Source organism: Thermococcus sp. MV11 (assembly GCF_012027285.1).
Classification (GTDB): domain Archaea; phylum Methanobacteriota_B; class Thermococci; order Thermococcales; family Thermococcaceae; genus Thermococcus; species Thermococcus cleftensis.
In genome coordinates this window covers 815,606-871,808 of record NZ_SNUD01000001.1, presented here as the reverse complement: position 1 = coordinate 871,808, position 56,203 = coordinate 815,606, and the positions used below count along the sequence as shown (strand labels likewise).

53 protein-coding genes, 3 tRNA genes, 1 pseudogene and 1 CRISPR repeat array (1 of these 58 only partly in view) are annotated in these 56,203 nt (G+C 55.9%); of the genes and pseudogenes, 17 read left to right on the top strand and 40 right to left on the bottom strand.

What is annotated here, in order from left to right; genetic code table 11:
- The 6 genes from E3E27_RS04820 to E3E27_RS04795 form a co-directional block, all read right to left on the bottom strand.
- On the bottom strand, positions 1-338 hold the 5' portion of the coding sequence (locus E3E27_RS04820; protein WP_167773583.1) for a DUF1667 domain-containing protein. It extends 7 nt beyond the left edge of the window; 338 of the gene's 345 nt are visible here — the first part of the coding sequence; the start codon lies at positions 336-338; the stop codon falls past the left edge of the window.
- On the bottom strand, positions 335-1,591 hold the full coding sequence (locus tag E3E27_RS04815) for an NAD(P)/FAD-dependent oxidoreductase (RefSeq protein WP_167773582.1): 1,257 nt from the start codon (positions 1,589-1,591) through the stop codon (positions 335-337). Before E3E27_RS04815 ends, E3E27_RS04820 begins: the two co-directional genes overlap by 4 nt.
- Positions 1,591-3,078, bottom strand: a complete 1,488-nt coding sequence (locus tag E3E27_RS04810) for an NAD(P)/FAD-dependent oxidoreductase (RefSeq protein ID WP_167773581.1) — start codon at positions 3,076-3,078, stop codon at positions 1,591-1,593. The genes E3E27_RS04815 and E3E27_RS04810 overlap by 1 nt, the downstream gene beginning before the upstream one ends.
- Positions 3,079-3,237: 159 nt before the next feature.
- Positions 3,238-4,719 carry a glycerol kinase GlpK gene (gene glpK / locus E3E27_RS04805; protein ID WP_167773580.1) on the bottom strand — a complete coding sequence of 494 codons (1,482 nt, stop codon included), beginning with the start codon at positions 4,717-4,719 and terminating at the stop codon, positions 3,238-3,240.
- 55 nt (positions 4,720-4,774) lie between these two features.
- Entirely contained in the window at positions 4,775-5,521 is a 747-nt protein-coding gene (locus tag E3E27_RS04800) for a glycerophosphodiester phosphodiesterase family protein (RefSeq protein ID WP_167773579.1), read from the bottom strand.
- Positions 5,505-6,257 carry a glycerophosphodiester phosphodiesterase family protein gene (locus E3E27_RS04795; protein ID WP_167773578.1) on the bottom strand — a complete coding sequence of 251 codons (753 nt, stop codon included), beginning with the start codon at positions 6,255-6,257 and terminating at the stop codon, positions 5,505-5,507. Before E3E27_RS04795 ends, E3E27_RS04800 begins: the two co-directional genes overlap by 17 nt.
- Positions 6,258-6,357: 100 nt before the next feature.
- On the opposite strand from E3E27_RS04795, the gene E3E27_RS04790 reads away from it, so the two are divergent.
- From E3E27_RS04790 to E3E27_RS04775, 4 genes are all read left to right on the top strand, one after another.
- The gene (locus tag E3E27_RS04790; protein WP_167773577.1) at positions 6,358-7,680 is read left to right on the top strand and encodes an SLC45 family MFS transporter; all 1,323 of its coding nucleotides are present in this window, start codon (positions 6,358-6,360) and stop codon (positions 7,678-7,680) included.
- 97 nt (positions 7,681-7,777) lie between these two features.
- Positions 7,778-9,100, top strand: a complete 1,323-nt coding sequence (locus E3E27_RS04785) for an MFS transporter (RefSeq protein ID WP_167773783.1) — start codon at positions 7,778-7,780, stop codon at positions 9,098-9,100.
- A complete protein-coding gene (locus E3E27_RS04780; protein WP_167773576.1) occupies positions 9,097-9,957 on the top strand; it encodes an alpha/beta hydrolase in 861 nt (286 codons plus the stop codon). The genes E3E27_RS04785 and E3E27_RS04780 overlap by 4 nt, the downstream gene beginning before the upstream one ends.
- A 34-nt stretch (positions 9,958-9,991) precedes the next feature.
- Positions 9,992-10,729: a DUF2334 domain-containing protein gene (locus E3E27_RS04775; protein ID WP_206204771.1), complete on the top strand. Its 738-nt coding sequence runs from the start codon at positions 9,992-9,994 to the stop codon at positions 10,727-10,729.
- Positions 10,730-10,889: 160 nt separating this feature from the next.
- Here E3E27_RS04775 and tmk read toward each other — a convergent pair whose 3' ends face one another.
- The 3 genes from tmk to E3E27_RS04760 form a co-directional block, all read right to left on the bottom strand.
- Positions 10,890-11,507, bottom strand: a complete 618-nt coding sequence (tmk, locus tag E3E27_RS04770; protein WP_014788268.1) for a dTMP kinase — start codon at positions 11,505-11,507, stop codon at positions 10,890-10,892.
- Positions 11,508-11,612: 105 nt separating this feature from the next.
- Positions 11,613-12,320, bottom strand: a complete 708-nt coding sequence (locus tag E3E27_RS04765; protein ID WP_048151777.1) for a phospho-sugar mutase — start codon at positions 12,318-12,320, stop codon at positions 11,613-11,615.
- 10 nt (positions 12,321-12,330) lie between these two features.
- Positions 12,331-13,416, bottom strand: a complete 1,086-nt coding sequence (locus E3E27_RS04760) for a sugar phosphate nucleotidyltransferase (RefSeq protein WP_167773781.1) — start codon at positions 13,414-13,416, stop codon at positions 12,331-12,333.
- Positions 13,417-13,560: 144 nt separating this feature from the next.
- Here E3E27_RS04760 and E3E27_RS04755 point away from each other — a divergent pair, with 144 nt between their 5' ends.
- The 3 genes and pseudogenes from E3E27_RS04755 to E3E27_RS04745 all read left to right on the top strand — a co-directional run bounded on the left by E3E27_RS04755 (position 13,561) and on the right by E3E27_RS04745 (position 19,456).
- Entirely contained in the window at positions 13,561-15,438 is a 1,878-nt protein-coding gene (locus E3E27_RS04755; RefSeq protein ID WP_167773575.1) for a phosphoenolpyruvate carboxykinase (GTP), read from the top strand.
- Positions 15,439-15,532: 94 nt separating this feature from the next.
- The gene (gene malP, locus E3E27_RS04750; RefSeq protein WP_167773574.1) at positions 15,533-18,025 is read left to right on the top strand and encodes a maltodextrin phosphorylase; all 2,493 of its coding nucleotides are present in this window, start codon (positions 15,533-15,535) and stop codon (positions 18,023-18,025) included.
- Positions 18,026-18,166: 141 nt separating this feature from the next.
- Positions 18,167-19,456: pseudogene (locus E3E27_RS04745) on the top strand (sodium-dependent transporter).
- 51 nt (positions 19,457-19,507) lie between these two features.
- Here E3E27_RS04745 and E3E27_RS04740 read toward each other — a convergent pair.
- From E3E27_RS04740 to E3E27_RS04710, 8 genes are all read right to left on the bottom strand, one after another.
- Positions 19,508-21,229, bottom strand: a complete 1,722-nt coding sequence (locus tag E3E27_RS04740) for a glutamate--tRNA ligase (RefSeq protein ID WP_167773780.1) — start codon at positions 21,227-21,229, stop codon at positions 19,508-19,510.
- An 85-nt stretch (positions 21,230-21,314) separates the two neighbouring features.
- Positions 21,315-21,440: a hypothetical protein gene (locus tag E3E27_RS10780; protein WP_256366087.1), complete on the bottom strand. Its 126-nt coding sequence runs from the start codon at positions 21,438-21,440 to the stop codon at positions 21,315-21,317.
- A gap of 50 nt (positions 21,441-21,490) precedes the next feature.
- Complete coding sequence (dnaG, locus tag E3E27_RS04735; protein ID WP_167773573.1) at positions 21,491-22,882, bottom strand: DNA primase DnaG; 1,392 nt, start codon at positions 22,880-22,882, stop codon at positions 21,491-21,493.
- On the bottom strand, positions 22,879-23,280 hold the full coding sequence (locus E3E27_RS04730) for a toprim domain-containing protein (RefSeq protein ID WP_014788260.1): 402 nt from the start codon (positions 23,278-23,280) through the stop codon (positions 22,879-22,881). Before E3E27_RS04730 ends, dnaG begins: the two co-directional genes overlap by 4 nt.
- A gap of 123 nt (positions 23,281-23,403) precedes the next feature.
- The gene (locus tag E3E27_RS04725) at positions 23,404-24,678 is read right to left on the bottom strand and encodes a TIGR04013 family B12-binding domain/radical SAM domain-containing protein (protein WP_167773572.1); all 1,275 of its coding nucleotides are present in this window, start codon (positions 24,676-24,678) and stop codon (positions 23,404-23,406) included.
- 69 nt (positions 24,679-24,747) lie between these two features.
- Complete coding sequence (hpkA, locus tag E3E27_RS04720) at positions 24,748-24,951, bottom strand: archaeal histone HpkA (RefSeq protein WP_014788258.1); 204 nt, start codon at positions 24,949-24,951, stop codon at positions 24,748-24,750.
- A gap of 334 nt (positions 24,952-25,285) precedes the next feature.
- Positions 25,286-25,756 carry a dCTP deaminase gene (gene dcd, locus E3E27_RS04715; protein ID WP_167773779.1) on the bottom strand — a complete coding sequence of 157 codons (471 nt, stop codon included), beginning with the start codon at positions 25,754-25,756 and terminating at the stop codon, positions 25,286-25,288.
- 372 nt (positions 25,757-26,128) lie between these two features.
- Positions 26,129-26,204, bottom strand: a tRNA-Arg gene (locus E3E27_RS04710).
- 96 nt (positions 26,205-26,300) lie between these two features.
- Here E3E27_RS04710 and E3E27_RS04705 point away from each other — a divergent pair.
- Complete coding sequence (locus tag E3E27_RS04705) at positions 26,301-26,741, top strand: hypothetical protein (RefSeq protein ID WP_167773571.1); 441 nt, start codon at positions 26,301-26,303, stop codon at positions 26,739-26,741.
- Between the two features lie 38 nt (positions 26,742-26,779).
- Here E3E27_RS04705 and rpl12p read toward each other — a convergent pair whose 3' ends face one another.
- The 8 genes from rpl12p to E3E27_RS04665 form a co-directional block, all read right to left on the bottom strand.
- A complete protein-coding gene (gene rpl12p / locus E3E27_RS04700) occupies positions 26,780-27,097 on the bottom strand; it encodes a 50S ribosomal protein P1 (RefSeq protein ID WP_014788255.1) in 318 nt (105 codons plus the stop codon).
- A gap of 76 nt (positions 27,098-27,173) precedes the next feature.
- Entirely contained in the window at positions 27,174-28,193 is a 1,020-nt protein-coding gene (locus E3E27_RS04695) for a 50S ribosomal protein L10 (RefSeq protein ID WP_167773778.1), read from the bottom strand.
- A gap of 5 nt (positions 28,194-28,198) precedes the next feature.
- Positions 28,199-28,849, bottom strand: coding sequence for a 50S ribosomal protein L1 (locus tag E3E27_RS04690; protein WP_014788253.1), 651 nt, complete (start codon positions 28,847-28,849; stop codon positions 28,199-28,201).
- 80 nt (positions 28,850-28,929) lie between these two features.
- Entirely contained in the window at positions 28,930-29,421 is a 492-nt protein-coding gene (locus E3E27_RS04685) for a 50S ribosomal protein L11 (protein ID WP_014788252.1), read from the bottom strand.
- Positions 29,422-29,447: 26 nt separating this feature from the next.
- A complete protein-coding gene (locus E3E27_RS04680) occupies positions 29,448-29,906 on the bottom strand; it encodes a transcription elongation factor Spt5 (RefSeq protein ID WP_014788251.1) in 459 nt (152 codons plus the stop codon).
- A gap of 20 nt (positions 29,907-29,926) precedes the next feature.
- Positions 29,927-30,112, bottom strand: a complete 186-nt coding sequence (locus tag E3E27_RS04675) for a protein translocase SEC61 complex subunit gamma (protein ID WP_014788250.1) — start codon at positions 30,110-30,112, stop codon at positions 29,927-29,929.
- A 37-nt stretch (positions 30,113-30,149) separates the two neighbouring features.
- Positions 30,150-31,268, bottom strand: a complete 1,119-nt coding sequence (gene ftsZ / locus E3E27_RS04670) for a cell division protein FtsZ (RefSeq protein ID WP_014788249.1) — start codon at positions 31,266-31,268, stop codon at positions 30,150-30,152.
- Between the two features lie 118 nt (positions 31,269-31,386).
- Positions 31,387-32,205 carry a D-aminoacyl-tRNA deacylase gene (locus E3E27_RS04665; protein WP_167773570.1) on the bottom strand — a complete coding sequence of 273 codons (819 nt, stop codon included), beginning with the start codon at positions 32,203-32,205 and terminating at the stop codon, positions 31,387-31,389.
- A gap of 222 nt (positions 32,206-32,427) precedes the next feature.
- Here E3E27_RS04665 and E3E27_RS04660 point away from each other — a divergent pair, with 222 nt between their 5' ends.
- The 3 genes from E3E27_RS04660 to E3E27_RS04650 are packed head-to-tail and all read left to right on the top strand — an operon-like array spanning position 32,428 to position 36,243.
- Complete coding sequence (locus E3E27_RS04660; RefSeq protein ID WP_014788247.1) at positions 32,428-33,465, top strand: TAXI family TRAP transporter solute-binding subunit; 1,038 nt, start codon at positions 32,428-32,430, stop codon at positions 33,463-33,465.
- Between the two features lie 11 nt (positions 33,466-33,476).
- Complete coding sequence (locus E3E27_RS04655; RefSeq protein WP_167773569.1) at positions 33,477-33,932, top strand: DUF1850 domain-containing protein; 456 nt, start codon at positions 33,477-33,479, stop codon at positions 33,930-33,932.
- A gap of 1 nt (position 33,933) precedes the next feature.
- Positions 33,934-36,243 carry a TRAP transporter fused permease subunit gene (locus E3E27_RS04650; protein ID WP_167773568.1) on the top strand — a complete coding sequence of 770 codons (2,310 nt, stop codon included), beginning with the start codon at positions 33,934-33,936 and terminating at the stop codon, positions 36,241-36,243.
- A 55-nt stretch (positions 36,244-36,298) separates the two neighbouring features.
- Here E3E27_RS04650 and E3E27_RS04645 read toward each other — a convergent pair whose 3' ends face one another.
- Both E3E27_RS04645 and E3E27_RS04640 read right to left on the bottom strand, forming a co-directional pair.
- On the bottom strand, positions 36,299-36,481 hold the full coding sequence (locus E3E27_RS04645) for a hypothetical protein (protein WP_014788244.1): 183 nt from the start codon (positions 36,479-36,481) through the stop codon (positions 36,299-36,301).
- Between the two features lie 71 nt (positions 36,482-36,552).
- Positions 36,553-37,761, bottom strand: a complete 1,209-nt coding sequence (locus tag E3E27_RS04640; RefSeq protein WP_014788243.1) for a hypothetical protein — start codon at positions 37,759-37,761, stop codon at positions 36,553-36,555.
- 52 nt (positions 37,762-37,813) lie between these two features.
- On the opposite strand from E3E27_RS04640, the gene E3E27_RS04635 reads away from it, so the two are divergent.
- Together E3E27_RS04635 and E3E27_RS04630 are read left to right on the top strand one after the other, a co-directional pair.
- On the top strand, positions 37,814-38,413 hold the full coding sequence (locus E3E27_RS04635) for an RNA ligase partner protein (RefSeq protein ID WP_014788242.1): 600 nt from the start codon (positions 37,814-37,816) through the stop codon (positions 38,411-38,413).
- A 26-nt stretch (positions 38,414-38,439) separates the two neighbouring features.
- Positions 38,440-38,516, top strand: a tRNA-Thr gene (locus tag E3E27_RS04630).
- 322 nt (positions 38,517-38,838) lie between these two features.
- On the opposite strand, the gene E3E27_RS04625 is transcribed toward E3E27_RS04630, so the two are convergent.
- Positions 38,839-38,916: transfer RNA gene (locus E3E27_RS04625), tRNA-Pro, on the bottom strand.
- A 170-nt stretch (positions 38,917-39,086) separates the two neighbouring features.
- On the opposite strand from E3E27_RS04625, the gene topA reads away from it, so the two are divergent.
- Positions 39,087-41,237 carry a DNA topoisomerase I gene (gene topA, locus E3E27_RS04620; protein WP_167773567.1) on the top strand — a complete coding sequence of 717 codons (2,151 nt, stop codon included), beginning with the start codon at positions 39,087-39,089 and terminating at the stop codon, positions 41,235-41,237.
- On the opposite strand, the gene E3E27_RS04615 is transcribed toward topA, so the two are convergent.
- The 3 genes from E3E27_RS04615 to E3E27_RS04605 are packed head-to-tail and all read right to left on the bottom strand — an operon-like array spanning position 41,234 to position 43,318.
- The gene (locus E3E27_RS04615; protein WP_206204770.1) at positions 41,234-42,424 is read right to left on the bottom strand and encodes an NAD(P)/FAD-dependent oxidoreductase; all 1,191 of its coding nucleotides are present in this window, start codon (positions 42,422-42,424) and stop codon (positions 41,234-41,236) included. The genes topA and E3E27_RS04615 overlap by 4 nt on opposite strands.
- Positions 42,421-42,624 (bottom strand): DUF362 domain-containing protein, encoded by a 204-nt coding sequence (locus E3E27_RS04610; protein ID WP_014788239.1) that lies wholly within the window; start codon positions 42,622-42,624, stop codon positions 42,421-42,423. Before E3E27_RS04610 ends, E3E27_RS04615 begins: the two co-directional genes overlap by 4 nt.
- The gene (locus tag E3E27_RS04605; RefSeq protein WP_014788238.1) at positions 42,608-43,318 is read right to left on the bottom strand and encodes a helix-turn-helix domain-containing protein; all 711 of its coding nucleotides are present in this window, start codon (positions 43,316-43,318) and stop codon (positions 42,608-42,610) included. The genes E3E27_RS04610 and E3E27_RS04605 overlap by 17 nt, the downstream gene beginning before the upstream one ends.
- 133 nt (positions 43,319-43,451) lie before the next feature.
- Between E3E27_RS04605 and E3E27_RS04600 the strand changes: the two genes are divergently transcribed.
- The 3 genes from E3E27_RS04600 to cas2 all read left to right on the top strand — a co-directional run bounded on the left by E3E27_RS04600 (position 43,452) and on the right by cas2 (position 46,827).
- A complete protein-coding gene (locus E3E27_RS04600; RefSeq protein ID WP_167773566.1) occupies positions 43,452-44,132 on the top strand; it encodes a thioredoxin family protein in 681 nt (226 codons plus the stop codon).
- 167 nt (positions 44,133-44,299) lie between these two features.
- Positions 44,300-45,235: a hypothetical protein gene (locus E3E27_RS04595; protein WP_167773565.1), complete on the top strand. Its 936-nt coding sequence runs from the start codon at positions 44,300-44,302 to the stop codon at positions 45,233-45,235.
- A gap of 130 nt (positions 45,236-45,365) precedes the next feature.
- Positions 45,366-46,054: a CRISPR direct-repeat array (repeat unit 29 nt; unit sequence GTTTCAATTCTCCTAGAGTCTTATTGCAA).
- Between the two features lie 515 nt (positions 46,055-46,569).
- Positions 46,570-46,827, top strand: coding sequence for a CRISPR-associated endonuclease Cas2 (gene cas2, locus E3E27_RS04590; RefSeq protein WP_014788235.1), 258 nt, complete (start codon positions 46,570-46,572; stop codon positions 46,825-46,827).
- On the opposite strand, the gene E3E27_RS04585 is transcribed toward cas2, so the two are convergent.
- From E3E27_RS04585 to E3E27_RS04545, 9 genes are all read right to left on the bottom strand, one after another.
- Positions 46,824-47,531, bottom strand: a complete 708-nt coding sequence (locus tag E3E27_RS04585; protein WP_167773564.1) for a PD-(D/E)XK nuclease family protein — start codon at positions 47,529-47,531, stop codon at positions 46,824-46,826. The two genes, cas2 and E3E27_RS04585, sit on opposite strands and share 4 nt — an antisense overlap.
- A gap of 10 nt (positions 47,532-47,541) precedes the next feature.
- Positions 47,542-48,522 carry a type I-B CRISPR-associated endonuclease Cas1b gene (gene cas1b, locus E3E27_RS04580; RefSeq protein ID WP_167773563.1) on the bottom strand — a complete coding sequence of 327 codons (981 nt, stop codon included), beginning with the start codon at positions 48,520-48,522 and terminating at the stop codon, positions 47,542-47,544.
- A 9-nt stretch (positions 48,523-48,531) separates the two neighbouring features.
- Positions 48,532-49,065, bottom strand: a complete 534-nt coding sequence (cas4, locus tag E3E27_RS04575; protein ID WP_167773776.1) for a CRISPR-associated protein Cas4 — start codon at positions 49,063-49,065, stop codon at positions 48,532-48,534.
- A 35-nt stretch (positions 49,066-49,100) separates the two neighbouring features.
- Positions 49,101-51,278, bottom strand: a complete 2,178-nt coding sequence (gene cas3, locus E3E27_RS04570; protein WP_167773562.1) for a CRISPR-associated helicase Cas3' — start codon at positions 51,276-51,278, stop codon at positions 49,101-49,103.
- Positions 51,275-51,892 (bottom strand): type I-B CRISPR-associated protein Cas5b, encoded by a 618-nt coding sequence (gene cas5b / locus E3E27_RS04565; RefSeq protein ID WP_014788230.1) that lies wholly within the window; start codon positions 51,890-51,892, stop codon positions 51,275-51,277. The genes cas3 and cas5b overlap by 4 nt, the downstream gene beginning before the upstream one ends.
- Before the next feature lie 4 nt (positions 51,893-51,896).
- Positions 51,897-52,985, bottom strand: coding sequence for a type I-B CRISPR-associated protein Cas7/Cst2/DevR (cas7i, locus tag E3E27_RS04560; protein WP_167773561.1), 1,089 nt, complete (start codon positions 52,983-52,985; stop codon positions 51,897-51,899).
- Entirely contained in the window at positions 52,982-54,184 is a 1,203-nt protein-coding gene (gene cas8a1 / locus E3E27_RS04555; RefSeq protein WP_240910648.1) for a type I-B CRISPR-associated protein Cas8b1/Cst1, read from the bottom strand. The genes cas7i and cas8a1 overlap by 4 nt, the downstream gene beginning before the upstream one ends.
- 250 nt (positions 54,185-54,434) lie before the next feature.
- Positions 54,435-55,226, bottom strand: a complete 792-nt coding sequence (gene cas6 / locus E3E27_RS04550; protein ID WP_167773774.1) for a CRISPR-associated endoribonuclease Cas6 — start codon at positions 55,224-55,226, stop codon at positions 54,435-54,437.
- Between the two features lie 256 nt (positions 55,227-55,482).
- The gene (locus tag E3E27_RS04545) at positions 55,483-56,181 is read right to left on the bottom strand and encodes an acetate--CoA ligase family protein (RefSeq protein ID WP_014788226.1); all 699 of its coding nucleotides are present in this window, start codon (positions 56,179-56,181) and stop codon (positions 55,483-55,485) included.
- Between the last annotated feature and the right edge of the window lie 22 nt (positions 56,182-56,203).

Below are 56,203 nucleotides of genomic sequence, written 5' to 3'. Positions count from 1 at the left end.
CCCCTCGTGGCCACTATTTTTATTCCATTCCACTCGGCAACCACTTCCCCGACCTCGACCGGGGCCCTGAGCTTCAGCTTCGCCAAAAACCTCATGAGCTCAGGTATCTTCTCCTTTGGAACCGGCTCCGCGGTTTTAACGCTCACCGTTGGAAGGGCACCGCCTTCAACAGGAACGACGCTCATCACCACCCTCTTCGGGTTCGTAACTTCCTGAACCGCCCACTCCTCACCGCGGGGACAGGTGTGGCCGGTAACTCCAACGACCCTGCCGTCCTCTACTTTCACCTCAACAGTGCAACCGAGGGGGCAGACGATGCAGGTGAAGCGGTAAATCATACCCTCACCACCTCCACGGTGAGCTTCTCGGCCTTCCTGATCTCCTCTGCCTTCAGCTTTACCCTGAGCATCTCAGCAGGCTTGACCACCGGGAGCTTCATCTTCTTGCCGATTTCAGGGATTCTGAGCTCGACGTCCTCCATCGGCCTCGCGACCCTGAGGTAGAGGTAAACGTCCCTATCGCCGCTCAGATAGTGCGGAGCGAGAAGGCGGACGTTTTCACCCTTCTCGACCTTAACCCACTTCCTGCTCTCTATTCCGCCCTTCTCGATGAACTCCCTGGCTCCTTCAGCGGCAAGTTCACCCTGCTCGGCGACGTAGTCGACCAGGTCGTTGATGAGGAGAGCGTTTCCGGCCACGAAAATCCCCGGAACGCTCGTCTCGAGCCTGTCGTTCACAACCGGGCCACCGGTGGAGGGGTCGATCTCAACGCCTATGGCCGTCAGCTTCTTGACGTTCGGAACCAGCCCTGCGGAGACGATCAGTGTATCCGCCTCTATCCAGAACTCGCTCCCCTGGATTTCCCTGAGGTTCTCGTCCACCTTTACTACCTTCACCCTCTCGACCCTTCCCCTGCCCCGCACCTCGACAACCTTGTGGCTCAGGTAGAGCGGAATATCGAAGTCCCTCAGGATCATGACGTTTCTGGCCAAACCGCCGGGGTAGGGCATCAGCTCTATCACCGCCTTCACCTTCGCCCCCTCAAGGGCGAAGCGGCGCGCCATTATGAGGCCGACGTCGCCAGAGCCGACGATGACGACCTCTTTACCCGGCATTATCCCGTAGATGTCCATCAGCGTCTGGGCCTCTCCGGCGGTGTAAACGCCGGAAACCCTGTCGCCGACTATTCCTATCTCGAAGGCGTGCCTCTCCCTCGCCCCGGCGGCGTAGATAACGGCCCTGGCCCAGACCCCGTAGGCACCGCTCGGTGATGTGAAGATGACCACCTTCTCAAGGTCGGAGTAGTTTTTGATTTCGAGCACCCTCGCGGCCGTTTTATACTCCACCCCGAGCTCCACCATCTTTCTGGCCAGCCTCGCCGCGAACTCCGGGCCGGTCAGCTCCTCCCTGAAGTAGTGAAGCCCAAAGCCGGGGTGAATGCACTGTGGAAGGATTCCGCCGAGGTAGTCGTTCTCGTCGAGGAGCAGAACCTTCAGGCCGAGTTCCTTCGCCCTCACCGCGGCCGCCATTCCAGCGGGACCGCCACCGATGACAACGACGTCGTAGTTCAGCATCGGAATCCTCGGGAACATCAGGCATCACCCCTGAGGAGGGCCTTGACGTCACCCACTCCAATCTCGCTCCCCTTACCCTTCAGCGTGACCTTCCAGGGTTCGACGCCGTACTCCCTGGCCAGAAGCTCGACTATCCTCGGCCTGCAGAAGCTTCCCTGGCACGTTCCGGTGGTTGCCTTCGTCCTGAACTTCACGGAATCGACGCTCGGCGTCTTAACGCCTATGAGCTTCATTCTCTCGATGGCCTCCAGAATGTCCCCCTCGCTCACGTTGTTGCACCTGCAGACGACCTTTCCGTAGGAGGGGTTTCTCTTTACGGCCTCGTTAACCTGCTCCGGGATCATCATGAAGAGGTGGTTTATCTCCCTCCTGTAGGGGTTCCACTTGGACTTCTCCCTGAGCTGGATTCCGAGGTCGCGCTGGATTATCTCCGCCACTTCCTCCGCAATGGCCGGAGCGCTCGTCAGCCCGGGCGAGCGGATTCCAGCCACGTTTATGAAGCCCCAGACCTCTTCCTCGGCCCTGATTATGAAGTCCCCGCCGGTGGGTTCAGGTCTTAAGCCTGCGAAGGTCCTGATCACCTTGCTCCTAGGTGGTAACTGTGGCCAGAGCTTCTTGGCTCCTTCCCAGACCTGCTCAAGCCCCTCCCTGGTGGTAGCGAGGTTTTCCTTCTCCTCTGGCGGCAAATCCTGGGCGTTTGGCCCTATCATCAGATGGCCGGATATCTCGGTTGTCACGACTATTCCCTTGCTGATTGGCGTCGGCGTCGGGAAGAGAACCCTCCTCGGCCCTGGAACGTCGTCGTCAAAAATCCAGTACTCCCCTTTCCTCGGGTGTATCTCGAAGTAGTCTATGCCGGCCATTCTCGCTATCCTATCAGCGTAGAGACCAGCGGCGTTGATTACTATATCCGCCTCGATGAAGCCGTTGTTAGTTTCAACCCCCTTAACCTCGCCGTTCTCGACCCTTATTCCGGTAACCTCGGTCTCGAGGTGGGTCTTAACGCCGTTCGCCACAGCGTTCTCGGTTATCGCTATGACAGCTGGAATCGGGCCTATTTGCCCTACTATCGGCACCCATAGCGCCCCGATGGCTTCCTTCGTCAGGCCGGGCTCGAGGTGGAAGAGCTCTTCCTTATCTACGATCCTCATCTCGGGGACGCCGTTCCTTCTCCCGCGCTCCAAAAGCCTCTCAAGCTCGTCAAAGTCCTCCTCCCTGGTTGCGACTATCAGGGCCCCGTTCCAGACGTGGGGGATCTCAAGCTCTTTCACCCACCGGTGCCAGAGACGGTTTCCCCTTATGCACAGCTTCGCCCTCGTCGGGTACTTGTCAGGGTCGTCGTCGTAACCGCCGTGGATCAAAGCCGTGTTGGCCTTGCTGACTCCCCAGCCAACGTCCGGGGCCTTCTCAATCAGGTGAACCTCAAGGTTCTCGTATTTACTGAGAACCCTCGCTATGCTGGCCCCGCTTATGCCAGCCCCTATTATGGCCACCTTTGTCTTCATGATCTTCACCTCGATTTAACTTGAGAAAGGGCTTCCACCGTTTTAAAGCTTTCCCCAACCTTTAGTTGGGCAAAAGGGCAAGGAAAGAACCTTTAAGGACATTAGAAAAAAGGACAGTGGCGAACAGCATCTTGATGGACAGAAATGTCCACCCAAAGCTCAGGCTCCAACGACCTTTGCCCAGCCCATTGCTCTCTTCACGGCCTCCTTCCAGCCGCGGTAAAGCCTCTCCCTCGTTTCCCCGTCCATCTTTGGCTCGAAGACCCTCTCCGCCTTCCAAAGGCTCTCTATCTCCTCAAGGCCCTCCCAGTAGTCAACGGCCAGCCCCGCCAGATACGCCGCTCCCAAGGCTGTGGTCTCCTTCACGACGGGCCTGACGACGCGCCTGTTGAGTATGTCCGCCTGGAACTCCATCAGGAAGTCGTTCGCCGTCGCTCCCCCATCGACGCGGAGCTCCTTTATGCCGACGAGCTTCTCCATCTCCTCTATGACGTCGCGGGTGAGGTAGGCTATCGCTTCAAGCGTTGCCCTCGCGAGGTGCTCCCTTCCAGTTCCGCGAGTTATGCCGATTATCAGACCCCTGGCAAACTGGTCCCAGTAAGGCGCTCCCAAGCCGACGAAGGCCGGGACGAAGTACAGACCTTCGTTGCTCTCAAGTTTTCTCGCTAGCTCTTCCGTCTCGGGGGCGCTCTCTATGATTCTTATTCCATCGCGGAGCCACTGAACTGCCGCTCCTGTTATGAAGACGCTCCCCTCGAGGGCGTAGGTGACCTTTCCTTTGAGCCCCCACGCTATCGTCGTGAGCAAATTATCTGAATACCGGACGGTCTTGCCTGTGTTTGCCAAGATGAAGCTCCCCGTCCCGTAGGTTGCCTTCACCATTCCAGCCTCAAAGGCGGCCTGACCGAAGAGTGCCGCCTGCTGGTCGCCGGCGTCCCCGCTCACCGGGATTTCAGTGCCGAGGAGTTCTCTCTTCGTGTAGCCGTAGACCTCGCTCGACTCCCTGACCTCCGGCAGGATCCCATCGGGAATCCCGAAGATCTCCAGAAGCTCATCGTCCCAGTCGAGTTTCTTGATGTTGAAGAGCATCGTTCTTGAAGCGTTGGAATAGTCGGTCACGTGCTCACCGGTCAGGCGGTAGATCAGGAAGGTGTCGACCGTTCCGAAGAGCACCTCGCCCCTCTCGGCCTTTTCCCTCAATCCCGGCACGTTGTCGAGGAGCCACCTGATCTTGCTAGCCGAGAAGTACGCATCTGGAACCAGGCCGGTCTTCTCCTTGATAACATCGCCGTACTCCCTCTTTATCTCCTCCACCATCTCGGCCGTTCTCCTGCACTGCCAGACTATCGCGTTGTAGAGCGGCTTGCCGCTCCTGTCCCAGACTATCGTGGTTTCACGCTGGTTGGTGACGCCTATCGCCGCTATCTGGCTTGGCTCGATCTTGGCTTTTTCCAGCGCCGTCTTGATGGCCCTGAGCTGTGCTTCCCAGATTTCTTCGGGGTCGTGCTCGACCCAGCCGGGCTTGGGGTAGTGCTGGGGGAACTCGTACTGGCCTATGCCAAGAACGTTGCTCTCCCTGTCGAAGATTATAGCCCTTGCAGAGGTCGTCCCCTCGTCGAGGGAAAGTATGTAGCGCTCCATGATATCACCGGGGTTAAAGAAATGGTGAGGGGGGGTATTAACGGTTTCGATGGAATCACCTGAGCCCCAGTTCCCTGAGGTAGCTGATCATCTTCTCTACGTCATTCGCTATGACGACCTCGAAGAGGCCCTTAAGCCTCGCGAGGTTGTCGTCGGCGTAGAAGAGCCCATCGTTCTCGGTCCAGAGAACCACTTTAAGGCCGAGGGAGCGCGCCCAGTGAAGGGCCTGAAGGGTCTTCTCGAAGCCGAGTAGGGGGATTGCCTCCATCGGAACGTTTATTGACCAGAGGTTGAGCTCATCTTTCAGCTTCGGAATCAGGGGGACCACTTCCTCCCTGTCTATGAGAAGCCCCATCGTGGTTTCCTCGTCGTGCTTTCGGTATTCCCTGAGGGCTTCAATATCAAAGGACGAGACCATTACCCTCTGAGGATTGTTGGCTTTCACTATCTCGGCCACTTTCTCCACCGCGTCCCTGTCCTTGAGCTCGACGTTGATTAGGGCACCCTCTGGCAGAACCGCGAAGACCTCCTCCAGCGTTGGAATTCTCTCTCCCATTCCTATGTCCGCCTTCCTGAGCTCCTCAAGCGTCATCTCCTTCTGCCTTCCGCTCATATCGCTCGTCCTGTCTATGGTCTCGTCGTGCATTACTATGACTTTCCCGTCCCCCGTCAGCCAGACGTCAAGCTCGATTCCATCGGCGCCCGATTCGATCGCCTTCCTGAACGCTAAAAGGCTGTTCTCGGGGAACCTGCTCATGTAACCCCTGTGGCCGAGCACTATAACCTTATCCCTTTCCCACATTGGAATCGCCCCAGGAAAATACTCCCTCCCCGTAAAAACCTTTCCTCAACCTGGCAGGGTCGTCCGAGATGACTGTGTCCGCGAGGGAGAGCAGCCTTGGGATCCAGATCAGTTCGTTCATTTTGTAGTTCCAGAGGTATATCCTCAAGCCCCTCCTCCTGAGCGCCCGAAGAAGGACAATGAGATTCCTGTAGCCGATGTAGGTTACGACATCTATCGGTACGTGGACGGAATATATGCACCTGAGCCTCGGGAGCACCACCGCGGAGGGATAGCCGGTTATTGAGAAGCCTGCCTTACAGTCCGGACACTCCCTCATGAGGAGGGACACCACCGCTGGATCATCGGAGGAGAACACTGTGCTCTCGACCCTGCCTTTCCTCTCCACAGCCCTCAGTACCGGTTCAACGGCCTCACTTTCCTTGACGTCCGCGTTGAAAACCGCACCTGGAAAAGCGTCCAGCACTTCCTCGACCCTCGGTATGAGCCGGCCCAGGGGGTGAAGCTTCCTTATTTCTCTCAACGTCAGCTCCTGGAGCCTGTGGGAAGAGCCGCCTGAGCTGAAAGCCGCATCGTGGTGGGTTACGAGCTTTCCATCTCCTGTTAGTCTGACATCGAACTCTATTCCGTCCGCGTACTGGAGCGCTCTCCTGAATGCTGGAAGTGTGTTTTCAAGCCTTCCTCTGAACCCACGGTGGCCCAAGATGAAAACCTGTTCACTGTCTGCAATTGTCATCTCCTCTGCCGCTCAGGTATGGACTCAAAATCCTTAAAAGTTTCTCGGAGTAGATTTCCCGTCACTATAGTCTATTATATAGTATCATGGGGGTGAGAACTTGGAGTTCAAATACAGTCGGATATTCGTCCTTGGATTCGGGTTCTTCGGCATAAGCATCATCTGGGCGCTCTACAACGCCTACATACCGATATTCCTGCAGGACACATTCCACCTCAGCAAGACGGTGACGGGCTTCATAATGACCATAGACAACCTCTTCGCGGTGCTGTTACTCCCGTTCCTCGGCGCTCTGAGCGACATGACGCGGACGAGGCTGGGCAGGAGAAAGCCATACATTCTACTCGGCGCCCCGTCCGCGGCCCTGATGTTCGCGCTCATTCCGGTAGCGAGGGAGTACGAAAACCTCGCCCTCTTCATGGGGACTATAATCTTCATGAACTTCTTCATGGCCCTGTTCCGCTCTCCGGTCGTGGCCTTCATGCCCGACATAACGCCCAGCGAGAAGCGCTCCCAGGCCAACGGTATAATCAACTTCATGGGCGGCCTCGGCGCCCTGCTGGCCTACTTCGGCGGCAAGGTCCTCTACGACATGAACTACGCATACCCCTTTTACTTCGGCGCGGCCGTGATGCTCCTCGCGAACCTGCTCGTGATACTCTTCGTCCCCGAGCCCGATGAGTACAGGAAGCCGGGGGAGAAGGTGAGCCTGAGAAAGCTCCTCTCGGAGACCTCCCACAAGAGCTTCGGTGAGCTGAGGGAGAACCTCAAGGACGTCTTTGCCAGCCACGAGAAGAGCCTGCTCGCGGTCCTCATAGCGATATTCTTCTGGTTCATAGCCTTCAACTCCCTGGAGACGTTCTTCACCAGCTACGCCAAGTACTACCTCGGCATCGAGGAGAGCACCGGGGCCTTTATGCTCGGCGTCTTCAGCCTGAGCTTCATGCTCTTTGCAATTCCGGCCGGCTTCATCGGCGGCCGCTTCGGAAGGAGGAGGACGATAACCCTCGGCCTCATGATCATCGTCGCGATAATGCTCGCGGCCTACTTCGTCGGCGAGAGCTCCAGGCCCCAGTCCAGCTCCCTGAGCGACCCTGTGGTGATGACGCTGATGGGGCTGTTCTTCGTGGGTGGAATGGGCTGGGCGATGGTGAACGTGAACTCCCTGCCGATGGTCGTGGACATGACCACAGAGGAGAAGCTCGGCGGCTACACCGGGCTCTACTACTTCTTCAGCCAGGCGGCCAACCTCGTCGCCCCGCCCTTTGCGGGGGCTTTCCTCGACGTCATCGGCTACAGGACTCTGCTGCCATTCGCCACGGCCTTCTTCATCCTGGCGGCGATAGCGATGCAGTTCGTCAGGCGCGGGGACATCGTCCGTACGAAGGGTGACGCCCTGGACTACATTCCGGACATGGACTGAGTCCTTTCTTTTCCTTTGTTCTTTTGTTAGTTGAACCGAAAAGGTAAAAACTTCCTTCCCAGGTATATAGTCTATATAGCCAACGGGAGGGTAGGTGATGAAATCGGAAGGGCGAGGATTTCAATGGGGTGTTGTTTTGAGTCTTGCCCTGCTCGGCTTCAGCAGGAGCGTTGGTTGGGCGCTCAACAAGGGACTGTCCTTTCCGCTCCTCTCAAGTTACACCGAGTCGGCCTTCGTTAAGGGAACGATACTGGCCATCGAGGGCCTCATAGGCCTGTTCATCCCGGTTCTCCTCGGCTATTACAGCGATACCCTCCGCTCCCGCCACGGCAGGAGGAGGCCCTTCATAATGGTCGGTGGCCTGATGGCGGGGGTGGCCGTCCTGATGATATACACCGGCTACGCCATGGGCGTCCCCCTGTGGGGCTTCGCCTTAACCCTGGGCTTCTTCTACCTATCGATGCACGTCTACACCGCCCAGTACCGCGCCCTCATGCCGGACACCGTTGAGAGCGGCCACAGGGGCAAGGCGAGCGGCGTCATAACCCTCCTCGAGTGGGCCGGCAACCTCTTCCTCTTCGGCCTGGCCGGCTACCTCATGGCATTGGCCGTGGCCGAGACCGGGGAGAGCGAGGGGATTAAGGCCCTGGCCCAGACGCCCTACCTCAAGATACCATTTATTGTCACCGCCGCCTTCCTCATCGGTGCGGCCCTCTTCGTCTACTTCATCATCAGGGAGCCAGAGGCGCCGGAGATAGAGGAGAACGAGAGCCTCTGGGGATACCTCAAGAGCATCGTCGAGAACCGCGACTTCCTCAAGTTCTACGCCGCCCAGACCCTCTGGTGGATGAGCTTCGAGTTCATAGCCATCTTCCTTTACGGCATACTGGCCTACATACTCCACGGCTCCGCGAGCGAGGAGAACATAAAGGCCGTGACATCGCTCGGCCTCTACCTGATGGCCCTCTTCAACGTTACCGTCCTCCTCGGCGCGCTGCCCGGCGGGATAATCTACGACAGGCTCGGCAGGCGCCTCAGCATAATAGTGGGCGGCGTCATCTTCGCCCTGCCCCAGATCTGGGGCTGGTTCATCCACACCGAGGCCGAGATAACCATCGCCCTTGGGATAGCGGGCATCGGCTGGGGCATCCTCATGGCCGCGTCCTACCCGGTCATCGGCGACCTGCTGACCAGGTTCGAGCGCGAGGCCTTCACCGGCCGCTACTACGGCTTCTTCGAGGCCACCCGCTCCCTGCCCGTCCTCCTGGCGGGGACGATAGGCGGCGCCATAGTCCAGCTCGCGGGTGAAAACTACAGGGTGCTCTTCCCGATCGGGGCCTTGCTCGTCCTCCTGGCGATGCCGATGGTGTGGTTCATGAAGAACCTCGAGGTGGAAGGAACCAGGGGGGGAACGGAATGATAGTCGGGCTTATCCTTGCCCTTTTTCTTCTTGTCCTCGTCTTCTTGGCCTTCGTTGGCTACAAGATGGTCAAGCCGCCCCGCTTCGTGGGCGAGTGGACGCCAAGGGAGCTGGGCTTCGACTACGATGAGGTGACGATCGAGACGAGGGACGGCCTCAGGCTCAGCGGGTGGTGGGTTCCCAACGGCGAAAAAACGGTTATCCCTCTCCACGGATACACGAGGAGCAGGTGGGACGACGTTTACATGAAGCAGACGATGGAGTTCCTTCTCAATGAGGGCTACAGCGTCCTCGTCTTTGACTTCAGGGCGCATGGGAAGAGCGAGGGGAAGTACACCACGGTCGGCGATAGGGAGCTCATCGACGTTCTCTCCACCATAGACTGGCTCGAGAAGAACCACCCGGAGAAGGCCGGGAGGATAGGCCTCGTCGGCTTCTCGATGGGTGCCGTTGTGACGATAAGGGCCCTAGCCGAGGACGAGCGCGTAGCCTGTGGCGTCGCGGATTCACCGCCGATAGACCTCGACAGGACGGGGGCGCGTGGCTTGAGGTACTTTGCCAGCCTCCCCGAGTGGCTCTACCACCTCGTCAAGCCCTTTACCAAGCTCTTCAGCGGGGCGAGGGAGCTCAACATGCTGGAATACGCCGACAGGATCAGGAAACCGCTCCTCCTCATAGCTGGCGAGAAGGACCCCCTCGTGAAGGTTGAAGAGGTTAGGGAGTTCTACGAGAGGAACAAAAAGGTTAACCCCGCCGTTGAGCTCTGGGTCACCGATGCGCCCCACGTCAGAACGCTGAAGCTCCACCCGGAGGAGTGGAAGGTCAGGGTTGGTGATTTCCTCAGGAAGCACCTTTAGAAAGGTTTTTACGCCTTCTTTCCTTCTCTCTTTGATGAAGAGGCTTCAGGTGTTCGCGGTACTGTTTCTCGTCCTGCTCTCCTCTAGCTCCCTTGGCAGTCCAGCTTATCTCCCGGCCTTCGGCCGCTTTGCGATTCTCGTTCACGACGTCAGCCCCGCTTACCTTCCCCAGCTCGAAGAGATAACAGCCCTCATAGATGAATACGGCCTTCAGAACGAGACCTACCTCTTCGTGATTCCCGACCACGGCGGAAAGATGCCGATGTGGAAGTACAAGGCTTTTATGGACTTCATTGAAGGGCTGAAGCGCGAGGGCTACCACGTGGAACTCCACGGCTACACCCACGTTGGGGACGAGTTCGACTGCAACGCGAGCACCGCGGGGAGAAAGCTCGAGCTCGGCCTTGATGCTCTGGCGGTCATCAACGCGACTCCCACGTACTTCATAGCCCCTCGCTACTCCCTTTCAAAGCCCGCCCTGGGTGTTCTCCTCGACCACAACATAACCGTCATTGGTGAGGACTTTATCTACTTCCCCAATGGAACCGCTGAGCCGATTTACAACCGCGAGTACACGTGGTATCTCCCAGAACCCCTTCTCGACTACCAACTGGCCAGCGCCAGGGCCTCCAGTGCATTTACGCGGGGGACGTTCTTCCTTTCACTCCACCCCGGGGCCGCCAACAACGAAGCCGGCGTAGAGTTCCTGAAGGCCTTTTTGAGATCTGTGGCGGGGTGTGAAAACAGAGACGGTAGAAAGGGCCTCGGCTAACCCTCTTGTCATCATCGTCAGCGTGGCTAACGCTCGTCATCGGCCGAAAATCATTGGGGTGAACCTTTTAAAAATGCAACCGTCAAGGAAAGGGAGGGAATGACGAGCGTTTACCGGTCTGACCGCTACCTATGATGAGACTGGCACTGGCCGACCCCCTTTACCTCAGCGACAGCTCGTGCTCGACGAGGGCCACTATGTCGTTGTGAATGTCCTCGACGCTTGCGAGGGCGTTTACTATCTTGATCTCTGGGAAGCGCTCCGCTAGCTTGAGATAGTTCTCGCGCACCCTCTTCTGGAGCTCCGCTATCTTGTCGAACTCGGTTTTTATGCTCCGCCCGTTTATGCGCTTCATACTCTCCTTCACTGGAAGATCGAGAAGAATCACGAGGTCCGGCCTTATGGCAAAGCGGTTTAAGTCTATCAGCCACTCGAGGTCGAGTCCCCGCGCCCACTGGTATGCGAGCGAGGAGTAGAAGTAACGGTCGGATATGACTATTTTACCAGCCTCGAGCGAGGGCTTTATCAGCTTGGCAACGTGTTCGGCTCTGTCGGCGGCGAAAAGAAGAGCCTCCGCCTCGTGGCTTATCCTGGCACCGTCTATGATGCCCTCTTTTCCACCCGTCAGAACGAGTTTCCTGATGAGCTTTCCGAAGGCGGTATCGGTTGGCTCCTTCGTCAGGACGACTTCGTGTCCCTTTTTCTCGAACCACTCGGCGAGAAGCTTCGCCTGGGTTGATTTTCCTGCACCATCGATGCCCTCGATGACAATGAACATTCCCACAGGTGTCACCCCCAAAATGAACGTGGTGGATAACGGAAAGCCCCTTTTAACGCTTTTCCGTGAAAATTTTTAAGGTGGATTTAAAAAGAATCAAAAAATTCAGAGGTTCTTCTTCATGTGGTCGAGCAGCTTCCACATGCTTCCGAACTCAAACTCCTCGCCGTCCCTGTAGAACTCCACAACCCCCTCTGGCCTGAAGCGAAGTCCAAAGTCGTAGTCTCCCTTCTGGAGTTTGTGTATGAAAACCTCCTTTGGCTTGGGAGGCAGGTAGCTGGTCATCATATCGTTTATGAGCTCGGCATCGAAGCCGAAGTGGTCGCTCATGCGCGGGAAGAAGAGCACCGCGGGGGTGTTCATGGCATCAACAAGGGCTTTACCCTCGATGCGGAAGTTGTAGTGCTTGAATATCTCGTGCAGGAAATCATCGAGGGCGTTGGGGTAGTAAACGGTCGCCCCTATGTCGTTCGGCTGGGCCTCGATGAAGCTCCTGCTCTCGAGAATGGCGTTTATCTCGTCGCCGTCTATTCCGCTGACGTAAACGCGGACGCCGCCGTAGTAGTAGACGTAAGCCAGGGGCAGGCCCTTTCTCATGGCGAAGTCCTTGAGGGCTATGAGGGGAATCAGGCGGACGTCCATTATCGTCGAGCCCGTGCTCACTATTCCAACCACCATCGCCCTCTTTCCGTACCTCGATATGGCCCTTCCGTCCCTTCCGACTATTATCGTCCCGTGCGATATGGTCCCTATGGCCCTTCCAAGAAGGGCGAGCTCCTCGGGGTTGAACCTTGGGGAGTAGTACACCTCCACTTTCATCACCTCAGTCAGGCAGTATTATGCTCTCCTTTCCAATGCGGGACTCCACCCAGATCTTGACGTTGGATCCGATCTTACTGAAGTCCTCTATGAGCGTGTTGTCACCTATAACGCTGCCAGGCTGTATAACAACGCCTTTTCCCACGTGGACGTTTTCCCCGATTATGGCCTCCCTTATCTCAGTTCCCTCCTCTATGACGGCACCCGAAAATATCACCGAACGCTCTATTTTAACGTTTCTGCCTATCTCCACATCATCGCCTAGGACCGCGAAGCCTCTGATTTCTGGCCGTCTCAAGACACAGCGCCTTCCCGTAAAGAGCGCCCCTCCATACTCGAGGTTGCCCTTCAGACTCTCGGTCCTTACGTGCGGAAGCATCAGTCTTCCCAGAAAGACGTCCTCGGTGGCTTGGAGGTAGCTGGAAGGCCTGCCGACGTCGTTCCAGTACTCCCTGAAAGGGAAGCCGTAGAGGGGCAGGTCGTTTTCCAGCATTCTTGGGAACAGGTCCTTGGAAAAGTCAAAGTTCCTGCCCGTTGGGACGAGATCAAAGGCTTCTGGCTCGAATACGTAGATTCCGGCATTGACTAGGTTGCTGAAGACCTCCTCCGGCCTTGGCTTCTCTTTGAACTGTTGAATTCTTCCGTCGTTGTTCACTATGGCTATGCCGTACTGGGTAGGCTCGTCCACCTGCGAGAGGGCTATCGTGGCGAGGGCCTTCTTTTGTCTGTGGTACTTGTAGAGGGCCGTCATGTCTAGATTGGTGAGGACATCGCTCGAAACGACGAAGAAGGTATCGTCCATATGCTTTACCACCCTCTTGGTGGCCCCCGCGGTTCCGAGCTTTATGTTATCGCCGTTGGAGTAGTGAATCTCAACCCCCCACTCACTCCCGTCGCCGAAGTAATCCATTATGCGCTCCTTCAAGTAGCCTACCAGGACGTAGACCTCATCGACACCGGCCTTTATGAGGCTCTGGAGGACGTACTCCATCAGGGGCCTGTTGAAGAAGGGTATCATCGGCTTAGGCCTGTACACTGTGAGGGGAAGCAGTCTGGTTCCCCTTCCGCCGGCTAGAATGACTGCCTTCATCACGCGCACCACCTGAATGTATCACTGCCAGTTAATATACTTTGCGCACGCCATTCATCACTGAACTTATGGGGGCATCACCGAACTAAATTTCCCCGGCAAACTATTTTAAGGCATCGCTCAACTCTTTCCGGAGGCGATACCATGAACGCCCTTGAGAGGCTTGAAAGGCTCCTTGAACGGGAGCAGTTCGAAAAGATAAAGGCCATCGACAACCCCGAGCTTCACGCTTTTCTGGCGGAGTGGATTGAGTGGCTCGAGCCGAGCAAGGTCTTCGTCTGCACCGACAGCGAGGAGGACGAGCTGTACGTCCGCTGGAAGGCCCTCTACTACGGCGAGGAAAAGATGCTTGAAACGCCCAACCACACTGTTCACTACGACAACTACTACGACCAGGCGAGGGACAAGGCCAACACCAAGCTCCTCGTCCCGGGTGGAAAGGAGATTCCATTCCTCAACACTAAAGACAGAGATGAAGGGCTCAGGGAGATAAGGGAGCTCATGAGGGGAGTTATGCGTGGCAAGGAGCTGTTCATCTGCTTCTTCGTTCTTGGGCCCAAGAACTCGATATTCACGATCCCGGCCGTTCAGCTCACCGACTCGGCCTACGTTGCCCACTCGGAGTTTATCCTTTACCGGAAGGGCTACGAGGAGTTCAAGAGGCTCGGAAGGCACGCGAAGTTCTTCCGCTTCGTCCATTCGGCTGGAGAGCTCGACGAGAGGAAGACAAGCAGGAACCTCGATAAGAGGAGGATTTACATTGACCTTCTCGACGAGACCGTATATTCCGTGAACACCCAGTACGGAGGAAACACAATCGGCCTGAAAAAGCTCGCCTTCAGGCTCACGATTCAGAAAGCGGTAAGGGAGGGCTGGCTCAGCGAGCATATGTTCCTGATGAGGGTAAACGGCCCCAACGGCAGGAAGACCTACTTCACGGGTGCTTACCCGAGTATGTGCGGGAAGACCTCAACGGCCATGATACCCTGGGAGAACATAGTCGGCGACGATTTGACGTTCATCCTCCCCGTGAACGGCGTCGCTCGGGGGGCGAACGTAGAGAAAGGAGTTTTCGGCATAATCCAGGGCGTGAACCCCGAGGACGACCCGATAATCTGGCAGGTTCTCCACTCCCCGGTCGAGATAATCTTCTCTAACGTCCTCGTCAAGGACGGAAGGCCCTACTGGAACGAGATGGGAATCGAGATTCCCGACGAGGGCGAGAACCACAGCGGGAAGTGGTGGAAGGGCAAGAAAGATATGGAAGGAAACGAGATACCACCCAGCCACAAGAACGCGCGCTTCACCGTTTCGCTCGAGCACTTCCCGAACGTCGATCTTGAAGCCCTCGAGAACCCGTGTGGAGTTGAAGTGGGAGGAATGATTTTCGGGGGGAGGGACAAGGATACCTGGCCCCCTGTCAGGGAAGCCTTCGACTGGAAGCACGGCGTCATAACGATGGGGGCTTCACTCGAGAGCGAGACCACAGCGGCAACGCTCGGAAAAGAGGGGATGAGGGCCTTCAACCCGATGGCGATACTCGACTTCATGAGCGTTCCGCTCGGCGAGTACATAGAGAACTACCTGAGGTTCGGCGAGAAGCTGAGGAGGGCCCCGAAGATATTCGCGGTGAACTACTTCCTCCGCGACGAGAACGGCAACTGGCTCAACCACAAGCTCGATAAAGCGGTGTGGCTCAAGTGGATGGAGCTTAGGGTTCACGGCGACGTCGATGCCATAGAGACGCCGATAGGCTACATTCCGAAGTACGAAGACTTAAAGAGGCTCTTCAGGGAGGTCCTCAACAAGGACTACAGCAGGGAGGCCTACGAGAAGCAGTTCACCATACGCGTTCCGGAACTGCTCGCCAAGATTGACAGGATAGAGAGGATCTACCGCGAACAGGTCAAAGAGGTTCCGGAGGAGCTCTTCGAGGTTCTCGAGGAGGAAAGGAAGAGGCTCCTTGAGGCGAGGGAGAGGTACGGCGACTACATCAGCCCCTTCACCTTTGAGGGGGTCTGACTTTTCTCTCCTCTTTTCGGCAAACGCCGAGCGGCAAGACTTTTTAAGGTCGCCGATAACTAAGTATCACCCAGAATGATATATGGTGGTTGCCATGGCCGAAGTTGAACGCGTGCACGATACAATCAGGGAGAAGCTCCCTCACCCTCTGAAGGGATTGGCCGAGTTGGCCTACAATTACTGGTGGAGCTGGAACAGGAGAGCAACCAGGCTCTGGGAGAGAATAGACCCAGAGCTGTGGTGGGAGCACAAGAACCCGGTTAAGCTCCTGCTAGATACCCCTGAATCCAGGTTCAGAGAGCTCCTTCGTGATGACGACTTCATGAACCTCTATGAACTCGTCATGGACCAGTTCGAGGCCTACATGAACCCCGACTCGACCTGGTTCTCCACCAACTACCCCAAGTGGGACAAGCCGATTGTCTATCTCTGCATGGAGTACGGCATAAGCAGGAGCCTGCCGATTTACTCCGGCGGCTTGGGAATTCTGGCCGGAGATCACGTCAAGACCGCCAGCGACCTTGGCTTGCCCTTCATAGCGGTCGGCCTGCTCTACAAGCACGGCTACTTCCGCCAGGAGATTGACGGGAACGGAAGGCAGGTCGAGATATTCCCGGAGTACAGGCCGGAGGAGATGCCGATAAAGCCGGTCTTGGACAGGGACGGAAAGCCCCTCCTCATTGAGGTTCCGATAGAGGATAGGGTCGTTTACGCGAGGGCCTTCGAGGTTCAGGTCGGGAGGGTCAAGATTTACCTCCTCGATACGGACGTTCCCGAGAACGGCCCCGACGACAGGACGATATGTGACTACCTCTACAACGCCGAGATGGACAAGAGGATAAAGCAGGAGATCCTCCTCGGTATAGGCGGAATGCGCCTCCTTCGCAGGCTTGGCATTGAGCCAGGCGTCGTCCACCTCAACGAAGGTCACCCCGCCTTTGCGAACCTACAGAGAATGGCCTGGTACATGGAGGAAGGGCTTACCTTCACGGAGGCCCTGAGCATAGTCCGCGGAACGACGATATTCACCACCCACACGCCCGTTCCTGCTGGTCATGACAGGTTCCCGATTGAAGAGGTTAAGAAGAGGCTGGCCAAGTTCCTCGAGGGAAGGGAAGAGCTCCTCGAGCTTGGCAGGGAGGGCGACCAGCTCAACATGACCCTCCTGGCCATAAGGACGTCGAGCTACGTGAACGGCGTGAGCCAGCTCCACGCCGAGGTCAGCAAGCGTATGTGGAAGGACCTCTGGCCCGGCGTTCCGATAGAGGAGATACCCATTGAGGGCATAACCAATGGCGTCCACACCATGACCTGGGTCCACAACGAGATGCGCAAGCTCTTCGACCGCTACATCGGGAAGGTCTGGCGCGAGCACACGAACCTCGAGGGCATCTGGTACGCCGTTGAGAGGATTCCTGACGGGGAGCTCTGGGAGGCCCACCTCGAGGCAAAGAGGCAGTTCATCGAACTGCTCAGGCGGAAGGTAATGCAGAGGAACCAGCGCCTCGGCAGGAACGACCCACTGCCGAACATCGATGAGAACGCACTCGTAATAGGCTTCGCCAGGCGCTTCGCCACCTACAAGCGCGCCACGCTCCTCTTCACGGATCTCGAGAGGCTGAGGAGGATACTCAACGACCCGGAGAGGCCGGTCTACATAGTCTTCGGCGGCAAGGCTCACCCGCGCGACGAGGCCGGCAAGGAGTTCTTGCGGAGGGTCTACGAGGTCTCCCAGATGCCCGAGTTCAGGGGTAAGATATTCGTCATGGAGAACTACGACATGGGGAGCGCGAGGCTGATGGTCGCTGGTGTTGACGTCTGGCTCAACAACCCGCGCAGGCCGATGGAGGCGAGCGGGACGAGCGGAATGAAGGCCGGCCTGAACGGTGTTCTAAACGCGAGCATCTACGACGGCTGGTGGGTTGAGGGCTACAACGGCAAGAACGGCTGGGTCATCGGTGAGGAGAGCACCGAGCCTGAGACAGAGGAGGACGACGTCAAGGACGCCCAGGCCCTCTACGACCTCCTCGAGAGGGAGATAATCCCGACCTACTACGGCAACAGGGAGAAATGGGTATACATGATGAAGGAGAGCATCAAGAGCATAGCCCCGCGCTTCAGCACCCACAGGATGGTCAAGGAGTACATGGACAGGTTCTACTCCAAGGCCATGAGCAACCACATCTGGCTCACGAGGGAAAACTACCGGGGCGCGAGGGAGATAGCGGCCTGGAAGGACAGGGTGATGGAATCCTGGGACGGCGTCGAGTTCGGCGACGTCAGGATCAGGGACGGGAAGCTCGAGGTCGAGGTGATCCTCGACGGCCTTAAACCTGAGGACGTCCGCGTCGAGCTCTACTACGGCGTCAGGGCCGAGGGGTACCACGTCGAGAAGCCCCACATCGTGGAGCTGAGGCACCCCGTGAAGATTGGTGAGGGCAGGTGGCTCTACACCTACGAGGGGAGCGCGCTGGGGCACCTCGGCGACCCCTGCTGGCACTACGCCCTCCGCGTTTACCCGCACCACGAGAAGCTCCCCCACAGGTTCCTGCTGGGATTGGTTAAGTGGAAAGCCATTGACCGTTGATTTTTCCCTTTTGTTTCATCTTTGCACTGTATTGTACCTAAGAATACCCGTTGGAACTTTTGGACTTTCCCTATTGAGGGGACATATTTTTAACTGGAAGCGTTCATTGTAAAGTTTGAACGACCCTCTGGGGGTGAAATCATGGATGAAGTGAAGAAGTGGACCCTGTATCTGATATTCCTGGTGGCCGGATTCGCCACCGGCATTGGTAGCATAGGGCTGTTTCCCCAGTTCTGGCTCCAGTACGGCATAACGGGAATGGCAGTGTACATAGTGTTCTTGGCAATACTGACCTATGTGGCCATACTCGAGGCGGAGACCGTCATGAAGTCCGGCTACTACTTCGTCGAGCTGTACAATAAGGTCTCCAAGAGGCCAGCGATGGTGCTGTCTATCTTCGTGGTTGTAGCGATGTTCCTGTCATACTACACTGCCAACACCATGCTGACGGTGCTCTCGCCGGTTCTCGGCACGGGAACTGTAGCCAGGTTGGTAGCGAAGATACTAATGTTCGCCATAGTCTTCCTGATACTCACCAGGGCCAAGGAGAAGACCTTCGCGATAATGGCGTTCGGTTCGATAATCTTCGTTGTTGCTGTTTTCATCACAGCCTTTGCCTTTAAGACTCAGATACCAGAGAATGCATCGTTCCTTGGTATAGCCAAGCACATGATGGTTGCCAGACATGACATAAACCTTGCCATGATAAAGGCCGCGGCGGAGAGGGCCATCTATGGGGTCGGTCTTGGATTTGCCTTCTACCTGATGCTCGGCAGCTTCATCAACGAGCGCTTCAACGCCAAGGTCATAATCGGAACTGGGATCCTGATTCAGCTGCTCATCGGTGTCCTTTCCACGGTGATAGTCGTCTACGCCATCGCACCCACGACTCCCGAGAGGCTTATCCAGTACGTTTACGGTGGCGAAGAGGGAGCCATTCAGATGCTTGGAGATCTGCCGGACATACTGGCCGACTACCAGACTCTGCTGCTCCTCATAGGCCTATCTGCGTTCTTCGCTGGAGTGACCAGCTTGCTTCCAACGGCTGAGGTTGGTCTCTAGATCATCGAGTCCCTCCTTGGAGTCGGCAGGAGCAAGGCCGCAACCTACCTCATCGGTGCGTCGCTCCTCATAGGAATCTTTGACTCCCCGCCAACTATAGCGGACATGGTCCTCAAGGCCGTCGTCGTCGCGACCTTCTTCACGGCTATATACGAGCTTTATCCAGTGGTGTCCTCAAAGGAGAAGCTCTCGACTCCGGCAATGGCAGTCATTGCAATAAGCGCACTTATCCTGGCGGTGGGTGGTCTCTACGCCTTCTTCGGTGTATTCAGGGCCGGCGGAGTGTACATAGTCTCCGGAATCCTTGCGGCGATAGTCGTGCTCTTCGGTCTCTTTGGGGACAGTCTGGTCCCACAGAAGAGCGCCTGATTCTTCCCCGTCTTTTTATCTTCAAAATCAAAAGCAGAGGAGAAGAGAGCATCACTTGTGGGCGAAGATCGCCCTCACCTTTCCATCTTTTACCTCGTCTATCCTCACAAAGCCGAAGCGCTCGAATTGAACGACCTCATCAACTTTCACATTGGCGTCGCTTTCGAGGAGGCCGTGCCTTATCACGAGCTCCTCTCCCTGGGGCACCCACACCTCGCATGGCTTCCCCTCTGTGACCCAGTGAACCATTCTCCACCTGTTCTCCCTAGCTATTTCGTACTCAACGCTGTGGAACTTTGCCTTAATCCCCTCTTCGCTCACCTCGATGATTTCGACGTTGAAGAGATCCTTGAGCCTTACGAAGTTCCCGGGCTTGAAGAGCCCCATGTCGTCCTTCGAGACGTAGACCGGCTTCCCAGGTGTGAATTTAAGCCTTCTAACTCCCCTCTCCGGATAATCGGGGTGGAGCGGTATCTCGGCCGTGAACTCTTCGCCATAGCCCTCGATATACATCGGAACCGGGTCTGCAACGAAGAAGTAGCGGTTCGCTATCGGCTCGACGATTCTCCTGTTTATCGCTGCGAGGTTGTCCCAGCTCACCGTCGTGTCGCTCCTCTTCAGCCCGACCTCGATGATTAGCTCCCTTATTGCCTCTGGCCTTATTCCGCGCCTCCTCAGGGCCCTAATCGTTCCGAGCCTCGGGTCGTCCCAGCCGAGGTATTTTCCCTCTTCAATGCCCTTCCTCGTCTTCGACTTGCTGAGGATAACGCCTTCAATGCTCAGCCTCCCGTGGTGAACCGTTACCGGGTATTCCCAGCTGAAGTAGTCGTAGACGTAGCGCTGCCTCGTCTCGTTTTCTGCATGCTCCTGTCCGCGGAAGATGTGGGTAACGCCCAGCTCGTGGTCGTCTATGGCAGAGGCGAAGTTGTAGAGCGGCCAGACGCGGTACTTGTTGCCCGTTCTCGGGTGATTGGGGTTGTCAATTATCCTCAGCGCCGGCCAGTCCCTCACAGCCGGATTCGGGTGCTTGAGGTCGGTCTTTATTCTAACTACCGCTTCGCCCTCTTTGTACTCGCCGTTCAGCATCTTCCTCCAGCGCTCGAGCTGAACCTCAACCGGCTCGTCCCTGTGGGGGCAGGCGATGCCCTTGTCCCTTAGCTCGCGGAACTTCTCCGGCGGACAGGTGCAGACGTAGGCCTTGCCCATCTTAATCAGCTTTTCCGCGTAGTCGTAGTAGATTTCGAGCCTGTCGCTGGCGATGTGCACCTCATCAATCTTGAAGCCGAGCCACTCAAGGTCCTCCCTAATCCACTCGTAGAAAATCGGCTCGGGCCTCTTCACCTTCGGGTCGGTGTCGTCGAAGCGGAGTATGAATTTACCGTCATACATACGCGCGTACTCGTGGCTCAAAATAGCGGCCCTCGCGTTCCCGAGATGGAAGGCTCCATCGGGGTTGGGGGCGAAGCGTGTAACCACCTTACCTTTCTCGGCCTTCGGGAGGGGTGGGAGGCCTTTCTTTTCCTCTTTCCCTGCTTTTTTCTCCTCGAAGAACTCGGGGTAAAGCTCCCTCAGCTTTGCCTCCTGTTCCTGGAGCGAGAGGGCGTTAACCTTCTCGACTACCTCGTTCACGAGCGGGATTATCTCCCTCGCCTTCGGCCTGAGCTCGGGGTTCTCACCGAGAACCTTTCCGATAACGGCCTTGGGGTTTGCCTTCCCCTTGTGGGTGTAAGCGTTTATGAGCGCGTACTTCCAGATTAGCTCCTCCACGTTCATTCTCCTCACCGGTGGGAGAAGGGAGAGAGGAGTTATAAAGTTACTCCTTGGTCCATTCCTTTCTCGGCTTTTCGTCCGCAAGGGCCTAGGGGAACATGACGAGGGAGCCGATGACTCCGGGGAACAGTCCGGTGCCAGGGTATCCCACCAGGATCGCGAGAATGCTGGACAGTATGAGTCCTATGCCAAAGAGCAATATGTTCGTCCTCAAGGCAATCCCCTGGAAGAATTACTTAGAAGAGTTAAAAAGATCGCGGAGGGTCACTCCGCAAAGGTTATTATCTTGAGGTTTATTGGCCTCCTGACGACGTTGTACTTCCTTGCGCCGACGAGGTACTTCACGCCACTCTCACTTACAGTGTCGATGAGGCGCTGGGTTATGACGCCGTTGAACACAACTGCGTAGACGTCCTTGCGCTCCCTGAGCTGGTTCGTCATTTCCCTGACCGGTATCTCGGCTATTACCTTTTTGTCCTTGTCCAAGAGCAGGGCGACGGACTCCTTGGAGGCCTTAACCTTCTCGACGAACTCCTTGAACTCGTCGAGCTCGCTCTGCTTCGGCTGCTGTATGGGCTTTATTATGCGTTCCTCCTTCTTGGGTTCGGACTGGGGCTTTTTCTCTTCCGCTTTCTGGGGCTGTGCGGGAACGACCGCAGGAGTGGGTTTGTTCTCCTTCCTCTCCTCCTTTACCTTGGCCCTCTCCTTCTCCCTGAGGACCTCGTAGAAGTTCCTGCCCTTGTAGAATATCTCCGTTATGACCTGCTCCGCCGGAACCTTGCTCCTGAGGGACTTGACTATTTCCTTCTTGGTGAGCTCTTCGACCTCCTTGCCCTCCGGCGCGCGAGCCACGTAGTCCACATCAGCAACCTGGAGGAGCTCCTTGAGTATGAGCTCGCCGCCGCGGTCGCCGTCTGTGAAGGCCGTAACGATGCGCTCCTTGCTGAGCTTTATGATGGTCTCTGGAACGGAGGTTCCTTCAACGGCTATGGCGTTCTTTATGCCGTGCTTGAGGAGGTTGAGCACGTCGGCCCTTCCTTCAACGACTATGATTGAGTCAGAGAACGGCACGTGCGGGCCGGCCGGAAGCTTCTCCGGACCGTACTCTATGAGCTCCTTGGCGCGGACGGCTTTCTTGACCTCCTCCGTTAGCTCCTGCGTTTCCGGAATCTCCTGCTCCATGAGGCTCTCGAGTATCTCCTTGGCCCTTTCGATGATGTACTTCCTCTTCGTTGCGCGGACGTCCTCGATGCGGAGAACCTTTATCTTGGCCTCGGCCGGGCCGACGCGGTCAATGGTCTCTAGCGCAGCGGCGAGGATAGCAGTCTCGACCCTGTCTAGGCTCGAGGGGACGGTTATAGTTCCGTAGGTCTTTCCGGCCTTTGTGTGGACCTCAACCCTTATTCTTCCAATCCTTCCGGTCTTCTGGAGCTCCCTAAGGTCTAGATCGTCACCTAGAAGACCTTCTGTCTGCCCGAAAATGGCCCCAACGACATCGGGCCTTTCAACAATGCCGTTAGCCTCAAACTCTGCATAGATAACGTATTTGGTAGTTCCAAACTCATCTTTGGCTGACATACCACCACCCTCTTTTCGTTTTTCAAACTTCTGCTTCTCGGCCAAAATGTGGTGAAGCACGGTCTTCTTCCTCTTCATCGAATCCCCTCCGCCAGGGGGTCAGAAACGGAGACGATCTTGATGTACAGGCTGTAGAGATCCTCGATACCTTTAATGTCCTTCTTCGCTATTCTCTTGAGCTCCCTGCGCGTCTCTGTATCGACCCTGCAGGGGTAGCCCTCCAGATATCGGAGGAGCTTTCTCGCGAGTTCTTCGCCCTTTCTGTCGAAGTCGGTAAGTATGATGACCTCTTTATGTGATGACGCGATGAGCGCGACCTCCGCCAGAGGCAGGCGGGAGAGTCTTATTATCTCCGCCCTGACCCCCAGATTCCTCAGAGCCACCTCGTCTCGCATGCCCTCGACGATGAGGGCACCCTCAAACTCTCGCAGTTTGTCTATAAGCTCCAGGAATCTTTTATAGTTTTCGGCGTACATTTCGCCGTCGGTTGGATAACGAAACAACGAGGTTATAAGCTTATTGGAGGCTCTTTGACACGTTTATGTCCATACTGACCTCCTCCCTGCCGTGAGGGGCGAGGCTCCAAAAGAAAAATGTACTCAGCAGACGTCCCTAACGGGCACCGTGTGGCTCATTGGCTCCTCGTAGAACTCCTCCATCAGCCTCTGGAGCCTCTGCGAGAGCTCGATCTGCTTGCCCCATGACCCCTCGATCTTACCCTTTGCGGCCATTCTCCCCAGGAACCTTCTCATCTCCTCACTCAGCGGGCTTGGCTTACAGCGTGCCCAGGGGGTTCCTGGGAGGGGCATAAAGTAATGGGCGCGGACCTTTCCACCCTTTCTCATTATCCACCTCATAAGCTCGATGCTCTTTTTCTGGCTCTCCTTGCTCTCGTTCGGCAGACCCACGATGAAATCAACGACCGGTTCAAAACCATACTCGAGCATGTACTCAACCGCCCTCCGGACGTGCTCCACCCGATGGAGCCTGTGCATGGCCTTGAGCATGGCATCGTCGCCGCTTTGAGCGCCTATAGCTAACCTCCTGTTGTCGGCGTAGTCAATGAGGAGCTCAAGCGTCTCCGGTAAAACGAACTCGGGTCGAACCTCGCTCGGGAAGGTGCCGTAGAAGAGCCTCCTACCCTCTTTCCTGAGGGGCTGAAGGGCCTTGAGGAGGGCCTCGAGCTTGCTGAGCTTGAGTATCGCCCCGGGCGAGCCATAGGCGAAGGCGTTGGGGGTTATATAGCGCATGTCCTTCATTCTCCTCGAGTACTTCACAATCTGATCTATTGGCCGGTGCCTCATTCTGAGCCCCTTGATGTAAGGCGTCTGGCAGTAGTAGCAGCCGAAAGGGCAGCCGCGCGTTATCTCTATCGGAGATATGAGCCGAACACTCTCTGGGTACGGAGGAAAACGCCAGAAGTCCTCCACCTTCGCAAAACCTGTAAAGACGAACTCACCGTTGAGGTAGAACGCCAGCCCCGGGATTGAGAGTAAGTCTCTGGTTATCCTGTATCCGCTACGCTCAAGGGCCGTCAGGAGCTGGTAGATTACCTCTTCACCTTCACCGATAACTGCTATGTCAAACCCGAGCTGATTGAGCGTATGTTTGGGCATCGCTATAGCATGATAACCGCCGGCTATCAGGAGCGAGCCTTCCTCCTTCAGTAGTTTAATCTCCTCGGGCAGGTTTCCCCATATCTCCTCAGTGAAGAAGGAGTAGAGAACCACCTTGGGCCGGGCCTTCAGTATCTCGCTGAAGTCCTTGGTTATCAGTAACTTTTCTAGGTCGTATCCCTGGCTCTCCAGGGCGCCCAATAGGTGAACGAAGGCATTGTGGTTGCGCTTCGTCATTCGGACGGCTATCTCGGGCATGGTTGAAGCCTGGATAAGGAACTTAAAACGCTAACGGTGTAGAAATGAGTAGAAAAGCCAAAAAGGCCTTCAGGCCTTGATGGCAAGCTTGATGTCCTCGGCCTTGACGGTCTTTCTGCCGGCGTGCCTGGCGAAGTCGTTGGCCTTCTTGGCGAGCTCAATGGCGTACTCCTCGAGGTACTCGGCGAGAACCTTGGCGGCGTCCTCGCTGACCCTCTCGGCGCCGGCCTTCCTTATAAGCCTGTCAATCGGGGCAATCGGAAGCTCGGCCATTCACAACACCTCCATAAAGGGTTCTTCGGTATTTTTTTTGGAATTGGAGGTATATAAACCTTTCGGTAAACGGGGCTTTCTGCATCGGTTAGAGAGCAAGTGCGCCGTTGAGTACAATCGACTGGGCTATATCAATATTTTCATGAAGGTTCACGAGAATAGGTAACCTGTCACGGGCTGGGTCTTCAATAGAAGCCCCCACCCAGATGGTGCCTTCCATTGGCTATAACCCGGTAATCGTGGGGCCTGCTTTTAGAACCTCCCCCAGGATTTTCTGACTTGTTTTCCGCGGCCATTGGAGAGCACCCACGACAAAAAGAAGGAGACTGAGGGATTATCCCTGCTTTCTCTTTGAGAGTGCAAGATGCTGGCTTCCCTGGTAGTTCCCCCGATATGGATTTTTGGCCGGCCCCTCCAGCCTGATGAAGGCTATCTGGACGAAGCGTTCGCCGTAGGAAAGCTCAACCGGCTCGTCAGAGGCATTGTAGAGACCGAGAGTGAGGTTGCCGTCCCAGCCGGGATCGACCCATGCGAAAGAGCCGAGAAGGCCTTCCCTCGCCAGACTGCTCCGGAGCTTCATATCACCCATCACGTCGTCGGGGAGCTTCACCCTTTCCAGGGTCAGGACGAGTGCGTAAGTCCCCGGGGGAATGGAAATCTTGCCTACCTCTTCGATGTTTACCAGTTTCCCTTCTATGTATGCCTCTTTCCCAACGCGCAGGTCGTAACCTGCCGGTTGGAGCGACTTCTCGCTGAAGGGCTCGATTAGTATCTCCTTTCTGATTTTCCAGTCTGGAAGCATCATGGGAACCACCGGTGGGAATTTAAATAGGGGGTATAAAAACAATCTGGCCGATGATGAGCGATTGGCCCGGCACCGAGCGGTGCGGAGGGCCACCACTTCTGAGGCCAGAAAGCTTTCGCATGAAAAGCTTGACCAACATGGTTTAATTATCTAAAAGGGCAAGAGGGAAGTTGTATACAAAGTTGTATGCGTTATATGCCCATAGTGGCATGAATAGGAATGTTTAGTTCAAACGACCCTTCATGATGAAGAGAACACGCGCTCAAACCTGGCAAAGTTTGAACATATAAATCTCCTTCACCAAAAGTTAGTAGCTCTTGCACAAAAAGAGGAAAGAGCCAGGCCTTTGTCAAACTTCGCCAAAATTTGAACTGGCGGGCCCGGCGGGATTCGAACCCGCGACTACCGGCTCCGAAGGCCGGCGCCATGTCCTCTAGGCCACGGGCCCGTCAGAGATGGTTCATAAGGATCAAACATAAACCTTGCGGTCTTTTTCGAAAAACTTTTAGATTACTATACAGAATATTAACCTGGGGGAATAACAATGAGACGGAGCACTGTGGTATTAACTGTAAGTGCACTGGCAATCCTGGGCTTCTTTGCCCTGGCACCGGCCCTTCCCTTGTATCCCACGTTGGTGGAGAAATACGGTGCGAAACCAATAGACCTACTAACGGTAGCTTTGGGACTGCTCGGGCTCGTCACTCTGATCGGAGGCGTGGCCCTCAGAAAATTCGAAAGACTTCCAAGAAACGTTGCCCTATACGAGACGGCCGAGTTTGTGATAATGGGAACCTTGGGTCTCATCTGGGTAAACACCATCAACAACATGGAAAGCACTTCCGAAAAGGCGGCCGTTTCTGCTGTGTTTTTCATTCTTTATGTGGTCATCATTGAGATTCTAAGGAAAAAGCTTGACCCAGATAGGTACAGAAGGACTTGGAGAATGATTGTAATGCTCAAGAACGGTGGAGAAAAGTTGTGAAAACGTCCGCCCAAAGGCGGACAAAAGGGGAAAGGAGTTCAGCCGAAGAGGGCACCGAGTCCAGCGAGGGCCTCCTCCTCGCTGGCCTCCTCTTCCTCTTCCTCCTCTTCCTCCTGGGCCTGCTCGGCACCGCCCTCGGCGGCCGGAGCGGCGGCAACGGCAACAGGGGCGGCGACCGGCATGGCGGCCTTCTCGATGACCTCGTCGATGTTGACGCCCTCAAGGGCGGCGACGAGGGCCTTTATCCTAGCCTCGTCCGGGGTGACTCCAGCGGCCTCAAGGACGGCCTTGAGGTTCTCCTCGGTTATCTCCTTACCAGCGGCGTGGAGCAGCAGAGCGGCATACACGTACTCCATTTTTCGCACCTCCAATCATCTTCATTTTTCATTCATTTCACACGGGTTGTTCAGGGATACGAGGGAAATGGAAAGTTCAGCCGAAGAGCGCGCCCAGTCCAGCGAGCGCGTCCTCCTCGGAGGCTTCCTCTTCTTCCTCCTCTTCCTCAGCCTCCTCAACCTTCTCTTCCTGCTGAGGCTGAGCGGCAACGGCTATTTGTGCCTGTTGGTTTAAAAGCTCTTTGGTCTTCTCGTCAAGCAGCTCCTCAGGCAGCTCCTGCGCTATGAGCAGGACAGCGCGCAGGGCCCTGCCAAAGATGTCCTCGACGGTTTCTGGGGTGACGTAGCCAGCCTCCACAGCGACGTTCTTCGCGCCGAGGAAGGCCTTCTGTATGATTGCCTCGATGGTCTGGCTGGTCGGATAGGCGGTGTTCACGGACAGGTTGAAGGCGTGCATGTAAGCCTGCTGGAGCAGGTTGATGTACTCCTCCTCGTCGATCGCCAGGACGTCTGGGGTGTAGACGATTCCGTCCTCGTAGGCCGCGAGCAGGTTGAGACCGACCTCAAGCGGCTCTATGCCGAGAGCGTTGAGGATTCTCGCGAGCTGGTCGGTTATAACCTCTCCGGCCTTGAGGACGGTGTAGTCCTTCTGGATGCTGACCTTACCCCTCTCAATCCTCGCCGGAATGCCGAGGGCCTGCATCTCACCGACGAGCGGACCCGGCGAGAGTGAAGTTGGACCGGCTGGTATCACGACGTCCCTCGGGACCACCGCTCCGGGCTTGGCCGGGGCCGGGGTCTTGCTCTCCTCGAGGAGCTTGTAGAGCTTGAAGGGGTTCATCTCGGTGGCGAGAATTCCGGCTCCGCCCTGAATGTGGTCAATGAGCTTCTCGAGATCCGGGTTGTTGAGCTCCTGGGCGGCCTTCTTTATGGCGAGTTCGATGAGGGTGTTCCTGCTGACCCTGAGGAGCGCCTTGCCCCTGAGCTTCTCACGCATCTTGCTGAGCGGGTAGGCTGGAACGTTGGCCACATCAACGAGCGCTATCACTGGGTAGCTCTTGATGATCTTGGCGAGCTCTTCAACTTCCTTCTTCTTCCACTCGGCAACGTGGGCCATCTCCCTCACCTCTCCACCTTAACTGCCGGTCCCATCGTGGTCTTGATGTACACTGACTTCACTTGGTTCTCGCCGCGCTCCAGCTTGTTGAGTATGGCGTTGAGAACGGCCTCGGCGTTCTCGGCGAGCTTCTCATCGTCCATGTCCTCGGTGCCTATCCTGGCGTGAACGACGGGGTTGTTCTTGAGCTGTATCCTGACGGTCTTCTTGAGCTTGTTCACTATCGGCTCGAGGTTGGTCATCGTCGGCGGAACGACCTGGGGCATCTTGTTCCTTGGACCGAGGTACCTACCGAGGTACCTACCGATCTTTGGCATCAGCGGCGCTGCGGCAATGAAAAAGTCGTAGTTCTTCGCCAGCTTCCTTGCCTGCCTTGGGCTCTTCGCGAGCTCTTCAAGCTGCTCTCCACTAATCACATCAAGCCCGAGCTTTTTAGCCGCCTCGGCAACGGCACCATCAGCGATGACCGCGATTTTGGGCTCCTTCCCACGACCGTGGGGCAGCACAACCTCAAGCTTGAACCTGTTCTCCGGCTTGCGGAGGTCTATATCCTTGAGGTTGACTGCCATCTCGACGGTCTGTGTGAAGTTGCGCGGCTTAGCCCGGGCCTTCGCCTCCTTCACCGCTTCCACGAGTTTCTGCCTGTCAAAGGCCATTTACAGCCCTCCCTTTCGGTTTTGATTTAAGCCCGAAAAAGTCAAAAATGCGTAAAAAGAGGGATTTTTAAACTTTTCCCTCACTCCTCGGCGTTGGCGAAAATCTCGTCGTAAACGCCTTCGTCAATCTCCTTCTGGACTTCCCTCGGGTCCTTGCCTTCAACCGTAACGCCCATGCTGAGGGCAGTTCCGATGACTTCCTTGGCCGCGGCCTTGAGGTCGGCCGCGAGCATCTGCTCCTGCTTGGCCTTCGCTATCCTGATGACCTGCTCCATGGTCAGGTTCCCGACAGGGCTGTGGCCGGGCTCGCTGGAGCCCTTCGGGGCGCCGATCTCCTTCTTGATGAGCTGGCTGACCGGCGGAACACCGACCTCTATCTCGAAGGTCTTCTTCTTCGGGTCGGTGACGATGATCTTGACGGGAACCTGCATTCCCTCGAAATCCTTGGTAGCCTTGTTTATCTCATCAACGACCTGCTTGACGTTAAGTCCGAGCGGTCCGATGGCTGGGCCGAGAGGCGGACCGGGTGAAGCCTTTCCTCCCTCAACGAGCACCTCAACAATCTGCGGCATCTTTCTCACCTCTGTCCTTTGACCGTTCACTCCTTCTGGCGTTTGCTTATAAGTCTAACGTATTCGCCCCTCACCGTGACCGGAATCGGGACGATTGAACCTATGAGCTCGACGACTATCTCGTCCTTGGCCTCATCGACCCTGACGACCTTGGCCTTCTCGCCCTTGAACGGGCCGGAGATTAGCTCAACGATGTCTCCCGGCTCGAAGCCGCTCACGGCTGGTTTCTCCTCGAGGAAGTGCTCTATCTCCTCGAACTTGACCTCTCCCGGCAGGGTGCCCTTGGCGTGGCGTATGCCCTTTATAGCTTCGTCCACGGCGCTCTTGCTCGGTGCCTCAACGAAGATGTAGCCCTTTACCTTCGAGGGCGCCAGTATGGCGTAGACCGGGAGGTTGTATGTCTTAATCTTGCTGTATATCAGCTTGGAGGTGGTCTCTTCCTGTCCCACCGTGACGCGCACTGTGAAGATCCTGCCCTCGCTCATCGCTCTCACCCACGAACAGTTCAGGCCCCTGTAATCAGGTAGCCTATCAGGCGGATTATGAGGCCGATGGTACCTATCAGGAGCATTCCGATGCCGGTTATCTTGGCGGCCATCTTAAACTCCTTCATACCCGGCTTCTTAGTGACCAGCAAAACCCTCCGCGACTCCGCGAAGAAATTTTTAAGCTTTTCCGTGGTCGTTGCCACTGCCGTCACCTCGCCAAATTTTGAAAATGAAAGTTAGTCAAAGCTCGTCAAGGTCGAGCTTAATAACTTTTCTCTCCTGTTCCTCACCGTAGTAGCCCGGCTCCTCCTCGGCCACCGCGTAGGGTGAGCTGACGCCGGTGACGACGATGAGGATTCTAATCATCTTGCCGAGCTCCTCGTCGAGCTGTATGCCCCAGATAACCTGGGCCTCCGGGTCGAGCTTGCTGGTGACGAGCTCTATTATCTGCTGGGCCTCCTCGAGCTTGACATCGCTTCCACTTATGCTTATCAAAGCGCCCTTGGCACCGCTTATGTCCACGTCGAGGAGCGGGCTGTTGAGGGCCTGCTGGGCGGCTTCGAGGGCCCTCTTCTCGCTGTCGCTCTCGCCTATGCCTATCATCGCAACGCCACCATCCTTCATGACTGCCCTGACGTCGTTGAAGTCGAGGTTAACCAGGCCTGGCTTGGTGATGAGCTCGGTTATGCCCTTGACGGCCTGGACGAGTATCTCGTCCGCGACCTTGAAGGCCATGTGGATCGGGAGGTTTGGCGCGACCTCCATGAGCTTGTCGTTAGGGATAACTATGACGGTGTCGCTGTTCTTCCTGAGCCTCTCAAGGCCGTACTCGGCGTTCTTTATGCGCCTTATGCCCTCGACGGTGAACGGGAGGGTGACGACTGAAACGGTGAGGGCGCCCATCTTCTTGGCTATCTCGGCCACGACTGGAGCTGCGCCCGTTCCGGTTCCTCCACCGAGACCGCAGGTGATGAACACCATGTCCGCCCCTTCGAGGGCCTCCCTTATCTCGCGCTCGCTCTCCTTCGCGGCCTCCTCACCCATCTTGGGGTTGTTCCCGGCTCCAAGGCCCCTGGTAAGCTCCTTTCCGATGAGTATCTTCTTGTGAGCGCGGACCTTGAGGAGGTCCTGGGCATCGGTGTTGATGGCTATGACCTTCGCCCCCTGGATTCCTACCTGCATCATTCTGTTAATGGTGTTACAGCCGGCACCGCCGACACCAACGACATAGATCTTAGCCTGAATCTGCTCAAGAATCCTCTTGAGCTCCTCATCAACATCGGTCTGGCTCGGGGCCTCCGGCACCTGGTTGAGGCCGGCGGAGGTTCTTTCGATGGCGTCTTCAATCAGCTTCAGCATCTTTTCACCCTCCGGGCAATTTAACATCTGTTCCACTTTGTACGCAGGTGGTATATAAATTTAGCTAGGCAGATGCTGATTTTAAATCCCGCTCAACGTCTTTAAAGATTTCGCCCCTTCAGTCCCGTATGAACTCCAGGCCCAGCTCTTCGGCCAGGGTCTTGGCCATCTGCCTGGTTTCTCCCTTACTGCCCTTCCAATCAACGTAAATGACATCTACCTTGCCCTGTGTCCTCTCAATCGCCCGGAGGATCAGCTCTTTTTTCAGCGGGTGGGTGTACTTGGGAGCTATGTGGCCGAAGGCGATGTCGCTTTCTAGGGCGCGCTTCGTCTGCTTGGGGGCGTAGTGGCCGCCGCCGATTCCCAGTGCGACTGGAAACTTGGCTTTCTTGTAGTTCTCCAGGACGTAAATTATGGTCTCGGCTATTATCTCGCCGGCCCTGTCAATCACCCACTCCTCCTCGCTCGAGCCTATCTCTATGAAGAAGCTTGGAACCTCCAGCTCGCTCGGTCCGTGGTGGGTTGCCTCGTAGCAGACGGTCCAGCCGAGGTCGTTTAGCTCGCTCATCTTGAGCAGGGCGAGCTTCATGGCGGCCGGCTGAGCTATGGCGAGGCTCTCGTTCTTTCCCCCGTACATGGCCTTTCCCCAGTTCCCAGTCACGTGAGTGGTAAGGGCAGGTAGCTTCTGCTTGCTGGAGTGCCTGGAGGCGAAGGCTATTATCTCTGGCTTAAATCCAAGCTGGGCTTCTATTGCCTTATCGAGGCCGTCATAGTATATCATCTCCTCGTTGGTCGTCAGTATGAGCGTGTCGCCCCTGGCATAAACGGGATTTCCGTCGAAGATCCCCTCGGTCTCCCTGAACCCGAAGTTCTCAACGAGCCTGTTCAGTATGTTCATCGACGCGAGGTCGATTTTCGTTGTCATTATCACCTTCATAACGATCCCCTTTGGAATAGCCGTCTCCGTTAAAAGGCTTTACCCGGGTTCGAAGTTCTACCTTTGTATAGCTTTCATCGATGTTCTTGCGTTTTGCTTGGGAGATAACCTGAAAGATTTACGGAAATGTAACGAAAACTATATAACTTTGAATGTACTTCAATATCCTAATGTGGTCGTTAGGCCATGGGTGTACGTTACAGTATGGGGGTGGACATGAGTATGAAGAAGTCGGTAGTTGGTGTATTGGTTTTTGTGCTTTCGGTTTCTCTTTTAATGGCCGGTTGCATAAGTCCCGGAGGGGAGGAGACTGGAACCCAGACTACTGGCCCAACCGAAACGTACTCCATTGAGATATACACGGGGGGAACCAGCGGTGTTTACTACCCACTTGGCTCCGCCTATGCCAACATACTGAACCAGTACAGTAAGGACGAGACCGGGATAAAGATTGAGGCTAGGGCAGTTACAAGCGGTGCCAGCGTCGCCAACGCCCAGGCCATAGGCGATGGTAGAGCCCAGGCGGCTATAATGCAGAACGACGTTGCCTACTACGCCTTCCACGGCACCACCCTCGAGGCCTTCCAGGGCAAGCCAGTGACCAAGCTCCGCGGCATCGCCGCCCTTTATCCGGAGACGATACAGTTCGTTGTCAAAGCTGACAGCAACATAAAGACCCTGGCGGACCTCAAGGGCAAGAAGGTTGCCGTTGGTGCTGCCGGAAGCGGTACCGCCGTCGCGGCCCAGCAGATACTTGAGGCTGCGGGAGTCTGGGACGACGTTGATAAGGTCTACCTCTCCTTCAGCGAGGCAACCCAGCAGCTCAAGCTCGGCCAGATCGATGCCGCCGTTATAGTTTCCGGCGCTCCGACGCCGGCGGTTGATCAAATAGCGGTTCAGACCCCCGTCAGGATCCTCCCAATTGGGGACGATATCCTCAAGAAGCTCAAGGACGAGGGTTACATCTTCTACGTCAGCCAGACCCTCCCGAAGGACACCTACAAGGGAATGACCGAGGACACCCAGACGCTCGCGGTTAAGGCCGTTCTCGTCGTCAGCGCCGACGTTCCCGATGACGTGGTCTATGCTATGACCAGGCTGCTCTTCCTCCACGTCGATGAGCTCAGGCAGGTTCACGCAAAGGCCCAGTACATAAGTTTTGACACAGCCCTCGATGGTATGAGCATACCGCTCCACCCCGGAGCCATCAAGTACTACGAGGAGAAGGGCAAGACCGTTCCAGATGATCTAAAGCCGTGAGGAGGGTCACTTTGAGCCGAAAAGCCCTTTCTTTTCTTATCATTACCGTCGCTCTCGTTCTTCTTCTGCCGGCTAATGCGGTCGAGATTAGCTTCAATGGCAGGTCTTACACTTATTCCCCCGGCTCCACAATCGAGATTGAATACGTTCACAGCGTTGAAAGGAGCGAGGTGGTTGAGATCATCACCGCCAACGGAACCGGATTTTACGTCGTTGAGATGAGGTGGAAGGACTTTGGGGCCGGCCTTCCAGAGGACGTTCAGAACCTCACCGACGGCTTCTACGTCAAGAGGACGAGGGATTATCTTGGAAGGAGTTTCACCTACTGGTTCATACCCATAAACCACGCCAACGTCACCGTCAATGGCTCTCCTGTCCTTGTTGATTCCGACGGTGGAAAAAAGGTTGTCGTGAACTTTCAAATTAAGCGCGTTCCACTTGTGATGAGGTTGATTGGGAGGTGGTAAATTGTCTGAAGAACCCAGCATCGATGTCGTCGCCGCGGAGGAGGTCGTGATAGAAAGGACCAGAACCCTCCCCCCAAGGCTTGAGTTCGTGGTGAAGGTCGCGGCCATACTAATAGGCCTTTACGAGATACTCTTCATCTTCAACTTCAACTACACCCTCTACGACCTCTTCCAGCGCCTGGGGCTGGAGCTGGACTTCCTTAGAATAACGTTCCAGCCCAAGCAGGGAGAGGCCTTCGTAATGGCAATGCTGATGGTAATAACCTTCCTGCTCTACCCGATACGCAAGAAGGAGAAGTACTTCAGGAAGGTCTTCGCCTACGACTACGTGATGGGCGCCGTTGGGGTAATCTCCATGCTCTACCTCTTCGCAGTCTACGAGCGCTACATACTAACCTCTTCCCTCAATCAGACCGACGTGGTCTTTGGACTCATCGCGGTGCTCATGGTTCTCGAGGCAACGCGGCGCGTCCTTGGCTGGGTTCTCCCGGCCATAGTGAGCCTGTTCCTTCTCTACGGAATCTACGCCATCAACTACGACTGGACCCGCTTCGTGCAGCAGCTCTACTTTGACGAGGGCATCTTCGGAATCCCGTTCTTCGTCATGACGATATACGTCTTCGCCTTCATCTTCTTCGGGGCCTTCCTGCTCAAGATAGGCGTCAGCGACTACATCACCGAGTTCATGATAAGCCTCTTCGGAAAGAGGCCCGGTGGCCCGGCTAAGTCGGCCGTCATATCGAGCGCCCTCATGGGAACGGTCAGCGGCTCGAGCGTGGCCAACGTGCTCACCACGGGAACTTTCACGATTCCCCTCATGAAGAAGGCCGGCTACCCGCCGGAGATAGCCGGGGCCGTCGAGCCCGTCGCCTCCACCGGTGGCCAGCTGATGCCCCCGATAATGGGCGCGGCAGCCTTCATAATGGCCGAGTTCCTCAACCTGCCCTACAACAAGATAATCATCGCCGCGGTGCTGCCGGCCATAGTCTACTACGGCGGCGTTTACCTCTTCATAGACCTCGAGACCAAGAGGCTGGGCCTCAAGGGTATGGCTGCCGAGGCCTTCAAGACCATGGCCTACTTCCTGCGCAAGCTCTACATACTCCTTCCCATCGTCGTCATAACCGTCGCCCTCGTGTGGGGAATAGCGCCCCAGATCGCGGCCATTTCCTCGCTCGGGATTGCCATCTGGGTGGCGTGGATTTCAAGGGACGAGATATACGGAGACGAGAAGCTCTACGTCGCGGTAGCCCTGCTCACCACCCTGCTGATGTTCCTCGGGAACAACGTGGCGAAACAGACCGCTCTGGTTCTCCTGGCGATGTTCTTACTGCTGGTCGGACTTGGAATCGCGAAGAAGGGCGTCGCCTTCAACGAGAAGTTCTACATCAGCGCGATGTTCCTCCTCTTTATAGCCCTGACCAAGTACCTGGGAATGACCAAGGAGCAGATAGTACTGATGACGGGAGTCTTCGGAATAGTGTTCTCAATCCTCGTCGGCTACCGCTCCACCCTCGACAGCGGCAAGATGATGTATCGCGCGACCTACGAGGCGATGATAGACGCCGGAAAGACGAGCGTCAGCGTCATGCTGGCAGCCGCTTCGGCCGGCCTGATACAGGGCGTTCTGACGATGACCGGAGAGCTTACCAACATTGGCTACCGCCTCATAAGCCTCACCCACGGGAACCTCTGGCTCCTCCTCATACTGACGATGGTGTTCAGCCTCATCCTCGGAATGGGTGTCCCAACGACGGCCAACTACATCATAACCTCGCTCGTCGCGGCCCCGGCAATCTACATGCTGGTGAGGAACATAGAGCCCTACAACCAGCCGGTCCCCGGCTACACCGTGCTGATTGCCATGCTCTCGGCCCACTTCTTCGTCTTCTACTTCGGTATCCTCGCCGACGTTACGCCGCCGGTGGCCCTCGCAAGCTACGCCGGCTCGGCGATAGCGGGCGGTGACTTCTGGAAGACGGCGATCAACGCGGTCAAGTACGCGCTGGCTGGCTACATAGGCCCGTACATCTACTTCACACACCCGGAGATGTTCCTCATAACGGTCTCCGACTGGACGCCCGCGATGATACTCAGGGTGCTCTACTACCTCCTGGCGACGCTCTTCGTGATGTACCTGCTGGCCATCTCGCTGACCGGCTTTTACAACACGCGTCTGAAGAAGTGGATGCGGGCTGTGATCGGCGCAATCGGCCTGGCCGGAGTCACCCTCAACCCCATCGTCATCGGGGCAGGGGTCGTCGCATGGCTCGGCCTGAAGTTCTACGGCTCGAAGTTCGCGGCCTCATAAGTGTGGGGGCTTTAATTTTTGCCCCTCACAGCTTTTTTGGACGCTCAAGATTAAATCAACCTTCTTGGGCTATTTGGCTCAGCTCGCTGGCCATCTTGTCCGATGCGGTCTCTATCTGTCTTGTTGCACTGTTGGCCGCCTGCTGAATTGCCCGGAATATGATTAGCACCATCACAAGGGACAGTGCTATCATAAAGAGGTACTCAATCGCCGCCTGTGCTCTTCTCAATTTTCTCACCGAGAATAATACCACTAAGGTCCTAATAACTCTTTTGGTTGGTTCGAAAATGAAACTAAAAATTTGGAAGTTCAGTATAGCATGACCTCGAAGCCGAGCTCGCTCAGCAGGTCTGCCAGCTCCTCGCTGTCCACGTAAACAAGCAGGTGGTGGTTGCCGAGGGTTCCGTCTATGAAGTCCATTGCATCTTCGACTTTCAGCCTTACCTGGGTCCTGCACCTGAAGTCGCTGTGCTCTTGGCCAGCGACCTCGACACCGGCAACAACAGCTCTCCTTCCGCGTATCTTGAGGAGACTGGCCTTACCCTTCGGCAGCTGGACGTCCACGCCAACCCCCGTGCCGCTCTCGAAGTGCGACCGTATGATGTATCTTCCTATCAGCGGAGCGGTGCAGTGGGCGAGGATTATGTAATCGTCCCCGTAGTCGGCAATGTTGCCCATGAACGCCGGCTTGTCGAAGAAGCGCCTCGCTATCATCATTCCAACGAGCGCGTTCAGCTCGCCCTCGCACGCTGCTGGAATGCCCTGGGCGTTAAACATCGCCAGCGCGAGGCAGGGGGTCATCTTGGACTTCATGACTATGTCAAAGCACCCTATGGTGAAGCCGTCCAGCCGGTAGTCTTCGAGGATTCTTTTTATGGCCAGATATATCCTACCTGCCCTAATCAGGTCTTCCCTCTGTGCTTCCCTTATCTCAACAGCTTTTCCAACTATCTCCTCGACGACCTCCCAGCCCTCCGCGTCGGTCGTGGCCTCGTAGTACTCGTAGAACTTCTTAAGGCTTATCCTGGTGTATGGGAGCTCGAACCTCTCGTTTATCAGCCATGGCGAAATCCTGCCTATCAGCCCTATACGCATGCGGAGGAACTTGTCCAGCGTCTCCCGCATGTCTTCGTAACCGAGCAGGGCGGCTTTAAGCTCGTTGAAGTCCTTGACCAGCGTTGAAGGAACCAGCCTGTCCCTGAAGTATTCCCTCAACTCTATCCCTGCCGCGAGGGAGTTGTTGAAGGGGTCACCGTAGATGACCACGGGCCTCCTGTAGACGAAGAACTCTTTCAGCGGGCCTTCAGTACCCCCTGTCAGGGGATAGAGGACTATCGCGTCCACCTCGTTGAAGTTTACCTCCTCCTTGGCTTCCTTGAAGTCTGCCTTTGTTGATACGAAGAACCCTCCAACGACCTCGAACTCTCCGGCGAGCTTCGTCATGAACTCCGACGCCTTCTTCTCGAACGCCTTAGGGTTCGCGAGTTCGCTAACCCCAAAAACGACTCCTACCTTCATGCTTTCACCTAACCGTTTTAAACTTCCGCGCTTAAATAAGCTTGTGGTTGCCATGAGGTTCGTCCTCGACACGAGCATCTTCGTCAATCCCGAGATAAGGGGCAAGTTCGGCGACAGCCCTACCGAAGCCATGAGGACCTTCCTGCGCTACGCCGAGAGGCTCTTCGGGCGGGTCGAGTTCTACATGCCCCCCGGAATCTACCGCGAGGTAATGCACTTCGTGGACGGGGAGGAACTCATTCCCGAGATTGAGCTTTACATAATCAAGAAGCCCCCCAATGTTCACGACATAAGGATACCCGCTTTCGTGGTCTACGAGCTGATAGACGACATACGGCGAAGGATAGACAAGGGACTCCGTGTGGCTGAGAAAGCCGTCCGCGAGAGCGTCATCGAGACGGACAACGTGGACAGGATAATCCAAAAGCTCAGGAGGAACTACCGGAAGGCCCTCAGGGAGGGCATAGTGGACAGCAAAGAGGACTTCGAGCTTATCCTCCTCGCCAAAGAGCTAGATGCGACGATAGTTTCCGCTGACGTGGGAATACTGACCTGGGCTCAGAAGATGGGCATTAAATGGATAGACGCGGCCAACTTCCGTGAGGTTCTTGAGGGCCTCGTCGAGAGGCTGGGAGAAGGGAAAAATTTATAAAGCCTCACCTGCATCGTATCATCGACGCCCCGGTGGCTCAGCCTGGTGGAGCGGCCGCTTGGTAAGCGGCAGGTCGCGGGTTCAAACCCCGCCCGGGGCTCCATTCTACAAACTTTTGCTCTGCAAAAGTTTGATCAAGGTTCGTGATTCCTTTTGAAAAAAGCGTGCTTTGAGTGGCATGATTTTATGCAGTTTTAACGAGGTTTAACTGTTGAACAGGGCCTCTTTAATGGTTCACTTCATTTTTAGCGTTCGAAGGACGCCTTGTGGAGAGTGGAACACTGCAAACTGTCAGTTGAGAACAAACCCCGTGAAAAACAGGCAGCTTTTGGAATTGCACGCACTCTTCCACCAGCGCTTCGTAGGAAGCGAAGCTTCCCGACGTGTTGAGGCAAAGCCTCAACATGCGGAGCAAAGGGCTGTTATGGTGGGGCCGCCGGGATTCGAACCCGGGTCACGGGCTCCCAAAGCCCGCAGGATAGACCAGGCTACCCTACGGCCCCGCCCGCGGTAGGTGCATCGGGGGGTTCCTTATTAAGCTTTTCGCTGAAGCTTCACCAAAAGTTCGCAGTCTCTCAAAGGCTCGCGTCCGGTGGAATCCTGAACATCTTTGCTAAAAGCCTGCTCCGCAGGATTTTTATAATCCACTTGCCTATCGCCTCAAGGTGTCGTCATGGTCACGCTCATCATAGCGGAAAAGCCCAACGTTGCCCGTAAAATCGCCTATGCGTTAGCGGAAGGCAAGCCCGTCAGGAAGACCATCGGAAAGGTGAGCTACTACGAGTTCACCCGAGACGGGAAGAGAATAATCGTAGCTCCTGCAGTTGGGCACCTCTTCTCTCTCGCACCGAAAACTAAAACCTACGGCTATCCGGTCTTCGACATCGAGTGGGTTCCCGTCTACGTCGCCGAGAAGGGCAAGGGCTACGCGAAGGACTACATCAAAGCCCTGGCCACCCTGGCAAAGAGGGCCGACGAGTTCGTGGTTGCCTGCGACTACGACACCGAGGGTGAGGTTATTGGTTATACTGCTCTCAAGTACGCCTGCGGCGTTGACCCCGCCAAGGCGAAGAGAATGAAGTTCTCTGCCTTAACAAAGAAGGACCTCCTCAAGGCATGGTACAACCTCGAACCGACGATAAACTTCGGAATGGCCGATGCAGGAATAGCGCGCCACGTCCTCGACTGGTACTGGGGAGTCAATCTCTCCCGCGCCCTTACCTCAGCCATAAAGCGCGCCAGCGGCAAGTGGCAGGTTCTCTCAACCGGCCGCGTCCAGGGGCCGACCCTCAAGTTTCTCGTTGAGCGCGAGAAGGAAATCCAGAACTTCAAGCCAACTCCCTACTGGGTCATCAAGATGCTTCTGGAGAAGAATGGCCAGCAGTACACAGCGGTTTATGAAAAGGAGCGCATACTAGACGAGGACGAGGCCAAGCGCATCGTCGAGGAGGCGAAGAAGGGGCCGGCCTTCGTTGAAAGGGTGGAAGTCAAACAGCAGAAGAGGAATCCGCCCGTCCCCTTCGACCTCGGAACACTCCAGCGGGAAGCGTATTCGGCGTTTGGCTACTCCCCGAAGAAGACTTTGGAGATTGCACAGAATCTGTACGAGCGAGCTCTGTGCTCATACCCCCGCACCTCCTCGCAGAAGCTCCCCAAGAACCTCAACTTCCGCTCCATCCTTCAGAACCTTGCAAAGCTTCCCGAGTACAAGCCCTTCGCCCACGAGCTTCTGGGAAAGGATAAGCTCAGGCCCGTCGAGGGCAGGAAGGAAGACCCCGCCCACCCGGCGATCTATCCAACAGGCGAGCTCCCAAAGCCGGGCGAGCTGACCAGAGACGAGGCCAACCTCTACGACCTCATAGTGAGACGCTTTCTGGCCCTCTTCATGGAACCTGCCGTCAGGGAGAGCATGAAGGTGATAATAAACTCCAACAATCATCGCTTCATTTTGAGCGGGGCGAGAACCGTAAAGGAGGGCTGGCTGAAGGTCTATGGTAAATACGTCAAGTTCGACGAGGTTATTTTGCCCGCCTTTAAGGAGGGCGAGCAGGTCAGGGTTCTCCAGATAAAGCGCGAGAAGAAGAAGACGAAGCCCCCGGCGAGATACTCCCCGGCGGCCGTAATCAAAAAGATGGAAGACCTTGGAATTGGAACTAAAGCCACGCGCGCCCAAATCCTTGAGACGCTTTACAGCAGGGGCTACATCGAGGGCAAGAAGAAGATAAAGGTCACTCCTCTAGGAATGCGCGTTGTGGAGGCCCTCGAGAAGAACGTGCCGGACATAGTGAGCGTTGAGCTGACGAGGGCCTTCGAGGAGAAGATGGAGGAGATAATGGCTGGAAAGGCAAAGAAGGACGAAGTCATCGAGGAGAGCAGGGGGCAGTTGATTAAAATCCTGAAGGTCTTCAAGGAGAAGGAGCTGGACATAGGTAAGATGCTCCTTGAAACGACGGGAACTGGGGTAACGACCTCTAAAGACTCCGCCAAGGTTTCGGAGGACTCTGCGAAGGTGCCCAAGGGAACTGCCAGCTCCAAGGCTCAAGAAGGCCGGAAAACGGGGAAGGGGCTCGTTCTCGGCAAGTGCCCCAAGTGCGGCGGTGACCTGGTCGTTCGCTACAACAGGAAAACGGGCAAGCGCTTCGTTGGTTGCTCCAACTGGCCCAAATGCGACGTCACCTACCCCCTTCTCCAGCGGGGAGAGATAATCCCGACGGACAAGACCTGCTGCAACGGTGCACCCGTGGTGAAGATTCGCGAGAAGGGAAGGGAGTACGAGATATGCGTGGATATGAACTGCAAGGAGTGGAAGAAAAAGGGTAATTAGAGGAGCTCCTTGAGGAGCGTTATCCTCCTCGGGCTGAGGAGAACCTTCGGGTGCTTGAGGAGAGCCTTTATCACCTCTCCGTAGTCTCCGCCCGCTATCTTCTCGGCGTCTGCCCCGCTGAGGATCTGTATGAACAGGTCGAGGTCCTCGTCGGTGAGCTTCTCGGTGACGCGCCTCACCTTGAGAACCTTTTCGAGCCTCTTCCCGTCGGTCTCCCACCACTCGGTCGTGTAGTTCTTCAGGAGTTCGAGGTTCTCCTCTTCGAGGGCCTTCACTATCCACTTGCTTGCTATGGTTCCAGCTTCCATTGCCTCGGCCATTCCACCGCCGTGCATCGGGTTTACCTGTCTGGCCGCGTCTCCGACGACGAGAACGTTGTCCTTGACGAGGTCCTTAACGAAGCCACCAACGGGGACAACGCCAACGTTTATCTCGAGGAGCTTCTTTGCTGGAATGTTGTTCTCCCTCAGCCACTTGTCGAGGTAATACTTGGCGGTCTTTGGATTGTCCGAGTTGATGCCAATCCCGACGTTGGCCCGGTCCTCGTCCTTCGGGAAGACCCAGACGTAGCCCCTCGGCGCTATCTCGTTGCCGAACCAGAGGTGTATCATGTCAGGGTCGAAGCCCTCTATGAGCATCTCGTACTCGTAGCTTGAGTCGAACTCGTGCGGCGGGGCGTAGGTGTTTATTCCCGCTTTCCTCGCGATGGTGCTCTCGACGCCGTCGGCAGCAACTATAACATCGGCGTAGATCTCGACAGGCTCGTCCTCGTGCTTGGCCTTGATTCCAACGACTTTGCCGTTCTTCTTTATGACGTCCAAAGCCTCCGTCCTCGCGAGCACATCTGCTCCAGCCTTGGCCGCGTAATAAGCCAGCATCTTGTCGAAGACCTTCCTCTCAAGGATAACGCCGCTGGCCTCTTTGTACCTGAGCTCAAGCTCGTAGCCGCTCGGTGAGTAGAGCTTTGCTCCATAAATCTCGCGGTTGATGAAGCGCCTGTCGTAGGGTATGTCGTACTTATCGAAGACCTTGATGCTTATGCCTTCGGCGCACTGCTTGGGCGTTCCAATCGCGGGCTTCTTGTCGATGAGAAGGACGGAAAAACCTGATTTGGCGACGTTTCTGGCAACGATCGGGCCGGCTATTCCGGCACCGACAACGACGACGTCGTATTTCATCTCCTTCATTCGCTCACCTCCAGTGGCTCAGCGCTGAGCGCTCCAACCGGACAGGCGTTGATGCATATCCTGCAGCTGATGCACTTGTCCTGGAAGAACTCCCAGCCGCTTGAGTGGACCTCTATGGCCAGAGTCGGGCAAACGCCAGCGCAACCACCGCAGAGGTAGCACCTGTCCTCGTTCACGATGACTCTAATCTTCTCCGGCATCACTTTCACCGCCGAGTTTTTGTTTTAGCCTTTCTTCGTCAATCTTAATGGCCCCGTCTTTTATTATTAACGGTACGAACCTGTCCAGCTCCCTGGCCTTCACAAGGACTTCCCTTTCCTTGAGGTTGAGCCTGTCGCTGAGTTCGTCCACCGTTGCCTCGCCGACGAGGAGAATGTAGTGCAGTATGGCGAGCTGGGTCATGTCGCCTATCTCCTTGAGGTAGCGCTCCTTTATCTCCTTCATCAGCGCATCGCGCCTGGTTTCAACTGCCTTGAGTGCCTGAAGAACCTTTTCAAGCTCCACACTGAGCTCGTGGAAGGAGTGAATCATCTCCAGGAGCGAGCTGTGCTCGTCCGGAATGCGGGAAATGTCTATCTCGGTCCTCTTGATAACCTCGCCGCCCAAGTCGAGTCCACGGTACCAAAAGAGGTTGGGCGTGACCGTGGCGACGTAGGTTTTTGCTATGGCTATGTCGTAGTACTTCCTCGCAGGCCCGATGAAGGGTCCCTCCCTCTCATAGGACCTAAGTATTCCCTCGCGCTCCATGATTTTAAGGTGCTTTGCAACGGCCGTTGAAGAAACGCTAACCTTGCTGCTCAGGAAGCTGAAGTAGCACTCGGTGCAGGTGAGGTGGCTCAGCAAGTCGCGCCTCACCCTGTTCCCCAGTATGTAAAAGATGTCCGGTTCAGCCATGACCCACACCACCCAGATCTGTGACGCAAAGCTTATATAGTGAACATTCAACCTTAGGTTGCAAACCGGAGATTAAACTCCTGGGAGTATTGCGCTCAAAACGTTATAAACCTTTAGCATGGAGGTGTTGAGAATGGGACTGATTAGTGACAACGACAAGAAGGTCATCAAGGAGGAGTTCTTCTCCAAGCTGACCAACCCGGTTAAGATTATCGGTTTCATCGGAAAGGACCACTGCCAGTACTGCGACCAGCTCAAGCAGCTCGTCCAGGAGCTTTCAGAGCTGACCGACAAGCTTACCTACGAGTTCCACGACTTCGACAGTGAAGAGGGCAGGAAGATAGCCGAGCAGTACAGGATCGACCGCGCCCCGGCCGTCACGATAACCCAGGACGGCAAGGACATGGGCGTTCGCTTCTTCGGCCTTCCGGCCGGCCACGAGTTTGGAGCCTTCCTCGAGGACATCGTCGATGTCAGCAACGCTAGCACCGACCTCATGCCCGAGAGCAAGGAGGAGCTGGCGAAGATCGACAGGGACGTCAGGATACTCGTCTTCGTCACCCCGACCTGCCCCTACTGCCCGCTCGCCGTTAGAATGGCCCACAAGTTCGCCATCGAGAACACCAACGCGGGCAAGGGCAAGATACTCGGCGACATGGTCGAGGCCATCGAATATCCGGAGTGGGCCGACCAGTACAGCGTCATGGCAGTTCCGAAGATAGTCATACAGGTGGACGGCGAGGACAAGGTCCAGTTCGAGGGTGCCTACCCGGAGAAGATGTTCATGGAGAAGCTTCTTGCCGCCCTCGAGTGAGGAGTTTTCTTGGTCTTTTTCTTTAACAAACTCTCTATTCAAGCTGTTTGGGGGCTGTTATTCTTTGCGGGCTTTTCATTTCCATGTTAATGCACCCCTCTTCTGACGTCCAATCTTCCCACGGAAAAGTTATAAGTGCCTCTCTCTAGCCCATACCGGGGAAGCCAATGGGCGTGAGAATAGGCGGTGTTGATGTTCACTTCACAGGGGAGCTTGACGACGGTTTTGAGGACGCTTTCGGGGGACTTTTCGCCAGGAGGTACCTTCCGGACGTTGGGGAAAGCGGGGGTGAGCCGAACGTCATCGTGGAGCGCTTCAAGGGAGAGGAGTTCCGCGTATTCAGCGCGGTCTACGACCACCTGGGAAGGGACGAGTACAAGATAGAGTCAAAGGTCCCCTCCGCCTATGGAAACGAGGCTCCGATTTTCTTCATACTCCAGGCCGCGGCAAGAGCCGCTGCTAAGGTAGGCAGACTGTTCATAACGGACTCCGTTGGCGTCGTTACGCCCAACGGAAAGGCGGTTCTGTTCATAGGCTACCCCCACACGGGGAAGAGCACGATGTCCGTCCTGGCAATGGCCAACGGCTTTCCGGTTCTGAGCACTGAAAACACCATCATCGAAGCCAGAAACGGGCGGCTCTACATAGTCGGCGGCACGGACGTCCTCGTCTATGACCCAAGGGTCGAGGGCATCTACGGCGTCGAGGTTCCCTACGACGAGCAGACGAGGAGCGGGTACAGGATAAAGGACCTCCGCGGCGACCGGGAAAGGAAAAAGCTCCTGGAGGGGGGAGTGGAGGTGGACATTATAGTGCTCCTTCACGCGGCCTTTAACTGCATGGAGGCGAGCTTTTCCAGGATAAAGGGCAGGAAAGTCAGAAAGACGCTCTGGTACTTTTCCACGGCCTTGATGAAGGGACTTGACTACTATGAGCCCTCTCCGCTCCACGTCCCAATAAGCGACGAGATCGGCCGGAATCTCCGGCACTTCCTTGAGACCGCCTCGGAGAACTACTCGGGAAGAATGTTCGAGGCCTTCGGGAACCACAGGGCGCTCTTCGAGAGAATCGTCGAGATGGCGCTTTCAACTGAGACCAGTTAATTCAGTTTTTATGTGATCCACCAGTTCATTAATTATGCAGTTGTGCCGTCTCCAGTTTCCCTGGAGTCTTATTGTCCGGGGGACGTTCCGTCCCCCACACCCCCTCGAACTTCCGCCGGGGTTTTATAGAGTTCCAATTCTCCTAGAGTCTTATTGCAACTGTCCTCCGCGGCGTGGACGTGAATACTCCAGACGCGGTTTCAATTCTCCTAGAGTCTTATTGCAACCTCTATGATAGTCGCAGGATCCAACTGTCTGAGATTCGTTTCAATTCTCCTAGAGTCTTATTGCAACAGGAAGTCGAATATGAGGAGTTCAATGCCCACCGGCCGTTTCAATTCTCCTAGAGTCTTATTGCAAGGATTGACGGCATCAACGAGAAGATAGCCAACGCTAGTTTCAATTCTCCTAGAGTCTTATTGCAAGATTGGGAGAAGTACAGCAGGCAGGGGTGCGATACCAAGTTTCAATTCTCCTAGAGTCTTATTGCAATCATAGCCGGAAACCTGGACGCTCAGTTCAACACCCGTTTCAATTCTCCTAGAGTCTTATTGCAACAAGGAGTTCAAACTTGCGGTTGAAGAAATGCTTGAGGTTTCAATTCTCCTAGAGTCTTATTGCAAAAAGCGACCTCATCAAGTCTGTTATCCTAAACCTACGTTTCAATTCTCCTAGAGTCTTATTGCAATTGTTCGTCATGTTCGCTAGCTGCGCCTTGAGCTCGGTTTCAATTCTCCTAGAGTCTTATTGCAACGAGAACCCAACCCTTGAACTCGGGCGCGGTCCTCTTGTTTCAATTCTCCTAGAGTCTTATTGCAACGGGCGGAAAATTTGCCCGTTTGCTCATTGGAGTATTGAGAGGCTTCGAATATTTAAGTCTTTCTGAAAACCGATGGAAAAAAGGGTCCCATCAGGCTTCGAATCCGAGCCTTTTCAGCGCTTTAACCCACATAAAGAATGCTCCTGAAAGGAGCTTCCCACGGGGCCGATGGACACTGCAGGGTAATGCAAAGGGTTAAACGGGCTGTAAATTCGCGAACAGACTGCACCTAATGCCAGAATGGGAAAGGGACGTATCTCCTCAAGGAAGTGGCATATCTAGGCCCAATCATGGCTCGGTTTTACTTTTCGAAAATATTTCGTTACGCGATCGTGAAATATATGAAACAAAAAGTTACAAATTAAAAAGCCTAAAAATCGATTTCCAGAGCATGGGGGAGGGCTTATTTGAGGTTCTGGTCCCTTCAACGACCCGTTTCAAAGAATAAAGCGTTCCAGGCGTGATACGCCATAAAAGTTAAATTCAGAGACCTCAAATTCAAAAAGGTGGTGCCATGTACATCATCGTGGTCTACGACGTGAACGTGAGGCGCGTCAATGGCGTGAAGAAGTTCCTCCGCCAGCACCTTCACTGGGTTCAGAACAGCGTCTTCGAGGGCGAGGTTACGAAGGCGGAGTACGAGAGGATTAAGGCCGGGCTGAAGGGGATAATAGACGAGGGTGAGGACTCAGTTGTAATCTACCGCCTCCGCTCCCAGCCCCTCCGCGATGTCCTCGGCACGGAGAAGAACCCGATGGAGGACATCATCTAACTCCTTGGACATATCGGTCGGTAGATGCAGTTCCTGCACTCCCAGCCGAATCTTGGTTCAAAACTATCTGGCACGTTTCCGTTCTCAAGATCCTCAACGAGCTTTACAACCCTTCTTGCGCGCTTTAGTAGTTCATCAAACATCTCACCATTTTTCTCCACGAGTATCTTTTTCCAAGGCACGAGACTATTCCTGTTGAATATCCAGAGGTGCCCAACTTCAACGTCGGGGAGCACGTGGAGGTACGCATTCAGCTGTTCAACGTATGCCTTCACCACGCTGCCGTCTGGTATTTCGTCTATCTCCTCAATGCTCTCCGGTATCGCTTCATATGGGTACTCGTGCAGGAACTTGAACTCGAAGACATGCTTTCCGACGACCAGATCGGCCCGTCCACTCAGAACCCACCCGTTCTCAAGTTCGTATTGGATAGGGACTTCAACGAGCGGTTTCTCCGTTAGATTGCCCCTCAGGTAGTCCCAAGAATCAACTATCGTGTTCAATAGACCAGCGTGTAACACCGTTCCCAGAATCTGGCCGTCGTTCTTGGTTCCAAAATAACGAACGTCAAAGCGCAGGCTCAACGCAAGCTTAAGAGGGCAAAAGGATAGCTGTGTTATGGGTATGCTTTTCTTTGGTCCCCGAGGATTCCCGTGCCTCAAATAGTTCTCGAGTCTCCTGGCAAACTCCTCCACTTCACCCATGGGCATCACCTCAGAACCACGCCACCAGCGGTTCATATCCCCTAATGCCAACGAGGTGCTTGATGAGCTTGTATGCCTCGAGGCGAATAAGCCTCTTCTTCGTCACGTTCTTCTTGAGCTCCGGGTGCTTCACGCTCTTGGAAAGCTCGTTCTCGTACTCGCTTAGGACCTTCCTCATGCCCTCCTCCGTGAGCAGGACGCCGTTGAGTTCCTCCCTGAAGTGCCCCTTCGATAGAATTTTCCTGGTCACGAGCCTCGTCGCGAGCCTGTCAGCTACAATCGGCTTGAAAATCTCGCTCAGGTCGAGCGCCAGAGAAAAGCGCCTCTCTCCCGGCTCGTGGAGATAGCTGACGGTTGGAACCAGCTGAGTGTTGTATAGCTCGGAAACTATCGTTGCGTAGAGCCTCGAATTCAGGAAGCTTATCAGGGCGTTCATCTCGTTCTCCGGCGGCCTGCGGGTCCTTTTCACTATCTTGAAGCCCTCCGGTAGGTGCCCGTCCCATCTCGAATAGTAGGCCTCGCGGATCCGCGCCTCGACGTTCATAACTTCGGTTATCTTCCGCGCCCCCTCAAGTTCCTCAAGGAGTTCCCCCAGCTCCTCAGAGAAACCATCATTAACTTTCCAGCGCCTCAGGTTCCGCTCCATGTTGAGCGCGCTCCCCCTGACGAAGAGCTTCGCCAGCTCCAGTCTTCTCTCCCGGTCGAGGTAGTGCTCGGCCTGCCTGATGACCAAATCGCCGGAGTTCAGGCTCTCCCTCGGATAAAAACTCCCGTCATAGTAGCCGTAGTGGTTGAAGAAGTGCACGGCTATGCCTTTCTGAGCCAGAAAGTGAAGTGCCTGGGAGGTTATGCTCACGTGGCCGTAGACGTAGATGTCGTAGATTCCCTCGACCGCGAGCGGCTTCCTACCGCGCTCGTTTTCAAAATAGAGTGTGTTCTCCCGCCTGAAGAGCGTCCCGTCCGAGAGCAGGGTTATGGAGCGCTTCCTCATGCGACCACCTCAAATCCAGCAGAGTTCGTAGTAGGCGCATTTCATGCATTTTCTAGATTTAACCGGCTCCGGCGGAAGAGGAAGAGATTTTATCCGCTCGACCTCTGCTATAGCTTCCTCGATTTCAGCTTCCCTGCCGTCGAGAGTTACTTCCTTCGTCTCGTTGAGCTTCGGGTAGTGGAGAACGGCCTTCGCCTTGATGCCGAGCCTCTTGAGGTAATAGAGATAGTAGAGCGCCTGCATCTCGTGAGCCTTCTCCATGCTTCTGCCGAGTTTAACCTCGTGTATCTCTATGACGTCGCCCCTGCGAATAAAGTCGATCTTTATTCTCCCGACCTGAACTTCCTTCTCCTCGTTGGCGTAGCGTTGCTCGTGGAGGAATCTTCCCAAATCGACCCACTCGCTTTCCTGTTCCATCGTGATGCCCTTAGCGAAGTACCAGAGCTTGGTGGGGCAGATGAAGAGGTAGTTTATCTCTGTGCCGGTGATGAGGAGTTCGTCGAGGGGGTAGGTGGCCGGGTTATACTCATTGGTATAACGAATTTTATGGTCCGAACTGTTATAGTTCGGGGTGTAATTCACAGCACCTCACCGCCCGAAGGTTCTCTCAGAAGGCCGAGTTCTTGACTGTACTCAAGCTCCGCGACGATGATGTGTTTTCCGGGCCCCGTTGAGCTGAGCCTGTGGAAGGCGTCGCTTTCGCTCATGAAGAGCCACAGGGGAATCGGGACGAGGTAGCGGTGAACTTCCATGTAACGTTTCCTGGTGAGCAGCTCCAGAACAGCGTCCTGGTAAGCGCCGGGTATCGCCTCCAGCCCCCTGAACATCTCGTAGAACCTGCGCTCGTTTTCGCCACTCTTGAGAGGCCTCAGGGCCTCAAAGAGTTCGAGTGCCTGGGCCTTGTACTCCAGAACCTCCCCCCTGAGCCTGTCCGCGAGCGGTTCGTAGGCCAGCGTCACAAGCTCCGGGACCTTTGACTCGAGCAGGGGCTTCCCGTCAAGCTCCTTCAGCAGCCCCAGGCTCCTCCCGACGACTTCGGGTGGGTAGATGCGTTTATCCCCCTCCCCGCCCTCGGTTAGGACGTAAACGTTCCTCGGGTTCCCAAAACCCCTCCTGTTTACCCTTCCGAAGCGCTGGATCAGGGCATCCAACGGTGCCGGTTCGGTGATAATCGTGGAAAAGCTCACGTCGAGCGAGACCTCCACCACCTGGGTGGCAACGACCACGTCGAAGTCGTTGAGGTTCGACAGGAGCTTTTTCTCCTTCTCCTCCCTGTCACCGTACGTGAAGCGACTGTGGAGGAGCATCGCGCTGTAATCGTTCCTGAGGCGTGAGTAAACCTCCACAGCCCTTGATACCGTGTTGCATGCCACCAGGGCCGGTCCGTCCTCGGGTTTGAGTTCCTCGATTAGCTCCTCTATGCTCTCCATCGAGCCGTCGACGACGTTTATCCTGTGCCTCGTGAAGCGGTCCGCCTCCTCCGGCGGAGCCTGAAGCTTCCTTGGTTTTATCGTTTCCTCGATTAGCCTCTCAAGGAACTCTGGCAAAGTTGCGGTCATGACCATTGCCTTTGTCCTTTTCCCCTTCAGTAGCTCGAGGATCGCCAGGATTATGCCGAGGACGTTGGGCTCGTAGGCGTGGATTTCATCGAAGATCAGGAGCGAGCCTGTCAGCTCGGTGAGACCCATCTCGAAGAAGCCGACGCCGAAGAAGGGCTTCATGAGCTGGAAAGGCGTCGTGACCTTGAGGGGGGTGTAAATCTTCCTGTAGAGGGAAGACAGGCGCCTGTATTCCAGCTCCGAAGAGTAGAGGTAGAAGCCCGAGGAGCTGTGGAGAACGCCGACGAGCGCGGGGTCCTTGAAAAGACCGAGTAACCTCGAGTGCATCGCGTTAATGCTGGCCTTGTAGGGGAGCACGTAGAATATCCTGCTCGATACACCCTTCCTCGTTCTTTGGGCGTTCCTGTCGGCCCACAGGAGGGAAGCCTCGGTCTTGCCGTAGCCCGTGGGGGCCCTCAGGAGGAGGTTTCCTTCGGTGTTCCATGCCGCCCTCTGCAGGGGCCTCCAGCCCTCCTCCGGAATCCGAAGCTCAACCGCCGTTCTGATGTCAGGCAGAAGGCGTACCTCAAGCTCTCCCGCAGATGCGAGGTGGTCGGAGGCGTTGAGGAGGCCCCTCAGATAGACCAGTTCCTCCCTGTATCTCTCCACGTTCCGCTCGTACCAGCTAATAAGAGCGTCGAAATCGTAGCCCCGGACGCGCTCCGACCAGTCTTTGGGCGGATTAAAAAGCTCCAGCCTTCTTCCAAAGAAATACAGCTCCCAGTAGGGAACTCGCTCGAAGAAAATCCCCTCGATGTAGTCCCTGTTCTGAAAGAGTTCCTCAACTTTATCCTCGAACCCCCCGCGGTGTTCCCCGCTGGGCAGTATCTCCTCAAGCTCGTCGAGGGTTCGATGGTGGGTGAGGATTGCGAGTGCAATGAGGTTCCTCTCGTCCTCGGGAAGGTCGAGGAAAGAGGCGAAAGGTGCCGAGAGAACCTCGTGACGGTAGCCCCATTCCCTTGGATTCCTCTGAAAACCGCTCGCGCACTTGCCGAGGTCGTGGAGGAGAACGGAATAAAAAGAAAGTTCCCAGACGCGCGGGGAGAGCTCCTCGAGCCATTTGAACGCGGTTTTCATGCTCTTCAGCACGTTTATGGCGTCGTTGGTGTGGCACTCGAGGAAATCGTGCGGGAGGAACTTGGCGTAGCAGGGTCTCATTCGTGCCACCTGTGGAGGTAAACCCCGACACCGAGTTCCTCGTCGTAGGGGAGTTTCAGTTTCGACGCTTTGCCCTTTGGAAACGGCAGGACGACGAAGGGCCTGACGAGTCTCGCCTTCCTCGGCGTTACGGAGTAGTCATACTCGACGACGAGGGCGTGAACGACGCCGGGGACTCCAAGCTCCAGGGGAAGGACCGTCCCGCCGACGGGAGCTTCGGTCTCCTCAAGCTCGACCTCCTTTATCTCCTCAACCGTCGCCACGTCGCTCGAACGTCCAAGGAGGAGCTGGTATCTGGGCCTCCTGAAGTGCTCTTCCCATTCATCGGGGAGATAAAGGTAAAGCTCGGCGTTGTAGAGGAACTCGCGCCTCATTATGTCCGTCTCGACCTTTCCAAGGGCGTAGATCTTTTCGAGGTCAAGCCCTTTACCTTCGCTCCTGAAGACGTAGCCGACGTATGGAAGCTCGGTTAGATACACGGGCTCGCCCTTCGCCGCCGAGAGGATTCCCTGAATCGTTGAGGGCGGTGGAACGGGCAGCGTCGGCTGGTAGCCTGACTGGAAGGTGGGATAGCGGAACGAGGCAGTCCACGCCCTCAGCTTGACCCTTATCATGGGCTCACCCGTAGTAGGCCTCGATTTCCCTGGCGAACTCGTCTACCGCTTCACCAACGGTGCCCGTGAAGACCTCGATGCCTGCTTCTTTCACCGCCTTGGCCATTTCATTGACGTCCCAGCCAAGGGAGCGGACGAAGCCGGCATCGTAGCCGATGTAGAGCTTTGTGCCCTCGGGTATTACCTCCTTGAGGTCCTTGAGCCTCTTTGCAAGGGCCTCGGCGTCGAAGCGGATCTCACCCTTCTCCTCGAAGACGAGGTCGCTTATGAAGGGGTTTATGCCGGCATCTACGTTGAGGAGCAGGACGAACTTCGGGGTCACGTCGGTGTGGTACTGGCTCTGCTTGGCCCCGCCGGTCAGGAGGCGGAGGGCCTTGATGGCCTCAGTGGCACGCGTCCTCCTGATCTCGGGGGGCATGAGCCACTCTTTTTCGGTTCTCTGAACGCCGAGTTCCTCCGCTATGCGCTCCATTTCCCTGATTTCATTAACGACGTCCTCTGTGCCCTTCTTCGGGTTGCCCTTCTTGTCCCTTGGAACGTCGCCCCAGGTGAGCAGGTTCTTGAAGCCTGCCTTGCTGACTATCGTGAACCTGCCGACTGAGTCGAGGTCAAGGGAGAACGCACCCTTGAAAACCGTCGAGTAGAACTCCTGGCTGTAGGGAACGGGGTCTCCCTCGTGCCTTGAGGCGTAGCCCTCATCGACGGTTATGGAGCTCCTGTCGGGGAGTACAGAAATCAGCGGTGTGTTCTTAAGGGGCGAGACCCGCGTAACGGTCACGTTCACGCCGCCCTTCTTGAAGGCCCGCATGTAGCCGAAGACGTCGTCATCGGGGTACTTGAGGGGGTTCGCTGCGGTAAAGACCTGCTTCTGCTCGCGATAGAGCGGGGAAAGCTCCCAGTTGAAGTGCTCCTTCAGCGTGAACCTCCACCAGTAGCGCCAGGCCTGCGGTGAGACGTAGGGGTAGCGCTTTCCACCCCTCCTGAAGGTCTTAACCCTCGTCACGTTCCTGTCGGCGAGGCTCTCGTCGATTCCGAGCATGTTCAAAGCGGAGTGCGGCGCGTCGATCAATACCATTCCGGTCGCAAACCTCATTCTTCCACCCCCATTCCAAAGATCTCAACTTCTTCGTTCTCCTCAACCTCTTCCCCGGCCTCCTCCGAGGCCTTCATCAGCCTGTCGTGGAGCCTCTCATAGACCCTGAAGAGGAGCAGGTGCTTTACCGTCCTCCACGAGACGTTCAGGTCTTCCCCGTAGGAGGTGAGAACCGTCGCGAACTCGTCGAACGTCATGAGCGGCTTCTCTATCCCGAGCCTCTGGCGGAGCTTTTCGAGGTTCACGAAGAAGGCCTCGAACTGGTAGAGCCTCTCCGCCCTCTCCAGCTCCCTGACGCGCTTCGAAAGCTGGTTGTCCGGGAGCTTCTCCAGCGTTTCGACAATCCTATCCCCGACGTCCTTAATAAACTCCAAAGCCTCCTTATCCAAACCCAACACCTCCGAGCAGTAGAAAGACAGAAGCGACCATTTCGCGTTTGCACGGCGGTTTTTTATGTCGATGAAGTAGGGCAAGATGCTCTCCTCGGCCAAGAGTCTGGCGTAAACCTCGTTGGCGTAGCTCCGCTCGTACTTTTCAAACTCTTCCTCGCTCGGCCGGTTGCGCCAGCCCATCGCTACAATTCTCCTCCAGCCTGCCCTGTCGTAGCGGGCTGCGTGGGCAACAAAGCGCAACACGGGCGTTGGAACGTGGATTATCTGAAGGTCCTGCCCCTGGTTGTTGTTCACGAAGTGGTAGAGCGTTATTGATGCATTGCCCCAGAGCTCGTCGCGCTCCGTCTTCCTCGTCAGCTCCCCGAGGAGGTGGAAGAGAAAGTTCTCCGGCCTCTTAAAATCCCTTGCGTTCGAGGCGAGGAAGCTCTTCCTGACGTCGTTTATGGCCTCGCCGTGGAGTTCGAGCATAAGCTCGTGGGGGTAGGTGTGCATCACGAGGACCCTTCCCCCGACTTTGTAAGCAACCAGCGGGAGGAACTGCACGAGGAAAAGGCAGTGGGAGCAGACGTTGAGGCCGTCCTTCGCCGAGGGGAAGTAGTTTGGGACTCCGCCGGTCCCAACGAGGGGAAAGTCCGAGCGGTAGACCGGCCTTGGGCGTGAGTGCCTCCTTCCGCAGATTTCGCATATAGGTGCGTTGTTGTCTTCCGGCTCGCCAAGAAGGTCCTTAAGGTTCTCGGCTATCGCCTCAGGCGTTCTCTTCTTCGCCATGCTCGGGTTGGCCATCAGGATTCCGCTGTTAGGAAGCATCATCGCGTGAATGTAGCCGGAGCTCCACTCCTTCCTAGCATAGAGTTCTGACGCAAACTCAATTGCCTTCTCAATGTCCTCTTCCGTCAGTTCTTCAGGAGAGCTCTTTTTGCTCAGTAGCAGCAGCGCGGTTAGGCCTCCATCGACAAAGGGGTGTCCGGTCCAGTCAAAGAGAGGAACTCTCTCGTTGCTCTCTTTCGGGAGTTCATCACGTGGTGGATCCTTTTGGGATTGCCCCCTCAGGAACCCGTCAAGCGGCTTTTCCTTCCCGATTATTCACACCTCCCTTCCAGCTCCTTTTCACTTTCCCTTTCCGCTCATCAACCTTCACCATTCCAAACCCTATCGAGTTCTTCTCCCCGAAGCCGGCCAGATAACCTGCCCTCAGCAGGCCCTCGTCGCCCCTCGCGCGGAACACGAGGTGCCAGGCTATCTGGAAGATCCCCGGCTTGACCTCGAAGCGCTTGGGCTTGGCGTTGAGCACCTTTATCTCGAACTCTTCAGGCGGCCTCTGGGCGTATATCGCGAGGTACTTCTCCCTGAGGTTCTCCCGTATCAGCTCGTAGAACTCTGGCTCGGAGGGACTTAAATCGTAGCTCTTCGGCTTTCCGAACTGAACCCGCTTTGTGGTCACGGCTATCGGCGAGAGAGTCACGAGCTTCCTCCCGCTTAGTCTGTCCGGCTCGGCCAAGGCCTTCACTTCTTCCACGATGAACCTCTCGTCCCAGAGCTCGACCTCCGGCTGCTGAAGCAGACCCCCAATGAACGCCTCAGCTATATCTGGAACGGCCGTTGAGAAGTAGAAGAAACCGTGCCTGTAGCCGAGTAGCGAACTCCTGTCCTCGGCCAGCTCGCGCTTCTCCGCCATGAAGAGGGAGTAGGTGAAGAGCTTAGGAACCTTCGGCGAGTGGAGGCGCAGGCTTAGGTCGGGGTTCACGCGCTGTATCCTGTGGTATATCAGGCCCTGCAGCTTGTGCTGGTGGCTGAATGGTATCCGGAACGGCTCATTCTCCGGGCGGAGTCTTATTAGGAACCTGACCATTTCGTTCACCATACGGAGGTATACATCAAAAAAGGGTACGTTCCCAGACCTTATAAGATTTTCTCCAATTGGGGGTACAATCTAAATTGAAATATAAAGGTTCAGTAAATGAAAAGAGATGAGAGTAATTTATTCTATCCTGTTTTCGTAAATCTGGGGTAAGCCCTCATCACGCGCCCTGTGCTATAATCGTCGTTATAATAACCACGGTTATACAAACGGCAGTGTGGGTAGAAGAGAGAAGGGGCCAGAGCCCTCAGAGAAGCATCCTCGCGTCGACGGCAACGGCTGAGTCCTCGTAGGCGAAGATCGGGTTGATGTCGAGCTCCTTGATCTCCGGAAGCTCGAGGGCGAGCTCGCCGACCTTGACGATGATGTCCGCCAGAGCTTCGATGTCCACCGGCTTCTCACCGCGTGCCCCCGCCAGAATCGGGTAGGCCTTGATCTCCTTTATCATGTCGAGGGCTTCCTCCTTCGTTATCGGGGCGACGCGGAAGCTGACGTCCTTGAGGATCTCGACGAAGATTCCACCGAGACCAAACATTATCGCCGGGCCGAACTGCGGGTCGCGGATCATGCCGACGATGACCTCCTTGCCGAGCGGGAGCATGCGGTAGATGATGACGCCCCAGAGGTCGGCGTCGGGCTTGTAGTTCCTGGCGTTCTCCATTATCTTCTTGAAGGCCTCCCTCGCCTCCTCGTCGCTCTTGATGTTGACCTTGACACCGCCGGCGTCGCTCTTGTGAATGATCTGCGGAGAAACGATCTTCATGACGACCGGATAGCCTATTTCACGGGCGAACTTTACAGCCTCTTCCTCGTTGGTGGCGACCTTGAAGTCCGGGACGGGGACACCGTAGAGCTTGAGTATCTCCTTCGCCTCAGGCTCGACGAGCGGCCTGTTCTCGGCCTTGGCCTTCTCGATGATTGCCCTAGCCTTTTCAATCCTGTCCATACCAATCACCCCATCAGCTTGA

Coding starts and splice junctions, on each gene's coding strand:
- E3E27_RS04815 (WP_167773582.1), bottom strand. CDS start 1,591: ATGTTCCCGAGGATTCCGATGCTGAACTACGACGTCGTTGTCATCGGT.
- E3E27_RS04810 (WP_167773581.1), bottom strand. CDS start 3,078: ATGAAGACAAAGGTGGCCATAATAGGGGCTGGCATAAGCGGGGCCAGC.
- glpK (WP_167773580.1), bottom strand. CDS start 4,719: ATGGAGCGCTACATACTTTCCCTCGACGAGGGGACGACCTCTGCAAGG.
- E3E27_RS04800 (WP_167773579.1), bottom strand. CDS start 5,521: ATGTGGGAAAGGGATAAGGTTATAGTGCTCGGCCACAGGGGTTACATG.
- E3E27_RS04795 (WP_167773578.1), bottom strand. CDS start 6,257: ATGACAATTGCAGACAGTGAACAGGTTTTCATCTTGGGCCACCGTGGG.
- E3E27_RS04785 (WP_167773783.1), top strand. CDS start 7,778: ATGAAATCGGAAGGGCGAGGATTTCAATGGGGTGTTGTTTTGAGTCTT.
- E3E27_RS04780 (WP_167773576.1), top strand. CDS start 9,097: ATGATAGTCGGGCTTATCCTTGCCCTTTTTCTTCTTGTCCTCGTCTTC.
- E3E27_RS04775 (WP_206204771.1), top strand. CDS start 9,992: ATGAAGAGGCTTCAGGTGTTCGCGGTACTGTTTCTCGTCCTGCTCTCC.
- tmk (WP_014788268.1), bottom strand. CDS start 11,507: ATGTTCATTGTCATCGAGGGCATCGATGGTGCAGGAAAATCAACCCAG.
- E3E27_RS04760 (WP_167773781.1), bottom strand. CDS start 13,416: ATGAAGGCAGTCATTCTAGCCGGCGGAAGGGGAACCAGACTGCTTCCC.
- E3E27_RS04755 (WP_167773575.1), top strand. CDS start 13,561: ATGAACGCCCTTGAGAGGCTTGAAAGGCTCCTTGAACGGGAGCAGTTC.
- malP (WP_167773574.1), top strand. CDS start 15,533: ATGGCCGAAGTTGAACGCGTGCACGATACAATCAGGGAGAAGCTCCCT.
- E3E27_RS04740 (WP_167773780.1), bottom strand. CDS start 21,229: ATGAACGTGGAGGAGCTAATCTGGAAGTACGCGCTCATAAACGCTTAC.
- dnaG (WP_167773573.1), bottom strand. CDS start 22,882: ATGAAGAGGAAGAAGACCGTGCTTCACCACATTTTGGCCGAGAAGCAG.
- E3E27_RS04730 (WP_014788260.1), bottom strand. CDS start 23,280: ATGTACGCCGAAAACTATAAAAGATTCCTGGAGCTTATAGACAAACTG.
- E3E27_RS04725 (WP_167773572.1), bottom strand. CDS start 24,678: ATGCCCGAGATAGCCGTCCGAATGACGAAGCGCAACCACAATGCCTTC.
- hpkA (WP_014788258.1), bottom strand. CDS start 24,951: ATGGCCGAGCTTCCGATTGCCCCGATTGACAGGCTTATAAGGAAGGCC.
- dcd (WP_167773779.1), bottom strand. CDS start 25,756: ATGATGCTTCCAGACTGGAAAATCAGAAAGGAGATACTAATCGAGCCC.
- E3E27_RS04705 (WP_167773571.1), top strand. CDS start 26,301: ATGAGACGGAGCACTGTGGTATTAACTGTAAGTGCACTGGCAATCCTG.
- rpl12p (WP_014788255.1), bottom strand. CDS start 27,097: ATGGAGTACGTGTATGCCGCTCTGCTGCTCCACGCCGCTGGTAAGGAG.
- E3E27_RS04695 (WP_167773778.1), bottom strand. CDS start 28,193: ATGGCCCACGTTGCCGAGTGGAAGAAGAAGGAAGTTGAAGAGCTCGCC.
- E3E27_RS04690 (WP_014788253.1), bottom strand. CDS start 28,849: ATGGCCTTTGACAGGCAGAAACTCGTGGAAGCGGTGAAGGAGGCGAAG.
- E3E27_RS04685 (WP_014788252.1), bottom strand. CDS start 29,421: ATGCCGCAGATTGTTGAGGTGCTCGTTGAGGGAGGAAAGGCTTCACCC.
- E3E27_RS04680 (WP_014788251.1), bottom strand. CDS start 29,906: ATGAGCGAGGGCAGGATCTTCACAGTGCGCGTCACGGTGGGACAGGAA.
- ftsZ (WP_014788249.1), bottom strand. CDS start 31,268: ATGCTGAAGCTGATTGAAGACGCCATCGAAAGAACCTCCGCCGGCCTC.
- E3E27_RS04665 (WP_167773570.1), bottom strand. CDS start 32,205: ATGAAGGTGATAATGACAACGAAAATCGACCTCGCGTCGATGAACATA.
- E3E27_RS04660 (WP_014788247.1), top strand. CDS start 32,428: ATGAAGAAGTCGGTAGTTGGTGTATTGGTTTTTGTGCTTTCGGTTTCT.
- E3E27_RS04640 (WP_014788243.1), bottom strand. CDS start 37,761: ATGAAGGTAGGAGTCGTTTTTGGGGTTAGCGAACTCGCGAACCCTAAG.
- E3E27_RS04635 (WP_014788242.1), top strand. CDS start 37,814: ATGAGGTTCGTCCTCGACACGAGCATCTTCGTCAATCCCGAGATAAGG.
- topA (WP_167773567.1), top strand. CDS start 39,087: ATGGTCACGCTCATCATAGCGGAAAAGCCCAACGTTGCCCGTAAAATC.
- E3E27_RS04615 (WP_206204770.1), bottom strand. CDS start 42,424: ATGAAGGAGATGAAATACGACGTCGTCGTTGTCGGTGCCGGAATAGCC.
- E3E27_RS04610 (WP_014788239.1), bottom strand. CDS start 42,624: ATGCCGGAGAAGATTAGAGTCATCGTGAACGAGGACAGGTGCTACCTC.
- E3E27_RS04605 (WP_014788238.1), bottom strand. CDS start 43,318: ATGGCTGAACCGGACATCTTTTACATACTGGGGAACAGGGTGAGGCGC.
- E3E27_RS04600 (WP_167773566.1), top strand. CDS start 43,452: ATGGGACTGATTAGTGACAACGACAAGAAGGTCATCAAGGAGGAGTTC.
- E3E27_RS04595 (WP_167773565.1), top strand. CDS start 44,300: ATGGGCGTGAGAATAGGCGGTGTTGATGTTCACTTCACAGGGGAGCTT.
- cas2 (WP_014788235.1), top strand. CDS start 46,570: ATGTACATCATCGTGGTCTACGACGTGAACGTGAGGCGCGTCAATGGC.
- E3E27_RS04585 (WP_167773564.1), bottom strand. CDS start 47,531: ATGGGTGAAGTGGAGGAGTTTGCCAGGAGACTCGAGAACTATTTGAGG.
- cas1b (WP_167773563.1), bottom strand. CDS start 48,522: ATGAGGAAGCGCTCCATAACCCTGCTCTCGGACGGGACGCTCTTCAGG.
- cas3 (WP_167773562.1), bottom strand. CDS start 51,278: ATGAGACCCTGCTACGCCAAGTTCCTCCCGCACGATTTCCTCGAGTGC.
- cas5b (WP_014788230.1), bottom strand. CDS start 51,892: ATGATAAGGGTCAAGCTGAGGGCGTGGACTGCCTCGTTCCGCTATCCC.
- cas7i (WP_167773561.1), bottom strand. CDS start 52,985: ATGAGGTTTGCGACCGGAATGGTATTGATCGACGCGCCGCACTCCGCT.
- cas8a1 (WP_240910648.1), bottom strand. CDS start 54,184: ATGCTTCCTAACAGCGGAATCCTGATGGCCAACCCGAGCATGGCGAAG.
- cas6 (WP_167773774.1), bottom strand. CDS start 55,226: ATGGTCAGGTTCCTAATAAGACTCCGCCCGGAGAATGAGCCGTTCCGG.
- E3E27_RS04545 (WP_014788226.1), bottom strand. CDS start 56,181: ATGGACAGGATTGAAAAGGCTAGGGCAATCATCGAGAAGGCCAAGGCC.